53 protein-coding genes (2 of these 53 running past the window's edge) are annotated in these 56,961 nt (G+C 67.6%); 33 read left to right on the top strand and 20 right to left on the bottom strand.

The genetic code is table 11. The features are described from left to right. Nucleotides 1–892, bottom strand: partial view of an oxygenase MpaB family protein gene (locus BPODLACK_RS18045; protein WP_006436107.1) — the 5' portion only. 332 nt of this gene lie to the left of the window's left edge; 892 of the gene's 1,224 nt are visible here — the first part of the coding sequence; its start codon is at nt 890–892; the stop codon falls past the left edge of the window. 151 nt (nt 893–1,043) lie between these two features. Between BPODLACK_RS18045 and BPODLACK_RS18040 the strand changes: the two genes are divergently transcribed. Together BPODLACK_RS18040 and BPODLACK_RS18035 are read left to right on the top strand one after the other, a co-directional pair. Beyond that, a complete protein-coding gene (locus BPODLACK_RS18040; RefSeq protein WP_006436106.1) occupies nt 1,044–1,736 on the top strand; it encodes a TetR/AcrR family transcriptional regulator in 693 nt (230 codons plus the stop codon). Nucleotides 1,737–1,792: 56 nt separating this feature from the next. Next, the gene (locus BPODLACK_RS18035; protein WP_159405872.1) at nt 1,793–3,421 is read left to right on the top strand and encodes an MFS transporter; all 1,629 of its coding nucleotides are present in this window, start codon (nt 1,793–1,795) and stop codon (nt 3,419–3,421) included. Between the two features lie 6 nt (nt 3,422–3,427). Here the strand turns inward: BPODLACK_RS18035 and BPODLACK_RS18030 are convergent, their stop codons facing one another. After that, nucleotides 3,428–3,868 (bottom strand): SRPBCC family protein, encoded by a 441-nt coding sequence (locus tag BPODLACK_RS18030; protein WP_006436104.1) that lies wholly within the window; start codon nt 3,866–3,868, stop codon nt 3,428–3,430. A gap of 143 nt (nt 3,869–4,011) precedes the next feature. On the opposite strand from BPODLACK_RS18030, the gene BPODLACK_RS18025 reads away from it, so the two are divergent. The 3 genes from BPODLACK_RS18025 to BPODLACK_RS18015 all read left to right on the top strand — a co-directional run bounded on the left by BPODLACK_RS18025 (nt 4,012) and on the right by BPODLACK_RS18015 (nt 9,739). Continuing rightward, on the top strand, nt 4,012–5,385 hold the full coding sequence (locus BPODLACK_RS18025) for an MFS transporter (protein ID WP_006436103.1): 1,374 nt from the start codon (nt 4,012–4,014) through the stop codon (nt 5,383–5,385). 15 nt (nt 5,386–5,400) lie between these two features. Beyond that, on the top strand, nt 5,401–7,389 hold the full coding sequence (locus tag BPODLACK_RS18020) for a gamma-glutamyltransferase family protein (RefSeq protein ID WP_159405871.1): 1,989 nt from the start codon (nt 5,401–5,403) through the stop codon (nt 7,387–7,389). 178 nt (nt 7,390–7,567) lie between these two features. Then, nucleotides 7,568–9,739 carry a glutamine synthetase III family protein gene (locus BPODLACK_RS18015; protein ID WP_159405870.1) on the top strand — a complete coding sequence of 724 codons (2,172 nt, stop codon included), beginning with the start codon at nt 7,568–7,570 and terminating at the stop codon, nt 9,737–9,739. 140 nt (nt 9,740–9,879) lie between these two features. Here the strand turns inward: BPODLACK_RS18015 and BPODLACK_RS18010 are convergent, their stop codons facing one another. Continuing rightward, the gene (locus tag BPODLACK_RS18010) at nt 9,880–11,487 is read right to left on the bottom strand and encodes a PucR family transcriptional regulator (protein ID WP_159405869.1); all 1,608 of its coding nucleotides are present in this window, start codon (nt 11,485–11,487) and stop codon (nt 9,880–9,882) included. A gap of 75 nt (nt 11,488–11,562) precedes the next feature. On the opposite strand from BPODLACK_RS18010, the gene pruA reads away from it, so the two are divergent. From pruA to BPODLACK_RS17995, 3 genes are all read left to right on the top strand, one after another. Continuing rightward, nucleotides 11,563–13,209, top strand: coding sequence for an L-glutamate gamma-semialdehyde dehydrogenase (gene pruA, locus BPODLACK_RS18005; protein ID WP_159405868.1), 1,647 nt, complete (start codon nt 11,563–11,565; stop codon nt 13,207–13,209). A 1-nt stretch (nt 13,210) separates the two neighbouring features. Continuing rightward, nucleotides 13,211–14,161: a proline dehydrogenase family protein gene (locus tag BPODLACK_RS18000; protein WP_006436098.1), complete on the top strand. Its 951-nt coding sequence runs from the start codon at nt 13,211–13,213 to the stop codon at nt 14,159–14,161. 383 nt (nt 14,162–14,544) lie between these two features. Continuing rightward, nucleotides 14,545–15,801: an HNH endonuclease gene (locus BPODLACK_RS17995; RefSeq protein ID WP_236577713.1), complete on the top strand. Its 1,257-nt coding sequence runs from the start codon at nt 14,545–14,547 to the stop codon at nt 15,799–15,801. Nucleotides 15,802–15,946: 145 nt separating this feature from the next. Here the strand turns inward: BPODLACK_RS17995 and BPODLACK_RS17990 are convergent, their stop codons facing one another. Beyond that, nucleotides 15,947–16,495, bottom strand: coding sequence for a molybdenum cofactor biosysynthesis protein (locus BPODLACK_RS17990; protein WP_159405866.1), 549 nt, complete (start codon nt 16,493–16,495; stop codon nt 15,947–15,949). Between the two features lie 340 nt (nt 16,496–16,835). On the opposite strand from BPODLACK_RS17990, the gene BPODLACK_RS17985 reads away from it, so the two are divergent. From BPODLACK_RS17985 to BPODLACK_RS17970, 4 genes are read left to right on the top strand one after another with little or no spacing between them, the layout of a single operon-like run. Then, nucleotides 16,836–17,156 carry a DUF2249 domain-containing protein gene (locus BPODLACK_RS17985; protein WP_191834818.1) on the top strand — a complete coding sequence of 107 codons (321 nt, stop codon included), beginning with the start codon at nt 16,836–16,838 and terminating at the stop codon, nt 17,154–17,156. Between the two features lie 9 nt (nt 17,157–17,165). Beyond that, a complete protein-coding gene (gene fdxA / locus BPODLACK_RS17980) occupies nt 17,166–17,519 on the top strand; it encodes a ferredoxin (protein ID WP_024499937.1) in 354 nt (117 codons plus the stop codon). After that, nucleotides 17,516–18,136, top strand: coding sequence for a helix-turn-helix transcriptional regulator (locus BPODLACK_RS17975; protein WP_159405865.1), 621 nt, complete (start codon nt 17,516–17,518; stop codon nt 18,134–18,136). The genes fdxA and BPODLACK_RS17975 overlap by 4 nt, the downstream gene beginning before the upstream one ends. Next, on the top strand, nt 18,133–18,609 hold the full coding sequence (locus BPODLACK_RS17970) for a hypothetical protein (protein ID WP_236577712.1): 477 nt from the start codon (nt 18,133–18,135) through the stop codon (nt 18,607–18,609). The genes BPODLACK_RS17975 and BPODLACK_RS17970 overlap by 4 nt, the downstream gene beginning before the upstream one ends. A gap of 15 nt (nt 18,610–18,624) precedes the next feature. Here BPODLACK_RS17970 and BPODLACK_RS17965 read toward each other — a convergent pair whose 3' ends face one another. After that, nucleotides 18,625–20,337, bottom strand: a complete 1,713-nt coding sequence (locus tag BPODLACK_RS17965; protein ID WP_159405864.1) for a substrate-binding domain-containing protein — start codon at nt 20,335–20,337, stop codon at nt 18,625–18,627. Nucleotides 20,338–20,450: 113 nt separating this feature from the next. Then, nucleotides 20,451–20,888, bottom strand: coding sequence for a type II toxin-antitoxin system Rv0910 family toxin (locus BPODLACK_RS17960; RefSeq protein ID WP_006436091.1), 438 nt, complete (start codon nt 20,886–20,888; stop codon nt 20,451–20,453). On the opposite strand from BPODLACK_RS17960, the gene BPODLACK_RS17955 reads away from it, so the two are divergent. Continuing rightward, a complete protein-coding gene (locus BPODLACK_RS17955; protein WP_006436090.1) occupies nt 20,866–21,507 on the top strand; it encodes a DNA-3-methyladenine glycosylase in 642 nt (213 codons plus the stop codon). The genes BPODLACK_RS17960 and BPODLACK_RS17955 overlap by 23 nt on opposite strands. Nucleotides 21,508–21,515: 8 nt before the next feature. On the opposite strand, the gene BPODLACK_RS17950 is transcribed toward BPODLACK_RS17955, so the two are convergent. From BPODLACK_RS17950 to BPODLACK_RS17940, 3 genes are all read right to left on the bottom strand, one after another. Beyond that, on the bottom strand, nt 21,516–21,776 hold the full coding sequence (locus tag BPODLACK_RS17950; protein ID WP_159405863.1) for an antitoxin: 261 nt from the start codon (nt 21,774–21,776) through the stop codon (nt 21,516–21,518). 75 nt (nt 21,777–21,851) lie between these two features. Next, nucleotides 21,852–24,338, bottom strand: coding sequence for an HAD-IC family P-type ATPase (locus BPODLACK_RS17945; protein WP_159405862.1), 2,487 nt, complete (start codon nt 24,336–24,338; stop codon nt 21,852–21,854). Continuing rightward, nucleotides 24,335–25,519, bottom strand: a complete 1,185-nt coding sequence (locus BPODLACK_RS17940; RefSeq protein WP_024499929.1) for an MBL fold metallo-hydrolase — start codon at nt 25,517–25,519, stop codon at nt 24,335–24,337. Before BPODLACK_RS17940 ends, BPODLACK_RS17945 begins: the two co-directional genes overlap by 4 nt. Nucleotides 25,520–25,692: 173 nt before the next feature. On the opposite strand from BPODLACK_RS17940, the gene BPODLACK_RS17935 reads away from it, so the two are divergent. From BPODLACK_RS17935 to BPODLACK_RS17920, 4 genes are all read left to right on the top strand, one after another. Then, entirely contained in the window at nt 25,693–26,352 is a 660-nt protein-coding gene (locus BPODLACK_RS17935; protein ID WP_236577711.1) for a TetR/AcrR family transcriptional regulator, read from the top strand. Continuing rightward, nucleotides 26,336–27,625: an alanine racemase gene (locus BPODLACK_RS17930; RefSeq protein WP_024499927.1), complete on the top strand. Its 1,290-nt coding sequence runs from the start codon at nt 26,336–26,338 to the stop codon at nt 27,623–27,625. The genes BPODLACK_RS17935 and BPODLACK_RS17930 overlap by 17 nt, the downstream gene beginning before the upstream one ends. After that, complete coding sequence (locus tag BPODLACK_RS17925) at nt 27,613–28,944, top strand: D-arabinono-1,4-lactone oxidase (protein ID WP_035760863.1); 1,332 nt, start codon at nt 27,613–27,615, stop codon at nt 28,942–28,944. Before BPODLACK_RS17930 ends, BPODLACK_RS17925 begins: the two co-directional genes overlap by 13 nt. A gap of 120 nt (nt 28,945–29,064) precedes the next feature. Continuing rightward, complete coding sequence (locus BPODLACK_RS17920; RefSeq protein WP_024499925.1) at nt 29,065–30,171, top strand: XdhC family protein; 1,107 nt, start codon at nt 29,065–29,067, stop codon at nt 30,169–30,171. Nucleotides 30,172–30,319: 148 nt separating this feature from the next. Here the strand turns inward: BPODLACK_RS17920 and BPODLACK_RS17915 are convergent, their stop codons facing one another. After that, on the bottom strand, nt 30,320–31,051 hold the full coding sequence (locus BPODLACK_RS17915) for an enoyl-CoA hydratase (protein WP_006436082.1): 732 nt from the start codon (nt 31,049–31,051) through the stop codon (nt 30,320–30,322). A 102-nt stretch (nt 31,052–31,153) separates the two neighbouring features. Between BPODLACK_RS17915 and BPODLACK_RS17910 the strand changes: the two genes are divergently transcribed. From BPODLACK_RS17910 to BPODLACK_RS17890, 5 genes are all read left to right on the top strand, one after another. Further along, complete coding sequence (locus BPODLACK_RS17910; protein ID WP_024499924.1) at nt 31,154–32,296, top strand: NAD(P)-binding domain-containing protein; 1,143 nt, start codon at nt 31,154–31,156, stop codon at nt 32,294–32,296. Between the two features lie 79 nt (nt 32,297–32,375). Then, nucleotides 32,376–32,687: a helix-turn-helix transcriptional regulator gene (locus BPODLACK_RS17905; protein WP_006436080.1), complete on the top strand. Its 312-nt coding sequence runs from the start codon at nt 32,376–32,378 to the stop codon at nt 32,685–32,687. Then, nucleotides 32,687–33,310, top strand: coding sequence for a hypothetical protein (locus BPODLACK_RS17900; protein ID WP_159405874.1), 624 nt, complete (start codon nt 32,687–32,689; stop codon nt 33,308–33,310). The genes BPODLACK_RS17905 and BPODLACK_RS17900 overlap by 1 nt, the downstream gene beginning before the upstream one ends. Next, nucleotides 33,307–34,203, top strand: a complete 897-nt coding sequence (locus BPODLACK_RS17895; RefSeq protein ID WP_006436078.1) for an ABC transporter ATP-binding protein — start codon at nt 33,307–33,309, stop codon at nt 34,201–34,203. The genes BPODLACK_RS17900 and BPODLACK_RS17895 overlap by 4 nt, the downstream gene beginning before the upstream one ends. Further along, complete coding sequence (locus BPODLACK_RS17890) at nt 34,200–35,429, top strand: ABC transporter permease (RefSeq protein ID WP_024499923.1); 1,230 nt, start codon at nt 34,200–34,202, stop codon at nt 35,427–35,429. The genes BPODLACK_RS17895 and BPODLACK_RS17890 overlap by 4 nt, the downstream gene beginning before the upstream one ends. Before the next feature lie 138 nt (nt 35,430–35,567). Here the strand turns inward: BPODLACK_RS17890 and BPODLACK_RS17885 are convergent, their stop codons facing one another. The 4 genes from BPODLACK_RS17885 to BPODLACK_RS17870 all read right to left on the bottom strand — a co-directional run bounded on the left by BPODLACK_RS17885 (nt 35,568) and on the right by BPODLACK_RS17870 (nt 39,699). Beyond that, entirely contained in the window at nt 35,568–36,932 is a 1,365-nt protein-coding gene (locus BPODLACK_RS17885; RefSeq protein ID WP_024499922.1) for a cryptochrome/photolyase family protein, read from the bottom strand. Between the two features lie 14 nt (nt 36,933–36,946). Then, a complete protein-coding gene (locus tag BPODLACK_RS17880) occupies nt 36,947–37,315 on the bottom strand; it encodes an FKBP-type peptidyl-prolyl cis-trans isomerase (protein ID WP_006436075.1) in 369 nt (122 codons plus the stop codon). Between the two features lie 62 nt (nt 37,316–37,377). Beyond that, the gene (locus tag BPODLACK_RS17875; RefSeq protein ID WP_006436074.1) at nt 37,378–38,700 is read right to left on the bottom strand and encodes a citrate synthase; all 1,323 of its coding nucleotides are present in this window, start codon (nt 38,698–38,700) and stop codon (nt 37,378–37,380) included. Nucleotides 38,701–38,760: 60 nt separating this feature from the next. Then, nucleotides 38,761–39,699 carry a carbohydrate kinase family protein gene (locus tag BPODLACK_RS17870; RefSeq protein ID WP_159405861.1) on the bottom strand — a complete coding sequence of 313 codons (939 nt, stop codon included), beginning with the start codon at nt 39,697–39,699 and terminating at the stop codon, nt 38,761–38,763. A 57-nt stretch (nt 39,700–39,756) separates the two neighbouring features. On the opposite strand from BPODLACK_RS17870, the gene BPODLACK_RS17865 reads away from it, so the two are divergent. The 6 genes from BPODLACK_RS17865 (at nt 39,757) to BPODLACK_RS17840 (ending at nt 43,527) form a co-directional block, all read left to right on the top strand. Then, entirely contained in the window at nt 39,757–40,440 is a 684-nt protein-coding gene (locus BPODLACK_RS17865) for a 5-oxoprolinase subunit B family protein (protein ID WP_159405860.1), read from the top strand. A gap of 10 nt (nt 40,441–40,450) precedes the next feature. Continuing rightward, nucleotides 40,451–41,323, top strand: coding sequence for a biotin-dependent carboxyltransferase family protein (locus BPODLACK_RS17860; RefSeq protein WP_006436071.1), 873 nt, complete (start codon nt 40,451–40,453; stop codon nt 41,321–41,323). Nucleotides 41,324–41,409: 86 nt separating this feature from the next. Beyond that, nucleotides 41,410–41,805: a phage holin family protein gene (locus tag BPODLACK_RS17855; protein WP_024499921.1), complete on the top strand. Its 396-nt coding sequence runs from the start codon at nt 41,410–41,412 to the stop codon at nt 41,803–41,805. Continuing rightward, nucleotides 41,806–42,057, top strand: a complete 252-nt coding sequence (locus BPODLACK_RS17850) for a DUF3618 domain-containing protein (RefSeq protein ID WP_006436069.1) — start codon at nt 41,806–41,808, stop codon at nt 42,055–42,057. It abuts the gene before it with no gap. Nucleotides 42,058–42,082: 25 nt separating this feature from the next. Then, nucleotides 42,083–42,352, top strand: coding sequence for a DUF4235 domain-containing protein (locus BPODLACK_RS17845; RefSeq protein ID WP_006436068.1), 270 nt, complete (start codon nt 42,083–42,085; stop codon nt 42,350–42,352). Nucleotides 42,353–42,399: 47 nt separating this feature from the next. Continuing rightward, the gene (locus BPODLACK_RS17840; RefSeq protein ID WP_159405859.1) at nt 42,400–43,527 is read left to right on the top strand and encodes an oxygenase MpaB family protein; all 1,128 of its coding nucleotides are present in this window, start codon (nt 42,400–42,402) and stop codon (nt 43,525–43,527) included. 82 nt (nt 43,528–43,609) lie between these two features. Here BPODLACK_RS17840 and BPODLACK_RS17835 read toward each other — a convergent pair whose 3' ends face one another. Next, nucleotides 43,610–44,683, bottom strand: coding sequence for an isopenicillin N synthase family dioxygenase (locus BPODLACK_RS17835; RefSeq protein ID WP_159405858.1), 1,074 nt, complete (start codon nt 44,681–44,683; stop codon nt 43,610–43,612). Between the two features lie 44 nt (nt 44,684–44,727). After that, nucleotides 44,728–45,996, bottom strand: a complete 1,269-nt coding sequence (locus BPODLACK_RS17830; protein WP_159405857.1) for an MFS transporter — start codon at nt 45,994–45,996, stop codon at nt 44,728–44,730. A gap of 131 nt (nt 45,997–46,127) precedes the next feature. Between BPODLACK_RS17830 and BPODLACK_RS17825 the strand changes: the two genes are divergently transcribed. Beyond that, nucleotides 46,128–48,827, top strand: a complete 2,700-nt coding sequence (locus BPODLACK_RS17825) for a cation-translocating P-type ATPase (RefSeq protein WP_159405856.1) — start codon at nt 46,128–46,130, stop codon at nt 48,825–48,827. A gap of 93 nt (nt 48,828–48,920) precedes the next feature. Here the strand turns inward: BPODLACK_RS17825 and pdxH are convergent, their stop codons facing one another. Continuing rightward, on the bottom strand, nt 48,921–49,616 hold the full coding sequence (gene pdxH, locus BPODLACK_RS17820; RefSeq protein ID WP_394854758.1) for a pyridoxamine 5'-phosphate oxidase: 696 nt from the start codon (nt 49,614–49,616) through the stop codon (nt 48,921–48,923). Nucleotides 49,617–49,780: 164 nt separating this feature from the next. Between pdxH and BPODLACK_RS17815 the strand changes: the two genes are divergently transcribed. The 4 genes from BPODLACK_RS17815 (at nt 49,781) to BPODLACK_RS17800 (ending at nt 54,659) form a co-directional block, all read left to right on the top strand. Next, nucleotides 49,781–50,908, top strand: a complete 1,128-nt coding sequence (locus tag BPODLACK_RS17815; protein ID WP_006436061.1) for a citrate synthase 2 — start codon at nt 49,781–49,783, stop codon at nt 50,906–50,908. A gap of 507 nt (nt 50,909–51,415) precedes the next feature. Further along, nucleotides 51,416–52,561, top strand: a complete 1,146-nt coding sequence (gene serC, locus BPODLACK_RS17810; RefSeq protein WP_006436060.1) for a phosphoserine transaminase — start codon at nt 51,416–51,418, stop codon at nt 52,559–52,561. Between the two features lie 235 nt (nt 52,562–52,796). Continuing rightward, a complete protein-coding gene (sepH, locus tag BPODLACK_RS17805) occupies nt 52,797–53,882 on the top strand; it encodes a septation protein SepH (RefSeq protein ID WP_159405854.1) in 1,086 nt (361 codons plus the stop codon). A 3-nt stretch (nt 53,883–53,885) separates the two neighbouring features. Next, nucleotides 53,886–54,659 (top strand): DUF6928 family protein, encoded by a 774-nt coding sequence (locus tag BPODLACK_RS17800; protein WP_159405853.1) that lies wholly within the window; start codon nt 53,886–53,888, stop codon nt 54,657–54,659. A gap of 65 nt (nt 54,660–54,724) precedes the next feature. Here the strand turns inward: BPODLACK_RS17800 and BPODLACK_RS17795 are convergent, their stop codons facing one another. From BPODLACK_RS17795 to BPODLACK_RS17785, 3 genes are all read right to left on the bottom strand, one after another. Then, nucleotides 54,725–56,332 carry a DUF222 domain-containing protein gene (locus BPODLACK_RS17795; RefSeq protein ID WP_006436057.1) on the bottom strand — a complete coding sequence of 536 codons (1,608 nt, stop codon included), beginning with the start codon at nt 56,330–56,332 and terminating at the stop codon, nt 54,725–54,727. Between the two features lie 159 nt (nt 56,333–56,491). Continuing rightward, nucleotides 56,492–56,818, bottom strand: coding sequence for a DUF2537 domain-containing protein (locus tag BPODLACK_RS17790; protein ID WP_006436056.1), 327 nt, complete (start codon nt 56,816–56,818; stop codon nt 56,492–56,494). Next, nucleotides 56,815–56,961, bottom strand: partial view of a TrmH family RNA methyltransferase gene (locus BPODLACK_RS17785; RefSeq protein WP_159405852.1) — the final stretch only. The gene runs 708 nt beyond the window's last position; 147 of the gene's 855 nt are visible here — the last part of the coding sequence; its start codon lies off the right edge, out of view; its stop codon occupies nt 56,815–56,817. Before BPODLACK_RS17785 ends, BPODLACK_RS17790 begins: the two co-directional genes overlap by 4 nt.

Genomic DNA, 56,961 nt, shown 5'->3' with positions numbered 1-56,961 from the left:
TGCGACCCTCCGGTGTCGGCTCGATGATCGGGTCGAGCACCTGCTTCGCCTGTGATTCGGCGGCGTTCCACGACGCCGGGATGTACTCGTCCTTGACCCCCAGCACGTGGGCGGTGATCTGCCACGAATGCAGGAAGCCCGCCGATTCGTCGGCAGCGATCGGCACCTGCCACTTGCGGAAGTTGCGCATGACCGTCGTCGGCAGGCTGTGCCACGTCACCATGATGTCGGCCTGACTGATCGGCACGTTCTCCGACGCGGAGTGCACCCAGTGCGGTGACTGGGGCAGCAGGTGCCGGACACCGGCATGTGCCATGCGGGTCTTGAGACAGGTCACGATCATCTCGCCGCCGGGCTGATAGGCGTTGAGCGAGCCGATGTCGTAGCCGAGTTTGGCTGTCTTGGAGATGCGGTCCTTGAGGTCCCAACCACCCTTGGAGTAGTAGACCGCCCGCGCCTCCCGCGGGATCAGGGTGCTCATCATCCCGCTGGCGAAGCCGTAGATGATCCCGAGGTACGTAACGCGCTTCTGGTTGAACTTCACCGCCGTGGCCAGTTTGGACTGATCGGTCCAGGACGGCAGCTGTCGCGCGTGCTCCATGACGTCGCGCAGTTCCGACGGCAGCCCGGCGGGCAGCGGTTGCGAGTTCTTGTGCCAGGTACGCAACAGCTTGTTGACCTTCGGCGCCTGACCGCTGTCGATGACCTTCGCTATCACCGGGTCGGCCTCGTCGTCCCACAGCTGCCGCGGGTCGGTGCCCGCACCGCGGCCCGGTACAGAGTTCGCGGGTGACCACGTCCAGGGCGTCGCCGGGGCCACCGCGGCCACCGCACCCGCGGCGCCGACCACTCCTCCGGCCTTGAGCAGCTTCCGCCTGTTCAGATCTTCCATGACCCCGTCCCATCCGTTCCGATGTATCAATGTGACAAACTTCGTATCCTTGTATCCTCTGTACCAACGGGTGATCCAAGACACACCGAAATCCCCGGATTTGGGATCGTTGATCCGGGCGGATCGATCGCCACAGAAAGGGGAATCACCGATGCCGTCGTCCGCCGCAGACATCCCGGAACCGGGCATGATGCCGGTCGGCTCGTCGTCGAGTTCGGTGATCCACCGCGCTTTCCTCGGGTCGGTGAACCCGACGGACACCGAGTCCGATCCGACCGCCGAACGTCTCCTCGACGCCGCCTTCGACCTCTTCTGTCGCCTCGGCATCCAGCGGACCCCGATGGAGAAGGTCGCCAAGAACGCGGGCGTCACGCGAGTGACCCTCTACCGCAAGTTCGCCACCAAAGACGCCTTGGTCGACGAGGTGGTGCTGCGCGAGTTCCGGCGCTACTTCGAACAGTTCCGCGCCGACATCCCGGCCGCACAGACGGCCGCCGAGCGGGTGGTCGTCGGATTTGTCGGATCTCTGCGCGCGGTCGCCGGCAATCCCCTGATCAGCGGCATGGCCGACTCCGAGTCGAGCATGCTCATCGAATCGATGATCGGCGACGACGGCCTCCTACTGTCCGTCGTGCAGAAGTTCGTGGCCGCACAGCTACGACGAGAACAGTTGTCGGGCACCATCTCCGACGATCTCGACATCGAACTCGTGGCTGAGATGATGGTGCGCATCTCGGCGTCGTTCCTCACCGTGCCGAGTCGTGTCGTCGACATCACCGACGACGCGCAACTGGCCGACATCGCGAGACGATTCCTCGTCCCGATGCTCGATCACCCACGCTGACGGCGTCCGGCTGGGACAATCGGCGGAGATCACTTCCAGCCGAGGGGAGTTCCGCGATGCGTTCGTGGTCGGTCATCATCATCCTGGCGGTGTCGCAGTTCGTGATGGTGCTCGACAGCACCGTCATGAACGAGAGGATCTCGGTCGTGGCCGCGGATCTCGGCACGTCGATCACCGGCATGCAGGCCGCGATCACCTTCTACGCCTTGACGATGGCGGCGTTCATGTTGACCGGCGGCAAACTCGGCGACCTCATGGGCCGGGTGCGGGCCTTCAAGATCGGCGCCGTCATCTACGGGATCGGTTCGCTCACCACCGCATTGAGTCCCAACCTGGCCGTCCTGATGGTGGGCTGGTCACTGGTCGAGGGACTCGGGGCCGTGCTCGTCATCCCCGCGATCGCCTCTCTGGCCGCGATCAACTACACCGGCAAGGCCCGCGTCGCCGCCTTCTCGATCCTCGGTGCCGTGACCGGACTCGCCGCCGCCGTCGGCCCGTTGCTCGGCGGCCTGATGACCACCTACGCCTCATGGCGTTATGTCTTCGTCGCCGAAACCGTCGTCATGGTGATCGTCCTGTTCGCGGCGGGACTGATCCACGACGTCGAACGCGATCGCGACGTGCGGATCGATCCGGTGAGCGTCCTCGCGTCCGCCGGCGGCCTGTCGCTCATCGTCTACGGTGTGCTGCAGTCGAAGACGTGGGGGTGGCTGAAACCGCAGCATCCGCCGGAGATCAACGGCTCGGAGATCGCCCCGTTGGGCGTGTCCCCGGTCGCCTACCTGTTGCTGCTCGGCGTCGTCGTCCTCTGGTTGTTCGTCGATCGACAACGCGCACTTGCCAGTTCCGGCCGGCAACCACTTCTCCGCGTCGAACTGTTGCGGATACCCGCGTTGCGCAGCGGACTGGGCGGGTTCCTCGCGCAGTACTTCGCGATCGCCGCCCTCTTCTTCGTGGTGCCGGTCTATCTGCAGACGATGCTGGGTCGCGACGCCCTGCAGACCGGTGTGAAGATCCTGCCGCTGTCGGTGGGTCTCGTGCTGTTCTCGGTCCTCGGTTCGTGGCTCACCGCACGACGTTCGGCCCGGTTCATCGCCCGCGGCGGGCAGCTCACCATGGCGGTCGGCGTCCTCTTCGTGATCGCCGGGGTGGGGGTCGACCTGCGCAGCATGACCTTCGCCATCGGGATGTTCGTTGTCGGAGCGGGTTTCGGCCTCCTGGCCTCCCAACTCGGAAACGTCAACATGTCCGCGGTCGGGGAGAAGGACACCTCCGAGGTCGGCGGCCTGCAGGGCACGTTCCAGAATCTCGGCTCGTCATTCGGGACCGCGGTCGCTGGTTCGGTGTTCCTCCTCCTGTTGTCGTCGGGTTTCGTCTCCGCGGTCGACGACACCGATTCGCTCCCCGCCAGCGAGCAACAGCAGATCGTCTCGACGGTCGACGACAGCGGAGTGCCCATAATCTCGGCGGATCAGGCACGCACCATGGTGCTCGACACCGGCGGCTCGGAAGCCTCGGCGCAGGCGGTGTCCGACGCCTACGCCGACGCGCAGATCGCCGCGATCCAGCAGGCCCTGTTCATCGTGTTCGTCCTGCTCGTGCTGGCGTTGCTCTTCTCACGGCACCTGCCGAACCGAATCGTCGCGCACACCGACACCGACACCGACACCGAGGAGAAAACCTGAAAAGGGTCAGCCCCGCGCGACCACCTTCTTCGCGATCGTGGCCTCGATGTGTCTGACCGCTTGCGCCGCGAACGGGCCGATGATGCCTCCCAGCACACGGCCGGCGATCCCGCCGGGCAGCGTGTAGTTGATCTCGAGCTGGAGATCGGTGCCGTTCCCGTCGTCGGCGAAGCGCCACGTGGTGTCGGCCTCGAAACCGTCGATCGCCCGGAGCTCGATCAACTCGTTCTCGACGTACCGGGTGCACTCCACGACCGCCTTGATCTTCTTCGGCCCGAGGTCGACCCTCACGTCGAAGACCGACCCGAGTCCGCGGGTCTGATCTGTTGTCGGATCGAAGTGCGTGACACCGATCAGATACTCGGGAACGTTCTGATATCCGTCGACATAGTCGAAGACCCGCTCGCGAGGTGCATCGACGACGACCTGATGACGTACCACTCCCACGCTCTACCCCGTTCTCGCGTGTCCGGCCCGGTGTCTCCGGCGCCGCTTCCGACCGACACTATGCGGTCGCAACCACTTCCAGGTGCGGGACACGGATAACCGACTTGACCTTCCGCCGCGGGGTCGGCTATTCCTGCAGCACGATGTCGACGTCACCGGGCGGATGGTCCGAACTCCTCGCCCGTGAACACCGCGCGGCGGTGTCGGTGTTCGCCGGCGGCATCCTCGTCTTCGCGATCAACACCTTCCTGACCGCGGCGTCACTGCCCAGCACCATCGCCGACATCGGCGGCGACGAGTTCTACGCCTGGGTCGTCACGATCTTCCTGATCGCGTCCGTGGTGGCGTCGATGCTGGTGACACGCGCGCTGGCACAGTTCGGCGCGCGCGGCGCCTACCTGATCGGGTTCTCCGCCTTCGCCGCGGGTTCACTGATCTGCGCCCTCACCCCGACCATGCCGATCCTGTTGGCCGGCAGGCTGATCCAGGGGCTCGGTGGCGGCCTGCTCACCGGGTTGGCGCTGGCGGTCGTACAGATCGCGCTGCCACAGCGGATCTGGGGGCGCGCGGTGGCGCTCATCTCGGCCATGTGGGGAGTCGGGAACCTCCTCGGCCCGGCGCTCGGCGGCCTGTTCGCCGAGGTAGGGTTGTGGCGCGGCTCCTTCTGGTTCCTGACGGTGTTCACCCTGGTCATCGCTGCCATCGCCGCGCGGGTGTTGCCACGCGGTCGCGGCTCGGGCGAACGGCACCCGTTGCCGTGGGCATCGCTGGCCGCGGTGACCGCCGCCGCCGGGGCGGTCTCGGTCGCCGGCGTCGCCGGTTCGACGTCGGTGATCGTGGTACTCGGCGGAGTCGCCCTCCTCGCCCTGGTCGGGTTCGTGGTCGTGGATCGACGCGGGACCACCGGCCTGCTCCCCCGTCTCACCTATTCGGTGGGCAATCCCCTCAAGTGGATCTATCTGTCGATAGCGGTGCTGGCGATCGGGTCGACCGCCGAGGCATTCCTCCCGCTGTTCGGTCAGCAGGTCGGCGGCCTGACACCGTTGGCCGCCGGGCTCATGCCCGCGGCGCTGTCGTCGGGGTGGACCGTCGCGCAGATCGCCAGCAGCACGTGGGCGCACGGCCGGTCCGCGGCGGCCGCCCGCATCGCCGGTCCGGCCTTCCTCGCCGCAGGTATGGCCGGATACGGCCTGCTGCAGTCGTCGAGCGCGCCGATCGCGGTGGCCGGGTGGTACGCATCTCTGGTCGTCGCCGGCATGGGTATCGGCATGGCCTTCCCTCACATCGCGACCGCCGCGATGGGCATCACCACCGATCAGGCGGAGGCCGCCCGCGCCTCGGCAGGGGTCAACTCCGTGCAGATGGTCGCCAACACCATCGGCTCGGCGGCCGCGGGTCTGCTCGTCAGCATCGGGTCCGACGCGGTCGGTTCGGCACGTCTGCTCTCGTTCGGTTTCGCCTGCCTCGCCGTCATCGGTGTGGGCATCGCCGTTCGTTCCGTCCGTCCTGCGCGATGACCGTACGCTGAGTCCATGAGACGCCGTCGGGGAAGTCCTCATTCCGGGCGTCGGGTCGTCCGCTTCGCGGTGTTCGGGGTCTCCTGCATGCTGGTCCTCGCGTCGTGCGGAAACGGCTCCGACGGTCCGGCCGCCGCGCCGGTCACCTGCACGGAGATCCCGAACGGCGATCTGATCGGCGCCGAGAGTGTCTCGGCCGCCCCCACCGACATCGCGACGAAACCCGAGATCGCCTCGGGTTACCGGAGCGGGATGAAACCGGTCGTCACCGCAACGTACGCCGCGGCCACCGCCAATCCGCTCGCCACCCGCGCGGCGTGCGACGTCCTGCACGACGGCGGTACCGCAGCCGACGCGCTGGTCGCCGCACAGATGGTGCTCGGTCTCGTCGAACCCCAGTCCTCGGGGATCGGCGGCGGCGCCTTCACCGTCTACTACGACGCCGCGTCGAAGACGGTGCGCGCCTTCGACGGTCGCGAGACGGCTCCCGCAGCCGCCACTGAGACCTACCTGATCCGGATCTCCCCCACCGACCCGGCACCACCGGTGCCCAGCGCACGGGCATCGGGCCGGTCGATCGGCATTCCCGGCGTGATGCGGATGCTCGGCATGGTCCACGGCGAGTACGGCAAACATGCCTGGCGTGATCTGTTCACCCCCGCGATCTCCTTGGCGGACAGTGGTTTCGAGATCAGCCCGCGTCTGTCCGGGGCGATCGCGGCCGCGGCGGCGGACCTCGAGGCCGACGTCGACGCCCGCGACCACTTCCTGACCGGTGAGGGCGCAGCGAAACCGGCGGGCACCAACCTGGCCAACCCCGCCTACGCGAAAACCCTTGGGGTGCTGGCCACCGACGGCGCCGACGCGATGTACGACGGACCGCTCGCGCAGGCGATCGTCGCCGAGGCGGGCACCACCGCCGGCGGCATGACGCCCAGCCTGATGACCGTCGACGACCTGCGCAACTACCGGGCCATCGCGCGGGACCCCATCGTGACGGAATACCGGGGCCGCCAGATCGTGGCGATGCCGGGACCGTCGTCGGGCGGGATCGCCGTCGCCTCCGCGCTGGGCATCCTGGAGAACTTCGACCTGCCGTCGATGCCGCCCACCGAACTCGACGGTTCCACACCATCGGCCGCGGACGGCGGTCGGCCGAATCCCACTGCGGTACACCTGATCACCGAGGCCGAACGTCTCGCCTACGCCGACCGCGACAAATACGTCGCCGACCCGGATTTCGTCCCGCTGCCGGGACGCGGCGTCGACACCATCCTCGACCCGGGGTATCTGAAGACCCGGGCCGGACTGATCCGCCCCGACGCCTCGCTCGGCGAAGCCCCGGCCGGCGATCTCGGGCCGGTCCCGCTGGGTTCGCATCCCGGTACCGAGTACGGCACCAGCCATATCACCGTCGCCGACCGATACGGCAACGTCGCGTCGATGACGACGACCATCGAATCGGCCTTCGGCAGTTTCCACATGGTCGACGGCTTCCTGCTGAACAACCAGCTCACCGACTTCTCGGCCGAACCGCGCGACGACGGGGCCCTGCTCGCCAATCGGGTGTCGCCGGGGAAGCGTCCACGGTCGTCGATGGCCCCGACCCTGGTGATGCAACCGGGTACCGGGGGCGCACCCGCACAGGTGATCGCCGCGTTGGGTTCCCCGGGCGGATCGGTCATCATCCAGTTCGTCGTCAAGACCCTTGTCGGGATGCTGGACTGGGGACTCAACCCGCAGCAGGCGGTGTCGATGATCGACTTCGGCTCGGCCAACACCCCGACGTCGAACGTCGGTGGCGAACATCCACTGGTCGACACCACCGACGACGGCGCGCACGATCCGTTGGTGCGGGGCCTCCGCGAACGCGGAGAAGAGGTGTCCGTCGACGAACAGTCCAGCGGTCTCAGCGCGATCATGCGCCACGAGGCCGGATGGATCGGCGGCGCCGACCCGCGGCGTGAGGGTGCCGTGATGGGTGACGACGCCGCACTGCGGTGATCCGGGTGGTCCGAACGGACGAATCCCTGCTGTGCCATCAGTTTTCCTCAGCGTCACACGGGGGCAACGGAGCGCATACACCCAGCTCATAGCGTCAAGTCGCTCGCAAACGCGGCAACACCAGCGACGTCGTCGTGCCGACATTCGCCGAGGTCGACGAGAAACTCCAGGAGTAACCATGAGTGGCAGCATGTCCCGCCGTCAGGCCATCAAGGCCGTGACGACCTACGAGGTGTCGGCACCCGGATTCACCGAACCGTTGGCAGATACTTTCGGACGCAACGTGTTCGGCTTGTCGGTCATGAAGAAGCGCCTGCCGAAGCATGTCTTCAAGGCGGTCGCGGCGACCATCGACACCGGCTGCGCGCTCGATCCGACGCTCGCCGACTACGTCGCGGTGGCGATGAAGGACTGGGCCATCGAGAAGGGCGCCACCCACTACGCCCACGTCTTCTACCCGCTGACGGGTTTCACCGCGGAGAAGCACGACTCGTTCCTCGAACCGGATTCGAGCGGCGCGTCGCTCGCCGAGTTCGCCGGAAAGACCCTGCTGCAGGGTGAACCCGACGCGTCGAGCTTCCCCAACGGCGGCCTGCGGGGCACCTTCGAGGCCCGCGGTTACACCGGCTGGGACGTGACGAGCCCCGCGTACATCCTGGAGAACCCGAACGGCAACACGCTGTGCATCCCCACGATCTTCATCTCGTGGACCGGTGAGGCACTGGACAAGAAGACCCCGCTACTCCGCAGCCAGCAGGCGATGAGCAAGCAGGCGATGCGCCTGCTGAAGCTCTTCGGCCACGAGAACGTCGACACCGTCGTCTCCTACGCCGGCGCCGAGCAGGAGTACTTCCTGATCGACGAGCACTTCTTCTACGCGCGTCCCGACCTGATGACGTCCAACCGCACGCTGTTCGGCGCCCCACCGTCGAAGGGTCAGGAGTTCGACGACCACTACTTCGGCGCCATCCCCGAGCGGGTGCTGTCGTTCATGATCGAACTCGACCGCGAGCTGTTCAAGCAGGGCATCCCGGCCAAGACCCGCCACAACGAGGTCGCCCCCGGCCAGTTCGAGATCGCGCCGGTCTTCGAACGATCCGTGCTCGCACACGATCACCAACAGCTCATGATGACCACGATGAAGGCAGTCGCCGAGAAGTACGGGATGAAGTGCCTCCTGCACGAGAAGCCCTTCTCCGGGGTCAACGGCTCCGGCAAACACGTCAACTTCTCACTCGGCAACTCCAACCAGGGCAACCTGCTCAACCCCGGAGACACCCCGCACGAGAACATGCAGTTCCTCACCTTCTGCGGTGCCATCATCCGCGCCGTCCACACCTACGGCGGCCTGCTGCGAGCCGCGGTCGCATCGGCGTCGAACGATCACCGCCTGGGCGCGAACGAGGCTCCGCCGGCGATCATCTCGATCTTCCTCGGCGAGCAGTTGATGGACGTCTTCGAGCAGATCGCCAAGGGCGGCGCCACCGGCTCCAAGGCGGCCGGCGTCCTCGAGCTCGGCGTCGACACCCTGCCCCCGCTGAAGGCCGACCCGGGCGACCGCAACCGCACCAGCCCGTTCGCCTTCACCGGCAACCGATTCGAGTACCGCGCACCGGGTTCCAACCAGTCGATCTCCGATCCGATGGTCGCGATCAACACCATCCTGGCCGATTCCATCGACTTCATCTCCACCGAACTGGAGAGGTTGCTCGCCGACGGCGCCGAACTCAACGACGCCGTGCAGAAGGTGTTGCAGGAGATCATCAACAGCCACGGCGCGGTAATCTTCAACGGCAACGGCTACTCCGACGAATGGCAGGAGGAGGCCGCCGCCCGCGGCCTCAAGAACCTCCGAACCACCGTCGACGCCGTCACCGAGTACACCGCGCCCGAGGTCGTCGAGATCTTCGAGAAGTACGGCGTCCTGTCGGCCCGCGAACTCGAGGCCCGCGAGGACGTCATCTTCGAGTACTACGGGCTCACCATCCTCGTCGAGGCCAAGGAGACCGCGGAGATCGCCAAGACGATGATCATGCCCGCCGCGATCCGCTACCAGGGCGAACTGGCCGGCACCGCGGCGTCGTTGAAGATGGCCGGGATCGAAGCTCCCACAACACTTCTCGTGGAGATCACCGGACTGATCGGCAAACTGCAGGCCGCGGTGGTCACCCTCGACGAGGGCATCGCCGGCATGCACGGCGAGAGCACCTACGAGGAGTCGAAGTACGCACTCGAGACGCTGATCCCGGCGATGGCCGCGGTGCGCGAGGTCGCCGACACGCTCGAGAGCATCGTCGCCGACGATCTGTGGCCGCTGCCCACGTACAACGAGATGCTCACCATCCTCTGAGATCTCGCGAACGCACCACCACCGGAAAGCGCCCCCGAAGTACGCCCTCCACAGCGGATCCGACGACACTATGTCGTCGGATCCGCTGTGTGGGGTGGATTTCGGGGGCGGTTTTCAGGGCGGGATTTCTGGGGTGACCGCTACCGCACCCGCAAGGACAACGCCACGACGAGCCGCGTGGCGGGATCCTCGAGGTCCATCCCGGTCAGGGCCTCGATCCGGCGGATGCGGTAGCGCAGCGTGTTCGGGTGGACGTGGAGATCCCCGGCGGCGGAACGGACGTCGCCGAAGCGGTCCAGGTAGGCGCGCAGGGACACGGTGAACTCGCTGCCGGTGCGGTCGTCGAGGTCGGCGAGTTCGGAGACCCGCGGGTCCACCAGGTCGGGGTTCTCGGCGAGGAGCGCCACGATCTCGCCGAGCAGGACACCGGTGCGCGAACCGCCGACGGTCGTGACATCGTCGATCAGTTCACCTTCGAGGGAGGCCGCGTCGAGCACGCGGTCGATCTGGGTGCGCAGTTCCGGTACCGCGGCGAGGTTGTCCGGTCCCGCGACCACCGCCCGGATGTGGACGCCGAACTGCCGGTCCGTCGCATCGACCGACACCCGCGCCCACTCGACCGCGGCGTCACCGGTCACGCCGGGCAGCACCACGTAGGCGCGGTCGCCGATGGTCGCGGTCACCGACAACGGACTGAACGCGCTGGCGTGCAGGGTGAGCGCGGAGATGCGAGTGCCGTTCTCTGCCAATGGGACCGGAGCGTCTACGGCCGACCCAGTCGTCGCGAACCCGACGAGCACCACCGCGACGGAGGATTCGATGCCCAGTTGGGCGGCCAGGGCATCGACGTCGATGATGTCGCCACGCGCGCCGAGGAGCCGACGAACCGATTCGTCGTGTTCGGTTCCGGCCGTTCGACGCCGGGCGATCACCCGGGCGGCCACTGCGGCGGCACCGGTGAGGACTTCGTCGGTGTCGGCGGCGAAGGGCCGGGTACCGCGCTGCAGCCAGACGACCCCCAGGAACTCAGCCGTCCCGGGGGCCCGGATCGCGACCGCCCGGCGTTCTCGCAGCCCGAGGTCGGTGCGTGCGTCGACCGCCACCACCCGCGACGACCGGCGCAGCGCGTCCATCACCCCCCACTGCCGGAGCCAGGCGAGCATCTCCGGCGGACCCTCGCGTCCGAGGATCGACAACCGCCGGAGCTCATCGGCCTCGTCTCCTGCCGAGCTGTAGGCCAGCACGTGCGAGCGCTCGTCCTCGATGCTGACCAGGCCGCCGGTGCGCCGGGCGACCTCGGCCGCGATTTCGAAGAGGTCGCCGGTGGTACCCGACTCCATCGACTCGCCGTCGTCCGGCGAACGCCGCGCGGTGTCGAGGACGCGCGCCACGAGGTTGTAGATGCGCTCCCACCGAGCGTGTGGGTCGATGGCCACGACCGCGATTCCGAGCCGATCGGCGAGATCGGTGAGTGTCGCCGACGACGTCTTGCTCATGACGGCCACCGGACGGTGCATCCCGAGACCGCCCAGCAGTTCAGTGCTCACCTCGTCGGACAGGCCGACCAGCAGGAACACGTCAGCCGACCGCGCGGCCTGGCCGAGGCCGAAGTGGACGTCGTCGATGTCGATCATCGCCAGGCTTCGCACCGGCACGTCGAGTCCTTGCGGCGCGGTGATCAGCGTCGCCACCGTCCGATCGAGGGCCAGGATCAGATGCCCCAGCGCCACACCCGCCGATTTGTCCACAAGAACAAGGCTACGACCGATCAGTTTGCCGATCGGCCATATCGCGGGAACCTGCTCCCCAGGTGAACTGACGTCATGGACGCCATCACCACTCCCCCTCGACCGGCCAACGAGCCGGTCCACACCTACGCACCCGGATCGCCCGAACGCACCCGCATCATCAATGAACTCACCAGCCAGTCCATGGCGGGCCGCCGCGAGCTGCCGCACATCATCGGCGGGCACCTGCACCTCGGACACGGCGAACCGATCGACGTCGTGCAGCCGCACGCCCACCGAGAGGTGCTCGGCTTCCTCACCAACGCCACGCACGACGACGCCCGCGCCGCCGCCGACGCCGCGATGGCCGCGAAGGACGAGTGGGCCCACACCAGCTTCGACGACCGCGCCGCGGTGATCCTGCGCGCGGCCGAACTGCTGTCGGGTCCGTGGCGCGAACGGGTCGCCGCCGCGACGATGCTCGGCCAGTCGAAGTCGGTGCAGCAGGCCGAGATCGACGCTCCCTGCGAGCTCGTCGACTTCTGGCGGTTCAACGTCGCCTTCGCCCGGGAGATCCTCGCCGAGCAGCCGGTGTCGTCGCCGGGTGTCTGGAACCGACTCGACCATCGTCCGCTCGACGGATTCGTCTACGCGGTCACCCCGTTCAACTTCACCGCCATCGCCGCGAACCTGCCGACCGCACCGATGCTGATGGGCAACACCGTGGTGTGGAAGCCCTCTCCCACACAGGCGTATTCGGCCCAGTACACGATGGTACTCCTCGAGGCCGCGGGACTGCCACCCGGAGTGATCAACCTCGTCCACGGCGACGGCCGGGCCGTGTCGGATGTGGTTCTCGCGGACGAGAACCTGGCCGGCATCCACTTCACCGGCTCGACCACGACCTTCCAGCACCTGTGGCGGGAGGTCGGCGGCAACATCGGCAAGTACCGGAACTACCCGCGGCTCGTCGGCGAGACCGGCGGTAAGGACTTCGTCGTCGCGCATTCCTCCGCCGAACCGCGGGCGCTCCGGACGGCATTGATCCGCGGCGCCTTCGAGTATCAGGGCCAGAAGTGCTCGGCCGCCTCGCGTGCCTACATCGCCCGGTCGGTGTGGGACAAGATGGGCGACGACTTCCTCAGCGAGGCCGCCGAACTCGGTTTCGGCGACGTGCGCGACCTGTCGAACTTCGGTGGTGCGCTCATCGACCGTCGTGCCTTCGACAAGCAGGTCACCGCGCTGCGACGCGCCAAGTCCACACCGTCGCTCACCGTCGCGGTCGGTGGCGCCTGCGATGACACGGTCGGATACTTCGTGCGCCCGACCGTGCTGCTGTCCGACGACCCGCGGGACGAGGCGTTCTCCACCGAGTACTTCGGACCGATCCTGTCGGTGTACGTCTACGACGACGCCGACTACGAGACGATTCTCGATCTGGTCGACACGACGGCGCGGTATGCGCTCACCGGTGCGGTCATGGCGACCGACGTCTCGGCGGTCGCCCTCGCCTCGGATCGGCTCCGTAACGCCGCCGGCAACTTCTACATCAACGACAAGCCGACCGGCGCCGTCGTCGGCCAGCAGCCGTTCGGCGGCGGGCGCGCCTCGGGCACCAACGACAAGGCGGGGTCGAAGGAGAACCTGCTGCGCTGGACGTCGACCCGCACGATCAAGGAGACCTTCACACCACCGACGACTTACCGATACCCGCACATGAGCACCGACTTCACGGGGGTCTGAGGTGAGCACGCTCTTCGACAGCGTCTTGCGGCCGACGATCATCGCCGCGGCGCGCAGCGAACGGATCAAACAGGCCTCACAGCGATGGTCGACGACCGAGAAGGTCGTGCGGCGGTTCGTACCCGGCGAATCACTCGACGACGTGCTCACCGCGATCAGACGTGAACTCGACGACGGACTCGCCGTGACCATCGACTTCCTCGGCGAGGACACCGTCGACGAGTCGCATGCCGACGCCACCGTCGCCGCTTATGTGGCTCTGCTGCAGGCGATGCCGCGCCTGGCTCCGGTGCCACCCGGTTCGCTGGAGGTGTCACTGAAACTGACCGCACTCGGCCAGAGACTGCCCGAGCACGGCGCCAAGATCGCCGAAGAGAACGCACGGACGATCGCGGAGGCGGCGCGGTCCGCGGGTGCGTCGGTCACCGTCGACGCCGAGGACCACTCGACCGTCGACGAGCGATTGGCCGTGGTGCGCTCGCTGCGGCGCGACTTCCCCGACGTCGGGACCGTCCTGCAGGCATATCTCCGGCGCACCGAGGACGACTGCGCCGAGTTCGCGGAGTCGGGTGCGCGAATCCGGTTGTGCAAGGGCGCCTATGCCGAACCACCGTCGGTCGCCTACCCCGACCGTGGTCAGGTCGACGAGGCGTACCTCCGCTGCCTTCGAATCCTGATGAAGGGCAACGGCTATCCGATGGTCGCCAGCCACGATCCGACGATGATCGAGGCCGCGTCGATTCTGGCGAAGGAGTTCGATCGGGCTCCCGACACCTGGGAGCACCAGATGCTCTACGGCATCCGCAGCGACGAGCAACGTCGGCTCGCCGCCGCGGGAGCTCGAGTGCGAGTGTACATCCCGTACGGCACCGAGTGGTACGGATACTTCGTCCGTCGCCTCGCCGAGAAGCCGGCGAACCTCGGGTTCTTCCTGCGCGCGCTGGCGGGGTAGAGGCCGGGCGGACCCAGGTTCAGGACCCGGGATCGCGTTGTTGCCGTCCCAGCCGGTGACGTGCACACCGGACGGCGACCGGCTGCGCATCGCCGGCCCGGGAAAGACCCTGACCAAACCGTCGTGTTGACCGAACACCCGGATGTGGAGAAACATGGTAGTTGAACATATGTTCGAGTAAAGTGGGTCAAGCAGGGTCATGGCGGAATTGACCACGGTTCTCGACCATCTCACCGATTCGCGCGGTCGACTTGGTCGGTGTGCAGTTCTTGTCAGACCCCCGATGTAGAACTGAAGACGCACGAAGAATTCACTCCAGAGCAGCAGTCAACGACGGTCCCACTCAACCGCTTGTACACCTCAGAAGAGGGATGGCTGCCGTCATGATCGACACCGACACGACTCCACTCGACGCAATCCTCGATCAACTCGTCGAGATCACCCCACCCACCGACGACCCCACCGGCGTCCACACGTACTCACAGCTGCGCCGATGGATACTGCTGCGCAACCTCGCCGATCACCGCATCGCCTCCTTCACAGCACAACTCGATGAGCTCGGCGTCGCCGCAAAAGCCGGCTCCACCACCAAAAACCTGTTGATCGAGATCGGACTCCCACCCGCAGCAGCCACTCGTACCGCCCGCATCGCCGACCACCTCGGCACGCTGGACAAGATCGAAACCTGCGCAGCTGACGGCCGCCTCGCGGGTGAAGTCGTCGACGCCATCGTCCGCGGGATGTCCACGATCGAGAAACGCTCCCCCACATCACTTTCCGACGACGACCGAACCATCTACCAAACCGAACTCCTCACCCAGGCCCTGTCCGGCGCCACACCCACCGACATCCAGAAGCACGCCCAAATGATCGGCAACACCATCGCCGACACCACCGACGACGGCATCCCCGCCAGCGACGACCGATCCCTGGACACGCTGTCGCACAGCCTCACCGACGACAACCGCATCGACATCCGCGCCAACGTCACACAAGTCGTGGGCGAGAAACTCATCGCCATGATCGACGAACGCAGCACACCGCGCCCCGAACCCGGCGCCGACGACCGACGCTCCCCCGAACAACGACGCGCCGACGCCCTCGAGACACTGCTCGACCAAGCCGCCGTCGGAGCCGCCATCGACACCATCGGCAGCCCGCGAACCCAGACAGTGCTGACCATCCCCGCCGACAGCGGCAATCCCGCATTCCTGCCCTGGACCGGCCCGGTCACCCACGCCACCGCGAAACAACTGTCCTGCGACGGGACCCTCACCGAGATCATCATCGACGGCGAGACCGTGCCACTCGAGATGGGCCGCGAACGACGACTCTTCCCCGCCCACCTACGCAAAGCGATCATCCTGCGCGACGAGACCTGCATCAAATGCGGTGCGCCGCCATCACACACACAGATCCACCACATCCAACACTGGACCGACGACGGTGACACCGAGCTCGACAACGGCTGCCTGCTCTGCCAACGCTGCCACACACAGGTCCACCACAACGGCTGGGACATCATGATCGGCTTCGACCGCCACCCCTGGCTCATCCCACCCGCCGACATCGACCCCCAGGGCCGCGCCCTACCCGCCCACAACCGACGCACCATGCGACTCGACGACATCGCCGCCTGACACAGACTCTCGCGCAGAACCTTCCGCACCCGACACCCGCCGGGACCGCATCCGTACCTTGACAACTCCACAGTGTGAGAAGTGAGCCACCGCAGACGGTGCCTTTTCCGCTCGGCCGCGCACCCGAGCTCGAAAGCACCCATCATCACATCGGCTGGGCTCGCCTCACCTGGGCGGCGGCGCGGGCGGCGTCGAGTTCGACGTCGGTGATGATCGTCGCGGGACCGATGTGCAGGGTCCCCGACGTCAACGGCTGCGCCCGGAGTCCGCCACGCCCGATGAGCGCCTTGCGCACGCCCTCGCCGGCGACGGTGTCCATCCACGAACACGGATGTGCGGGACGCCCACCACGGAAGCGGATCGGGCCGGAACCGGTGTCGAGCTCGAACTCCCTCCCGCGCAACGGGTCCAGTTCGACACCGCGGACCACGACGTTGCGTCGGGCCGATACGGGGTCCACGTCACCGGCCGCCGCGGTCCAGGCCTCGAGGGCAAGGAAGGTCACCGCGGCTTCGGTGTGGGCCTTCACGCCGAAGAAGCGATCGCCTCGAATGCCCTTGTCGGCGACGATCTCCACCGTGTCGGGTGTGTGGGTCTCGACCTCATCGGCGGGACCGTCCTTGGGCCGTCCGAAGTACGCATGCTTCGGGGACACCACGAAGGTGACGATCTCGCAGGGGTATTCGTACCGCATCAGGTGGACCCTTCGAGGCTCATCGACTTCGAAGCGCTCCTTCGTCGCTCACTCAGCCCGGCGCACTCACGCAGCGCGTAGCAGCGGTCACGAACCTGATCAACCGGGTCGATCGGCACAACCACCACCCGTCCTCGTCGAAGGCGCGCACCTCGTCCGTCCGACAATTCTCTGGCCTTCCCGTCGGTGAGGATGCACCCCAGACGCTATCGCTCCCGGCGCGCCGCCGCGGACATCAGCCGCCGAATGGGCGTGGCTGCCAGCGGGGATGCGGCGGCCGGACGGACGTGCTTTAATTTTCACAACCTTAATTCGTGTTTAATAGGAAGGTGCTTCGGACATGGCCGATATCGAACTCGACGTCCGGGAGATCCCCAAGCCGCAACGGCATCCCAAGATCTTCGGCATCTTCGACGATCTGTCCGTCGGTGAAGCGCTGATCCTGGTCAACGACCACGACCCCATCCCGCTGCACGGTCAGTTCGAGGACGTTCGCGCCGGGGCGTACTCCTGGGAGTATCTCGTCCGTGAACCCCGCGACTACCGGATTCGTATCGGCAAGACCGCCGACGTGGAGCCCGCCTCCCCCGACGCACCGGCGGCGACCCACAACCCGGCGACAGCGCCCGAGTCGGCGCAGCAGCTGCTCGGCGACAACTGAGCTGCGATCATGACCTACGTCATCAGCCTGCCGTGTGTGGACGTGATGGATCGTGCCTGCGTCGAGGAATGTCCGGTGGACTGCATCTACGAAGGCGGTCGCAGCCTCTACATCCACCCCGATGAATGTGTGGACTGCGGCGCCTGCGAGCCGGTGTGTCCAGTCGAGGCCATCTTCTACGAGGACGACCTACCCGAGGAGTACGCCGGTTACCTGACCGACAACGCCGACTTCTTCACCGAGACGCTGCCAGGCATGGACTTGCCGCTCGGATCGCCAGGCGGAGCGGCCAAGCTCGGGGCCATCGCGGCCGACGCCCCACTCGTCGCATCCTTACCTCCGCAGGAGAACCCGTTGGAATGAGCCTGCGCACCACGTTGACAACACTGCTACGCGACGCTCCCGATGGTGCGACGCTGACCGAGCTCGCGAGCGCGGCCGATGTGCCACCGACCACCGCACGCTTCCACCTCGACGCGCTGGTGGCCGATGGCGTCGTAGAACGCGACACCGCCCCGCCTGCGGGACGGGGCCGGCCACGAGCGGTCTACCGTACGCGCCGGCGCATGGATCCGGCCGGCCCACGCAACTATCTCGCCCTGGCGAGATCGCTGATGGCCGCCCTCGGTGACGTCCCGGATGCCGCCGAGCGGGCCACCCGGGCCGGGGAAAAGTGGGGTCAGGAACTCGGCGACAGCGGGCACGACCCGGTGCCGGTACTGCTGGCTGCCTTCGCCGACGCCGGTTTCGCCCCCGAGCCGGTCCCGGCCGCCACAGACGAACACATCCGGATCGCCCTGCGCCACTGCCCATTCCTGGAGCTCGCGCAGGCCGACCCGCAGATCACCTGCGCGGTCCACCGCGGCCTGATCCGCGGCGTGCTGCGCAGCTGCGGGAAGGATCCCGACACCACTGTCCTGCTGCCCTTCGCGGGCGGCGACCACTGCGTCGCCGCTGTGACCGCTGGTGACGCCCCGTGACCGCCGGGCAATCGGACCTCACCGTCCGGGGCGGGCAGATCAGCATCGACCGCTTCACCTGCCTCGGTACAGCCTGCGTGGTGGTCGGCGGCCTGGTCGCGGCGGTGGCGCGGCCGCTGGATCTGACCAAGGGCAGCTGGCTGGCGGCCTACCTGGTGCTGGTCTGCGGGGTGGCGCTCGCGGTCATCGGCGCCGCCCAGCAACACACCCGCGAACCGGTGCCGCCGGGTGTCCAGCATCTGCAGCTGACCGGCTGGGTGGTGGCCAACGGCCTGGTGATCGGGGGATCACTCGCCGAGCTGCCCTATGTCGTCGATGCCGGGTCCCTGATCCTGTTCCCCGTTCTCGCGCTCACCGCCTGGGCAGGCCGCAGCCTTGCCAGAGACTTCCCCCTGGCCGGCGGCGCCTATCTGGCAACGATTTTCGTCCTCGCGAGCAGCATCCCCGTCGGCATCGTGCTCGCACATCGCTGAACCGGCCAGGCGCGGTCAGCGACCGGCCGCGGCGACGCGCGCCTGGATGGCGTCGACGAAGACGGTCCGGATGTCGGCGGCGTTCTCGGCGATGTAGGTGGTGCCGCCGGTGGCCTCGGCGATCTGCTTGAGCGCGTTGGAGTCCGCGTCGTCGGAGATGCCGATGGTCAGGACCAGCACGGGTCGCGCCGGATCTTCGAGTCGCTTCAGCTCGGCCAGCAGTTCGTCGAGGCCGATGCTGTTCGGATCCTCGTTCTGGCCGTCGGTCATGATGATGACGCTGTTGGAGTAGTTCGGGTCATAGGTGTCCTGCACCTTCTTGAACGCGGCGAGCGTGGTGTCGTAGAGGCCGGTGCCGCCACCCAGATCCGACAGTCCCTCCTCGACCGCCCTGCCGAGCGCATCACGGTGCGTCCCACTGCCCGACCGCGCGTCGAGTCGCCGGATGGGTGCCATCTCCACCCAGTCCTGACCTTCACCGCCCTTGTCGACACTGAACGCCCAGCCACCGATCATCGTGTTGTTGGGGAACAGCTTCAGGCCCGTCTTCGACGCATCGATCAGCAGTCCCGCGCGGGTGGTGCCGCCGGCGGGCGTCTCCATCGAACCCGAGGTGTCCTGGACGACGAGGCTGCGGATCGGTACACCGAGCACCTGCCACTGGCGCAGTGCCTTGTCGACCGCCGACGGATCGCGCAGCTGCAGTTTCTTGACCGGCTCGCCGACCCCGTTGCCGTCGGCGTCGCGGTAGCCCGCCTCGGTCAGCGCCTTGCGGCCCGCATCCGTGTTCAGTGCCGCGACGAGTGCGGTACCGGCGTCGTCGGCCACCTGCTGGCGAGCCGCGGACGCGGTGTTCACCAGGGGGTAGTCGAGCATGACGGTGCCCGAGGCGGGAATGGTGGACTTCAGCTTCGACCCCTGATGGGTGCGCATGAAGAGCTCGTACTGCTGCTCGGTCGTCACCACCGGCACACCGGAGGTGTTGGCCAGGTTGAGTCGGGTGCCCTCGTTGTCGTTGGCGAGGCGTGCGTTGTTCTGCTGGATGGCCAGGATCGTCATGGCCTCGGTGAACTTCTCCTCCGGGAGTTCGCCGGCGTCGACGGCCGCGAGCGCGCCGATGATCGGGGCGTCGCCGGTGCTGGTGTCGACCGGGCTGCCGGTCCTCAGGTCGGGCAGCTTCATGACGTCGACCCACGTCTGCAGTTCGGGGACGTTCTCACCGGCGACGACGGCCGGGGTGGAGGCGGTCGACGGCGACACCAGGTCGAGGTCGCGGCGGACCTGCGTCGTGACACGACGTGCCTGCACCTGCGAGTCGGCGACCCAGAGGTCGGGGGCGGCGGCGCCCTGTGTCAGCAGACCGGGCACGTCGGCACCGGCCGCGGTCTGGACGTCGTAGTCGTAGCAGGAATCCGCGGACGCCTGACGTGCCACCTCGCGGAGGGGTCCGGTCATCGCGGCGTCGGAGGCGACCGCCACCCGGGTCCGGTCGCCGCACCCGCCGGAGCCGGCCTGCCAGATGATCACGCCGGTGACCAGCACGACGACCGCGACGAGGGCGACGATCGCCCAGAGCCAGCCACCGCGCCGGCCGCTGCCGGCCTCCCGGTGCTCGAAGCCGAAATCGTCGTCGGACCGGCTGTTGCCGCCCGCGGCTCCCCCGCTGCTCGCAGCAGCCCTGGACCAGTCGTTTCCGCCGCGGTCGGCATCTGAGCTGTGACGCCCCATAGTTACTCTCGTTCCCCTCGTACGGCGGTGTTCTCCACCGTCTGACGCATCGCTGTCACCCGTCACCGCGTCGGCGCGGTGCCCGATGAGGCCCGCGCGACGTCACGCGCGGATCAGCCGAACACCTCTCGGAATTGCTGCAGCGACTTTCGCAGATCCCCCGATACCGCCAGGACCGCGGTCTTCCCCACGGGCCCGATGAGCGGCAACCCACCCAGATCAACAGTGAAGGTTACTTCCGATCCGCGCGAAGTGGGAATGATGCCGAGATCGAGCTTCGCCTTCACCCCGCCTTTCCCGCTTCCCTTGAGGCGTACGTGCGACACCGGGTCGAACTTCTCGATGACCCAGTCGAAGCGCACCCGCGTGCCCTTGACCCTGACGATCGAGGCGATCTCGATGCCCGTGCGCAGCTCTCCGGCGGCGGGGATCGGGCTGCGCCAGGTCTCGTGGATCAGCAGCCACTCCGAGTACCGCTCCAGGTCCGACGCGGCGGCCCAGGTATCTTCCGGAGACAGTTCAACCTCGATGGAGTCACTCGTCTTCGCCATGGTCTCAGAGCCTAGTGTCCGCGCGTCCGATCCTCCCGCACCGGTGGCCGAACAGGCCCGCGGGCTACTCGGCGTTCATCTGACCGGCCACGGCGTGACGATCCAGCTCACCGAGGTGGAGGCGTATGCGGGCCCGGACGATCCCGCATCGCATGCCTACACGCGGACCGCCCGTTCGGAGATCATGTACGGCCCGCCGGGACGGCTGTACGTCTACCGCATCCACGGCCATCACTGCGCCAACGTCGTGGTGCGCGGATCGGGCCCGGCGGCGGCGGTCCTGCTGCGGGCAGGCGAGGTGGTCGACGGGGTCGAACTGGCACGTGCCCGACGCGGCGCCGCGCGCTCGACGCCGGTACCCGACGATCGGCTCGCGAGCGGGCCGGGAAACCTCTGCCGCGCGCTCGGGATCACGATGGCCGACCTCGGCACCGATCTCACCGATCCGGCCACGCCTGTGACTCTCGACACATGTCGCCGCGGACCGCTCCCGGAGCTGCCGGTGACCGCCGGCCCGCGCGTCGGCGTACGACGCGCGGCCGACCTGTCGTGGCGGTTCTTCTTCGACGGTCACCCGACCGTGTCGGGGTATCGGCGCCACCCGCGCGCCGGCGGGTGACCTGCTACCTACTGCGGGTTCTGCGGGTTCCGGGGCTGCGGGCTCTGCTGGCCCGGCAACGGCTCCCCTGGGTTGGACGGCGGGGTCTGACGCGGGGTGCCCTGCTCCGGCGCGCCGACGGCCTTGCGGACGGCGTCCTGGGCCTTGTCGACCTGGCCGGCGTACTTGTTCTTGGTGGCCTTGTCGATGGCGTCGCCGCCCTTCTCGATCAGGTTCGGGTTCTTGCGCAGCGTGTCGCGTGCCTTGTTGACGAGTCCCTTGAGATCCATGACGTCTCCTGTGTGTCGACGAGCCGAATGTCTTCCGGCCATACGCCGCAGAGTTTAGCCGCCTGCACGGCGTGTTCACGCGGCCGCCGCGTCGACCTCCACGGAGTGTTCCGCGGGCGAACGGTGGGTCGCGATCCACCGCGGCACCACCCGCGAAACGGCCTCCACGCACACGATCCCGATCGCCGCCGAGACGAGCGCAACCGAGTTCATCGTCGCGTTGGACGAGTCGAGACGGAAGAAGTCCTGGGTGAACGGCCACGCGAAGATCAGCACGTAGGCTCCGGCCGAGACGCCGAGCAGGACGACCTTCCACCAGGTGTAGGGCCGGGCCACCACCGCGAGAACGTAGACCGCGATCGCGATGAGCGTCATGAGCGACGCGGTCGCGGCCTGCGTCTGCGCCGGCGACAGGTCGACGGCGTCACCGCCGACCTCCACCCCCGGACCGCCGGGGTTGACGATCAGATAGGTGACGAAGGTGCACAGGCCGACGATGACGCCGTTCGGGACCGCCTGCAGCAGCACACGGCGGACGAAGCCGCGTCGGGCGCGTTCGTTGTTCGGGGCCAGCGACAGCACGAACGCGGGAATGCCGATCGTGAACCACGCCGAGATCGTCACGTGGATCGGCTGGAACGGGTAGCTCAGCGGATCGGAGTCGAACAGCTTGCCCAGCACACCGCCGACGCCCACGAACAGCGCCAGGAGCACCGCGTACACCGTCTTGGTGAGGAACAGGTTGGACACGCGTTCGATGTTGCCGATGACGCGGCGGCCCTCGCCCACCACATACGGCAGGGTGGCGAACTTGTTGTCCAGCAACACGATCTGGGCCACCGATCGGGCGGCCGAGCTGCCCGACCCCATCGCGACACCGATGTCGGCGTCTTTGAGTGCGAGCACGTCGTTGACACCGTCGCCGGTCATCGCGACGGTGTTGTCCCGCGCCTGCAGCGCCTTGACCATCGCGCGCTTCTGGTCGGGGCGGACCCGGCCGAACGTGACGCCGTGCTCGACGACATCGGCCAGTTCGTCGGTGTCGTCCGGCAGCCGGCGCGCATCGACCGACGTGTCGGCGGTCCCGAGCCCCAGTGATTCGGCGACCGCGCCGACCGAGCGGGCGTTGTCGCCGGAGATCACCTTGACCGCGACGTGCTGCTGTTCGAAGTACTCGATGGTGCCGCGCGCGTCGGGCCGGACCCGCTGTTCGAGCACGACGAGCGCGACCGGGGTCACGGTGCCGGGGGCGACCGCGCCGCCGGCGGGTTCGGTGTCGACGGGGACGTCGGTGCGCGCGAGCAGCAGGACACGCAGCCCGGTGGCACCGATGTCGGAGGCGAGCTGTGCGGTCTGCCCGCTGGGATCGAGCAGCACGTCGGGTGCGCCGATCAGCCAGTTGCCCGCGTCGTCGCCGGCCGGGCCGTCGAACGACATGCCGCTCCACTTGGTGGCCGAGGTGAACGGTTTGATGGCCGACACGGTCCACGCGGGCGGCGTCGGGTATGCCTCGGCGACCGCGATCATGCTGGCGTTGGGCCGCGGGTCGTGGGCCGCCAGCGCGGCCAGCACCTCCCCGGCCCGGTTCTCCGGCACGTCACCCACGAGCCTCAGTTCGGACAACCGCATGCCGTTCTCGGTGAGGGTGCCGGTCTTGTCGGCGCACACCACGTTGACCCGGGCAAGCCCTTCGATCGCCGGGAGTTCGTTGACCAGGCACTGCCGCTGACCGAGCCGCACGACGCCCACCGCGAAGGCGATCGAGGTCATCAGCACCAGACCTTCGGGGACCATCGGCACCAGGGCGGCGACCATTCCCAGCAGCGCGTGCTTGAGACCGTTGTCGCTGATGAACAGCTGATTGACGATGGTGAGGAGGCCGGCGGGAATCAGCAGCCAGGTGATCACCCGCAGGATCTGGTCGATCCCCGACCGCAGTTCGGAGGAGACGAGGGTGAACTTCGACGCCTCGGCGGCGAGTTGCGCGGCGTAGGCGTCCGCCCCGACCTTGGTCGCGCGGTAGGCACCGCCGCCGGCGACCACGAAACTGCCGGAGAGGACCCGCGCACCCGGGTCCTTGTCGATGGGGTCGGCCTCACCGGTGAGCAGCGACTCGTCGACGTCGAGTGCGATCGCCTCGATCACCTCCCCGTCGACGACGATCTGATCGCCGGCGCCGATCTCGATGATGTCGTCGAGGACGACCTCGTCGGGCGACACCTCGGCGACCTCACCGTCGCGCCGCACCCGGGGCCGGGTCTGGCCCACGATGGCCAGCTTGTCGAGGGTGCGTTTGGCCCGCACCTCCTGGACGATGCCGATCGTCGAGTTCGCGATGATCAGCAGGCCGAACAGTCCGTTGATGAGTGATCCGGTGAACGCGACGATGGCGAAGAGGACGCCGAGTATGGCGTTGATGCGGGTGAACACGTTGGCGCGCACGATGTCCGCGACGCTGCGACCCGAACGGTCGGGCATGGAGTTGACCTTGCCGTCGGCGACCCGCTGCGCCACCTCGGCCGCGGTCAGGCCGGGCTCGATCGTCTCCGCCGTGGTGCTCACGCCGAAACCTCCCACCAACTCGAGTGCGCCACACCCGTTCCGGTGCGATGTTCGATGTCGATCGAACCACCGGGTTGCGGTACGAGCACAGTCGGGTCGCCGTGGTGTGAGGCCGCCTGCAACCGCGCGATCGGCTCGCCCCACGGATGGCGTGCGAGATTGAAGGTCCCCCAGTGGATCGGGATCATCACCGAATCGGCTCCCGCGCCGGGCGACACCATCCGGTGCACCGACAGCGCCTCCTCCGGGTCGACGTGGACGTCGGGCCACAGCACGTCGTAGGCGCCGACGGCGATCAGCGTGAGGTCGAAGGGACCGAGTCGCGCACCGACGTCCTCGAAGCGTTCGGTGTGCCCGGTGTCGCCCGAGAAGAACACCCGGTGGGTGTGCCCGGCGATCGCCCAGCTCCCCCACTGCGTCAGATTGCGGACCAGCCGCCGACCCGAGAAGTGGCGCGCCGGACCGCAGGTGAACCGCAGCTCACCGCCGCGCGTCGCGACGACCACCTCGTCCCACCAATCAGCCTGCCGGATCCGGCCCTCGGCGATACCCCAGGACATCAGGTGTGCGGCGACGCCGATGGTCGTGACGAAGACCGCGTCCGGCTGGGTGGCGGCGATGGTGGTGACGGTGTCCATGTCGAGGTGGTCGTAGTGGTCGTGGCTGATGACCACCACGTCGATCGGCGGCAACTCTCGCGCCGGAAGCGGCGCCGCGTGCATGCGCGCCGGACCGACGAGCTGACTCGGGGAACACCGGCGGCTGAGCACGGGGTCGGTGATGATGCGCGCTCCGTCGATGTCGACGATCGCCGTCGCATGTCCGAGCCAGGTGGCCGAGAGGTGCGCGGGAGCGTCGAAGGTCGGGACGGTGAGCATCACCGGCCGTCGGGGCCGTCCCGGGCGGCGTGCCATGTCGGCGAGCACCTGGAGGTCCGCGGCGACGGACGCCTCGGGCGGTTCGGGGTTGTCGAAGACCCCGTCGCGCAGGTTCGGTGACGTGCGGACATGCGGCATGATCTCCTCGCGGGTGGCGCCGAGCGCGCGTGCCGGGCCGAGACCGCCGGCGGCGAGCCGTCCGGCCACCGCGTCGGCCATCATCGCCCCCGCCGATGTCACCCGCCCGAGGACCCGCGAGGTCGCGTCGGAGCCGGTTCTTCCGGGGTTCGAGGTCACGTCCACACAGTAATCCGATCGGCGGGGGTACGACGTGAAGCGCGACGACGCCGGAACCGAACCTCACACGGCCGGATGCGGATTGTGAGCCGGGGCCGGGATCGGCACATCTTCGGCGGTGAACCGCGCAAACGCGATCAGCGGCACTGATAGGCTGCGGCGAACATTGTCCATCGCACATGCGCAGGCGCATGTGGGCCAAGGGGTTGACCGTCGTGCCACGGATGTCCGTCGAACAGCGTCGAAGCGCGCTCATCGAGTCGGCCTACCGGGCGATCGCCGATCACGGTGTCGAGGGTGCCACCACCCGCCGGATCTGCGCTCACGCCGGAATGCCTCTCGCGAGTTTCCACTACGCGTTCGAGAGCCGCACGGCGCTACTGTGCGCGGTGATGGAGCAGGCCGTCCCCGTCGACATCGAGCGGATGCTGCATTCGGTCATGCCCGCCGCCGACTTCGGACCGAACCCCGACGTCGACGCACTCAAAGCGAACATCGTTCGCCAGTTCCATGCCTTCGTCGACCTCCTCAAAGCCGATCCCGGCCGCATGCAGGCGACGATCGCGCTCGGTATCTACGCGCACAACCATGCGGAACTGCAGCAGGTCGGCAAGGTCATGTACGAGCAGCTCTACCGGGTTGCGTCGTTCGGTCTGCAGGAGACGGCCGAACTCGCCGGTCTGACGTGGACCCGGCCGACGGAGGAAATCGGCCCGTTCATCATCGCCGCGACCAACTCGATCACGCTGATCTACCTGAGCACCGGCGACGACAAGGTGGTCGACTCGATCATCACCGCCGTCGCCGACCAGCTCGTCAACTATGTCACCTTCGACTGACGGTTCGGCCGACAGATCCTCGGCGGTCGGGGTCGGCGATCTGTGGGCGCGAGATCCCGAGCAGTACTGGGCGGCGATCGATCAGGCGGTCTCCGTGGCCGGGCTCGACGCCCCGGTCCTCGCCCTCGACCGGGCAGCTCTCGAGCACAATGCCGCCGACCTGCTGCGACGCTCGGCCGGTGTCCCCATCCGGATCGCCAGCAAGTCCCTCCGCGTGCGTTCGGTGATCTCCGACCTCGCCACCCGCACCGGTTTCCACGGTGTGCTCGCCTACGACCTCGCCGAGGCGCACTGGCTGGCGACGTCGACGGCGATCGAGGACATCCTGCTCGGTTATCCGAGCGTCCGCCGGGAAGCGTTGGCCGCCTTCGTGACCGACGAGGTGGCGACGAGCCGGGTGAGTCTGCTCGTCGACTCGGTCGATCAGCTGGACATCATCGATGCGGTCGCGCCACCCGCATCGCGCCGGCCGATCCGGGTGGCCATCGACCTCGACGCGTCGTACCGGCTCCTCGGTGGTCGCGTGCACATCGGGGTTCGGCGTTCACCGGTGCATACCCGTCGCGATGCCGTCGAGCTCGCCCGGATCATCGAGTCGCGGAACGGTTTCCACCTGGTCGGCGTGATGTCGTACGAGGCGCAGGTGGCCGGGGTCGCCGATGCGGTTCCGGGGAAGGCCGTCGTCAACCGGGTGGTCGGCGCGATGCAGCGCCGGTCGATGGCCGAACTGCGCCGCCGGCGCGGGAAGATCATCGGCGAGCTGCGGCAGATCGCCGAACTGGAATTCGTCAACGGCGGCGGCACCGGATCCCTGGAGGCGACCGCCGGCGATCGATCGGTCACCGACATCGCGGCGGGCAGTGGCCTTTTCGGTGGCCATCTCTTCGACGGTTACGCCCGGTTCCGACCCGCACCCGCACTGTCCTTCGGACTCGACGTCGTCCGACGCCCCGCCCGCGACATCGTCACCTGCGCCGGTGGCGGCTGGATCGCCTCGGGACCGCCCGCACCCGATCGTCTCCCGAAACCGGTGTGGCCCAGTGGACTCGAGTTCGTCGGCACCGAGGCTGCCGGCGAGGTGCAGACCCCGCTCCGCGGTGAGGCCGCCGCCACGATGGCGATCGGCGACCGGGTATGGTTCCGGCACACCAAGTCCGGCGAGGTCTGCGAGCGTGCCCGGCACGTCGCGATCATCGATCGGGACGACGCGGGTCATGCGGTGGTGGGTGAGGTCGTGCCGACCTACCGAGGCGAAGGGAAATGCTTTCTGTGAGCGGGACACCGACTGCCACCGGACACAACTGGCAGAACTGGGGTGGCACCGCGTCGTGCTCACCGAGCCGGGTGGTGCGTCCGACGAGCGTGGCCGCGATCGCCGACATCGTCCGGGAGACCGCCGGGCGGGGCGGCACGGTCAAGACCGTCGGCGCCGGACACAGCTTCTCCACCATCGCCGTGGCCGACGACGTCCAACTCGAGCTCTCCGGTCTGCGGGGCCTGGCCGGCGCCGACGGGCGCCGGGTGACGCTACATGCGGGCACACACCTGCACGAGATCCCCGCATTGCTGGCGCCTCGGGGCCTGGCGATGGCCAACCTCGGCGACGTCGACCGGCAGACCATCGCGGGCGCGATCTCCACCGGCACACACGGCACCGGGCTGGGGTTCGGCGGCATCAGCACACAGATCGCCGGCGTCAAACTCGTGAACGGCAGAGGCGAGATCGTCACCGTCGGCCCCGATGACCCGGAATTACCCGCCGTCGCACTGGGTCTCGGCGCACTCGGGGTACTCGTCGAGATCACGCTCGACTGCGTCGACAACTTCCGGCTGCACGCCGTCGAGGGACCTGCTTCCACCGACGATGCGATCGCCGGCTTCCTCGACCGCGTCGCCGAGTCCGACCACCACGAGTTCTACATGTTCCCGCACACCAATTGTGCGCTCATGAAGACGAATACGCGACTGGGCACCGATGCACCGATCACCGGGCCGCCGCGGTTCCGCCGCTATGTCGACGACGAGTTGTTGAGCAACAAGGTCTTCCGGCTGCTGTGCGAGGTCGGCGTCCGCGCACCCCGTCTGGTCCCCGCCATCAACGCGGTGGCCGGCCGCAGTCTGTCGTCGCGCGAGCTCACCGACACGTCGACCAGGATCTTCGTCTCCGACCGGGATGTGCGCTTCCGCGAGATGGAGTACGCCATCCCGCTCGAGAACGTCCCCGAGGCACTACGGGAGATCCGGGCGCTGCTCGACCGCCGCGAGTACCGCGTGAGCTTCCCCATCGAGGTCCGTGCCGCGGCGGCCGACGACCTGATGCTCTCCACCGCCACCGGACGCCGCAGCGGGTACATCGCCGTGCACCGCTACCACCGCGACGACCCGGCCGACGCCGCCGCCTACTTCGCCGACGTCGAGTCGATCCTCACCGGCTTCGACGGACGACCCCACTGGGGCAAGATGCACACTCGCGACGCCGAGTACCTGCGCTCCGTCTACCCGCGGTTCGACGAATTCCGTGCGGTGCGCGACAAATTCGATCCGTCACGTGTGTTCGCCAACGACTACCTGCGACGGGTGCTGGGCGACTAGCAGTCGGCCTCTACGTCGATGTCGCGGATCGTGTCGACCACCGCCACGATCCGCGACATCTGTTCCGTCGTCATCAGGCACCGGTGGCCCGGGCGACGGTGATCTGGTCAACTGGAACACATGCGCGACATCCTGCCCGACCTGCTCGGCGTCCTCGGCGGCGCAGACGCACGTCCGGTGGCGCTGTGCCGGGTGGTCGCGACCGCCGGCTCCGCTCCGCGTGAGGTCGGTGCGGCGATGGTCGTGACAGCCGAGAGCGAAGTCTTCGGCTCGGTGTCCGGCGGCTGCGTCGAAGGCGCCCTGGTCCACACCGCGCAGCAGGTCCTGTCCGACGGGATCGCGGTCGTCGAACAGTTCGGCATCGAGGACCCGCGCGATCCAGCACCCGGCCTGACCTGTGGCGGTCAGATCGACGTCGTCGTCGAACGGATCGAGCCGACGCCGGAACGGCTCGGTCAGCTCCGACGCCTCGCCGACGCGCTGGCCGCCGATGAACCGATCGCCGTCGCCACCACCCTCACCGCCGACCCGGAGTGGTACCTCGCGACCGAGACCTCCCAACCGCCGTGGCGACGCCTCGACCGCGACGTCGCCGACATGCTCGCCACCGGACGCTCCGGCGTGATCGGCGTCGACGACTGCGAGGTCACCGATCCGGCCGCCCCGACCGACCGGCCGCGCACCTTCGTCCAGACCTTCGCCCCGGCGGCGCGTCTCATCCTCGTGGGCGCCAACGACTTCGTGCGCGCGCTGAGCGCACTGGGCTCGACGCTCGGGATGCGGGTCACCGTCGTCGACGCCCGTCCGGTGTTCGCCACCCCGGAGCGGTTTCCCGACGCCGACGAGGTGATCGTCGGCTGGCCCGATCGCTATCTCGCCGAACAGATCCGGGATCGGCAGATCGGCTCGACCACCGCACTGTGCGTGATGACCCACGACACCAAGTTCGACGTGCCGACGCTCCGCACCGCACTCCGCTCACCGACCTTCGGCTTCATCGGTGCGCTCGGCTCCCGCCGCACAGCCGCCGACCGCAACCGCCGCCTTCGCGAAGAGGGTGTCGAAGAGGAACAACTCGCGCGACTGCGGTCGCCGCTCGGATTGGACCTCGGCGGGCACACTCCCGCCGAGGTCGCGGTCGCCGTGGCCGCCCAACTCATCGCCGAACGGCATGGCGCGCCGGCCGCACCCCTCTTCGAGGGCGCCGGGCCCATTCACCGGAACTGAGAGACGGACCGGGGCGGATCGCGCGCCGCTCCCGAAAACCGCCCCCGAAAAGCACCCCGTGGGGTGTCACCGAAGACGATATGTCGTCCGTGGGCTCAGGCGGGGTCGATTTCGGGGGCGCTTTTCGACCGCCTGAACCCGACGACCCTCAGTGCCCGACGAACCGCGGAGGGCGCTTCTCGGTTCGCGCGGCGCGACCCTCGGCCATGTCGTCGCTCTGCCAGGCGCGCATCATCGCGGCAACCCGATCCTCGGGTGCGGTGTCGCGGGCGCCGTCACCGTTGAGGACCAGCTTGTAGTGCTGCAGGGTGAGCGGCGCGAGGTCGGCGATGGTGGCCGCCCAGTGTTGCGCATCGGCGAGATCGCCGATGCGATTGGCGAATCCGAGGGTGTGCGCTCGGTCGGCGTTGAGCGGGTCGCAGCCGATGAGCATTCCTCGCGCCTGCCCGGCACCGACCAGCGACACCAGTCGGCGGATGGTCCACTCGTCCACGGCGACACCGAGTTTGGCCGCCGGAATGGCAGCAATCGCGTCCGGGGCCATCACCCGGAGATCAGCGGCCATCGCCAGCTGGAGTCCACCACCGATCGCAGAACCGTTGAGCGCGGCGATGACCGGTACCGGCGTCTGCTCGATCTTGTGCAGCGTCGACACCAGCTTGTCGAGGAAACCGGAGTCGTAGACCGGCCCGGACAGGTCGGCTCCCGCGCTGAACACCGAGCCGCGTCCGGTCACCACGATGGCCCGCGCACCGGCGTCGACCGCGGCGCCGAAGGCGTCGGCGAGCCCGCTGAGCATCTTCTCGTTCAGCGCATTGCGCTTGTCGACACGGTCCAGCTCGATGGTGACAACGGCGCCCTCGGTGGTGGAGTGAATCATGGGCGCCAAGCCTACCGATCGCACCGTCGAGCCGAGCCGTGACAGGGTGGTCAGGTGCAGAACACCACGCCGAGCAGCACGACGCAGAGCAGCACATCTCAGATGGACACGTCCGTCTCGGACCCCGTCGACGTCGAGGAGCACTCGGATGTCGTGGTCATCGGCGGCGGCCAGGCGGCGCTGTCGGCGGCCTACTTCCTGCACCGCTTCGGCCTCGGCGATCGGTACCAGGTGCTCGACCACGCGCCGGGACCCGGCGGGGCCTGGCAGTTCCGGTGGCCGACGCTGACCCTGGCCACCGCCAACCGGGTCCACGACCTGCCCGGCTGGGGCATCGTCGAGGCGCTCGGCCTCGATTGCGATCAGCTGCCCGCAGCCACCGCGGTCCCCGACTACTTCGGCCGCTACGAGGAGAAGTTCGGCCTCCACGTCCGTCGGCCGGTGCATGTGCGTTCGGTTCGACGCGGTGACACGAATCTTCGGGGCGAGGGCTTCCACGTCGAGCTGGCCGACGGACGCACCGTGACCGCGAATGTCATCATCAACGCCACCGGGACGTGGGACCGCCCGTTCATCCCGCACATCCCCGGCGCGCCTGATTTCCGGGGCCGCCAGCTCCACACCCACGACTACCGGTCGCCGCAGGAATTCGCCGGCCAACGGGTCCTCGTCGTGGGTGCGGGGATCTCGGCGATCCAGCTGTTGATCGAGATCGCCCGGCAGGCACCGGACGTCGAGACGTTCTGGTGCTCGCGGCGCGAACCCGTCTTCAACTCCCAACCGTTCACTCCCGAGCAGGGCCGCGAGGCCGTGGCCCGCGTCGAGCGTCGTGTCCGCGCCGGACTCCCCCCGACGTCGGTTGTCTCAGTGACCGGGCTGGCACGCACCCCGGCGATCGCCGCCGCACAGCGCGACGGAATCCTGAAGTGGCGCCCCATGTTCACGCGCATCACCGAGACCGGCGTCTGCTGGGACTGCGGTCCGCAGGGCGGCGAACACCTCGATCTCGACGTGATCTTCTGGAACACCGGGTTCCGCAGTTCGCTGGATCATCTCGCGCCGTTGAGGCTGCGCGCGCCGGGTGGCGGGATCACGATGACCGGCCGTCTCGCGACGGTCGTCGAGGCGGACCCGCGGATTCAGCTGATCGGTTACGGGCCGTCGGCGTCGACGATCGGCGCCAACCGGGCCGGCCGGGAAGCCGCGCGCGTGGCCGCTGACCTGCTCGGAGTCGTCTCCCGCTGACCTCACCACCATCCGGCGACAAACCCGTCGTCGTCCGAAGACGTTGACAAATTGTTGCGTTTTCCCAACACTTGGTGAGGTGAGCCCAATACGCCGTGGGGAAAAGCTCCCCATCTACAACCGCATCGGCGTCTTGCGTGCGGAACGACAGATGTCGCGAGCCGAGCTGGCGAACCTCGTCGGCATCAACGTGCAATCGGTCGGCGCGCTCGAGCGGGGCGACAACTACCCGAGCCTCGACCTCGCGTTCCGCATCTGCGATGTCTTCGACCTGCCCGTCGAAGCCGTGTTCAGCCGTACGCCGTTCGGCGCCATGTCAGCCGAGCTCTACCGGCGCGATACGCGACCGGCATCGAACGGCTCGCCCACCAACGACACCGGAGGTGAATGATGAACGACCCGAACTCGGCGTTCCCAGAGGAGGTCAAACCCGAGCTCTGGCGCCGTTATGAGGACTGGCGGGGACGCCGTCACGAGGAGTTCAATGCCAAGCACGCACATCGCCTGCCGTCGTGGCGCAATCAGCGCGCGTACCGACGACTGGTTGTCGCACTGATCGTCGCGCTCGTTGTCATCATCGGCAGTTCGTCTCTCGCGTTCCTGTCCTCGGGTTGGTTCCTACTCCCGTTCGGCATCGGACTCGTCTCGGTCATCTCGATCCTGACGGCACTGCGCATCGTGACCGGGTCCGTCGCCGACGCGCCCGTCTCCACGCTCGACGAAATACAGCTCGCACAATGCAACTCGGCACGTTCGTTCGGATTCTTCGTGCTCTATGCGGTGATGTTCATCCCCTACTTCGTCCTCATCGCGATCAGCATGCGCGACGAGGTCCCGGGCCAGTGGGTCTACGGCAGCGCCATCCTGCTCATCTCGCTCGTCCTCTCCTCGATCTGCGTGCCCACCATGCTCATCGCCTGGTGGATGGGCGACCCCGACCCGGAAGATCTCATCGACGGACCGCGGATACCCACAGACAAGACCACCACCGGCAGGAAGGAACGCGAAGCATGAACGCACCTCTCATCGTCGACGGTCTCCACAAGCGCTACGGGGACCTGGTCGCCCTGCGCGACATGACTTTCCACGTCGAACCCGGCGAGATCTTCGGTTTCGTCGGCAGCAACGGCGCGGGCAAGTCGACCACGATGCGCATCATTCTCGGGGTGTTGTCCGCCGACGCCGGCGAGGTCCGGCTCGGCGATCGCCCCATCGATCTCGATCTGCGCCGGCGGATCGGCTACATGCCCGAAGAACGCGGCCTGTACCCGAAGATGAAGGTCGGCGAACAACTCACCTTCCTCGCGAGGCTCCACGGCATGAACACCGCGGACGCCGAGGAATCGGTGCGGCGCTGGACCGATCGGCTCGGCGTCGGCGCCCGGTACGACGACAACGTCGCCGACCTCAGCCTCGGCAACCAGCAGCGCGTCCAACTCGCCGCCGCGTTGGTCCACGATCCCGAGGTGCTGGTGCTCGACGAGCCGTTCTCCGGGCTCGACCCGGTTGCCGTCGACGTCATGAGTGATGTGCTCAAAGAGAAGGCGGCCGAGGGCATCCCGGTGATTTTCTCCTCCCACCAGCTCGATCTCGTCCAGCGCCTCTGCGATCGCGTCGGCATCGTCGCGCGCGGCGAGATGCGGGCGCTGGGCACCGTCGACGCGCTGCGTTCCCGCGACGGCATCACCCTCGAGGTCACCGGCCCCCGATCCGATGTCGCGTGGGCCGACGCGCTCCCCGGCGTCCGCGGTGTCGACTACGGCGAGACGACCCGCCTCCTCGTCGACCCGGACGTCGCCGACGACCAGCAGATCCTGTCCGCCGCACTCGACCACGGCCCGGTTCACCGCTTCACGACGTCCACCCCCTCCCTCACCGACTTGTTCCGAGAGGTGGTTTCGACATGACCGCACTGCACCACGCCCCCGACACGACAACCCGCCCCTCCCCCAAGGCATCGGCCGCCCAGGCGATTCGACTCGTCGCCGAGCGTGAGATCACCACTCGCGCCAAGACCAGGTCCTTCGTCGTCAGCACGGTGCTGCTGATGGTCGTCATCATCGCCGGCGCCATCGTCATCAACCTGCTCGCCGGCGGGGAGGACGTCGAGAAGGTCGCCGTCGTCGGACAACCGGCGGCGGTCACCGAATCGATTGTCGCGATCGGTGATTCGGCCGGCACCACCATCGCCACCGAGCCGGTGGACACCGTCGAACAGGCACGGTCCCGGGTCGCCGACGGTGACGTGGCGGCGGCACTCGTACCAGGAGAGACCCCGGGCTCCTACGTGATCCTGAGCAAGGACGGCGCCGACCCGGCCGTCGAAGGCCCCATCCGGACAGCGGTGTCGCAGGCAGGCCTCGCCGACGCACTGACGGCCCGCGGCGTCGACGCGGCCTCGCTTCCCGCCGTGGACATCTCGGTGACACAACTCGAGCCGACTCACCCGGACGAGGGCGAGCGCCTCGTCATCGCCCTCGTGGGTGTGGTGCTGCTGATCACCGCGATCATGATGGGCGGCACGATGGTCGCGGTCGGCGTCGTGGAGGAGAAGACGTCTCGTGTCGTCGAACTGCTCCTGGCGACGATCAAGCCACTGCATCTGTTGTGGGGCAAGATCATCGGCATCGGAACGGTCGCTCTGGCACAGGTCGTGCTGCTCGGTGCGACGGCGCTGATCGCCGGGACCGCCACCGGCATTCTGACGCTTCCCGGCGCGGCGGTCGGGATGTTCGCGGCCGTCATCGCCTGGTTCGTGCTCGGCTTCCTGTTCTTCGCGTCCCTCTACGCCGCGACCGGCGCCATCGTGTCACGCCAGGAAGAGCTCAGCTCGGCGTCTTTTCCCCTGACGGTTCTCGCCATGGCGGTGATGTACGCCGGGATCTTCGGTGTGCAGGCGCTGGATTCGACCCTGATCAAGGTGCTCAGCTGGATTCCGCCGTTCAGCGCGGCGCTCATGCCGATGCGGATCGCGAGCGGCGACACCGACACCCTGCAGATCGTGCTCACGTTACTGATCATGGCCGTCGTCTGCGCGCTCGCCACCTGGGTCGCGGCACGGATCTACCAGCGGTCGATCCTGCGCACGGGGTCGCGCCTCGGATGGGGCGAGGTGCTGAAGCTGGCGCGGTAGGGGTTTCGACACGCTCAACCGGCAGACCCCCCGCCGGTTGAGCCGGTCCCGAGCGAAGCGAGGCACCGCGTCGAAATCCCCGCCGGTTGAGCCGGCCCCGAGCGAAGCGAGGCACCGCGTCGAAACCACAGGCTCCGTTCAGATCTGGCCGAACCTGCGCAGGGCTTCTTCCCGCTCGGCCTTGTGGTCGACGATCGGGTCGGGATAGTCGTCGGCGTCGGTGTCCCCGACCCAGCGCCGGATGTACTCACCCTCAGGGTCGAACTTCTTGGCCTGCGCCTCGGGATTGAACACCCGAAAGTACGGGGCCGCATCGGTTCCCGTACCCGCAGCCCATTGCCAGCCGTGATTGTTCGACGCCATGTCGCCGTCGACGAGCTGCTCGAGGAACCACTTCGCACCCCACCACCACGGCAGGTGGAGATCCTTCACGAGGAACGACGCGGTGACCATCCGGACCCGGTTGTGCATCCAGCCGATCTCGGCCAACTGTCGCATCCCGGCGTCTACGAGCGGGAAACCGGTGCGTCCGGCCTTCCACGCCTCGAAGCGCTCGTAAGCCTTCTCGTCGGTGTCCAGAGCGATGCCGTCGAACTGGCGATTCCAGTTGTGCCACAAGCTGTGTGGCCAGTGATAGAGGACGTCGGCGTAGAAGTCGCGGAAGGCGAGCTCGCGGAGGTAGGCCTGCGCGCCCCTCGAGGCTCCGTCGCTACGCTCCTTCGCACCTCGGGGAGCAGAACCGGCGTCGTCGCTGCGCTCCTTCGCACCTCGGGGAGCAGGACGCGTCAGATCGGCGGCCAGGGTGCGCGGGTGGATGTTGCCGTACTTCAGGTACGCCGACATCCGGCTGGTCACGTCGGCGGCGGGGTCGTTGCGTCCGGTGTCGTAGTCGGCGAGATCGTCCTCGACGAACTCGGCCCACCGGGCGAGCGCGGCATCCTCTCCGGCCGGAAACGACAGCCTCGTCGGCGCCTTCGGGATTCTGATCCGGCCCGACTTCGTCACGTCCGACGGGTCGAGAACCGCTGAATCCGGGACCGACGAATCGGCCGGCTTTCGCCAGCCGTGATCGCGCCACCGGCGAAAGTACGGGGTGAAGACCTTGTACGGCTCGCCGTCGTCCTTGGTGACCCGGCCGGGCGAGACGAGGTACGGCGAACCCGTGGCCTCGAGCGGGGTGTCGCCCAGCGCCTCGTCGACCGCCTCGTCACGGCGTCGACCGAACGGCGAGAAGTCCCCGGAGATGTGTACGGACCCGGCGCCGACGGCCCGGGCCAGCCGCGGGATCTCCTCCTCCGGCCGACCGCGGACGACGAGGAGTCTGCCGTCGAGCTTGGCGTCGACCTCGCGGAGCGAATCGAAGAGGAACGCGAGGCGTCGCTCCCCCGACGACTTCTCCAGCCGGGGATCCACCACAAAGCACAGAAGGACCGACGAATCGGTCCCTCTGGCTGCAGCTAGCGCTGGTAGGTCACTCAGGCGCAGATCGCGCCTGAGCCACACCAGGTTGGTGGACGTCAGCCCACTCCGAGCAGGTCGATGACGAACACGAGGGTCCGTCCCGAGAGGCGGTGCCCCGCCCCGGCCGGTCCGTAGGCCAGCTCGGGCGGAACCGTCAGCTGACGGCGGCCGCCGACCTTCATGCCGGGGATGCCTTCCTGCCAGCCCGGGATCAGCCGGTCCAGCGGGAAGTTGGCCGACTGGCCGCGATCCCACGAGGAGTCGAACTCTTCGCCGGTCTCGTAGTCGACACCCACGTAGTGGACGTCGACGACACCCCCGCGGACGGCCTCGGCACCGTCACCGACGATGAGGTCGGCGATGGAGAGGTCGGCCGGCGGAGGACCCGCCTGGAACTCGACTTCGGGCTTCTCAGTGCTGGTCACAGGACTCTCCTTTGAGTCGGGCGGTCAGTCGTTGTTCCGGGTGGTCGGCGCCGAAGCGTCGCTCAGCGATCGCCCATCTGCACGTAGTCGCGCTCGGTGTAGCCGGTGTAGAGCTGACGCGGACGGCCGATCTTGGTGGTCGGGTCCTCGTGCATCTCACGCCAGTGCGCGATCCAGCCCGGCAGGCGGCCCAACGCGAACAGCACGGTGAACATCCGCGTCGGGAAGCCCATCGCACGGTAGATGACGCCGGTGTAGAAATCCACGTTCGGGTACAGCTTGCGCTCGATGAAGTAGTCGTCGGACAGAGCGACCTCTTCGAGACCCTTCGCGATGTCGAGCAGGTCGTCCTGCACGCCGAGGGTTTCCAGGATCGAGTCGGCGGTCTTCTTCACGATCGCGGCGCGCGGATCGTAGTTCTTGTAGACGCGGTGACCGAAGCCCATCAGCTTGACGCCGGCTTCCTTGTTCTTCACCCGCTTCATGAAGTCCTTGGTGTCGCCACCCTCGGCGCGGATGGCGTCGAGCATCTCGAGCACCGCCTGATTGGCGCCACCGTGCAGCGGACCCCAGAGGGCGTTGATGCCGCCGGAGATCGAGGTGAAGAGGTTGGCCTGAGACGAGCCGACGAGGCGCACCGTCGAGGTCGAGCAGTTCTGCTCGTGATCGGCATGCAGGATGAACAGCATGTCGAGTGCCTTGGCGACGTCCGGGTTGACCTCGTAGGGCTCGGCCGGGAAGCCGAAGGTCATGCGCAGGAAGTTCTCGACGAGGCTCAGCGAGTTGTCCGGGTACAGGAACGGCTGGCCGGCCGACTTCTTGTAGGCGTAGGCGGCGATGGTCGGCAGCTTCGCCAGGAGGCGGATCGTCGACAGCTCGACCTGCTCGTCGTCCTTGGGATCGAGAGAGTCCTGGTAGTACGCCGACAGCGCGTTGACCGCACTCGACAGCACCGGCATCGGATGCGCGTTGCGGGGGAAGCCGTCGAAGAAGCGCTTGAGATCCTCGTGCAGCAGGGTGTGCCGCTGGATCTTGGTGGTGAAGTCCTCGAGCTGCGACGGGGTCGGGAGCTCTCCGTAGATGAGGAGGTAGCTCACCTCGATGAAGGTCGACTTCTCCGCGAGCTGCTCGATCGGGATGCCGCGGTACCGCAGGATGCCGGCGTCGCCGTCGATGTAGGTGATCGCCGACTTGGTCGACGCCGTGTTCACGAAACCACCGTCGAAAGTGGTCAGGTTTGTCTCGGCAAGGAACTTGCCGAGCGCAACCGAGTCAGTGCCCTCGGTGGCCTTCAGGATCGGGAGCTCCAGCTGTCCACCGGGGTAGGTGAAGGTCGCTGAGGCCGTGTCGGACGCCTGGTCGGCTGGGACTGTTTCAGCAGACACACGAACCCCTTATTCAGATCAGAGTTTTGACAGTGTCCGGGTAGGACACACAGGTACAAACTAGTCTCTTCTCAGCTCGCCTGCCCACGGAGGGTCGGCGCCACGCCTCGAGACGGTGACGGCAGCCACGTGAGCTGCGAATTCGGCGACCTCACGCCACTGATCGGCGGTCAGTGAGCGAACCGAATCCGGCGACAGCGCACCCAGTCGGTCGAGCTGGTGGACGAGGCCTCCCAGGACGCTGTCGCCGGCGCCGATCGTGTCGACGACGTCGACGTTCCGGGCGGGCACGGTGACCTCGTCTTCGGTCGTGGTCACGGTGATTCCGGACGCGCCCGCGGTGGTGATCACCGCTGCGACACCGTCGGCGAGCCAGTCCTTCACAGCGCTCCCGGCCGCCCCTTCACCGAGCCATGCCGCATCCTCGTCGGACAGTTTCACCACGTCGACGGACGGCATCCAACTGCGGAAACGCCGCCGGTAGGCGTCTGCGTCGGGGATGAGGACCGAGCGAATGTTCGGGTCCAGCACGACGAGTCGGCGTTCGGCGTGGCAGCGCCGCATCAGGTTCTCGTAGACCGTGGCGCCGGGTTCGAGCACCAGCGAGAGCGTCCCGAAGGTCGCCGCGGCGACGGTCGGTGCGAGTGAACCCGGGTCGGCGACAGTGCGATCCGCGGTGCCTTCCACATAGAACGAGTACTGCGCGGAACCGTTGTCCGCGATGGTGGCCAGCGCGAGCGACGTCGGTTCCCGTCGGCGCTGCAGCATCGCGGTGCCGACCCCGGCGCCCTGCAGCGAGCCGACGATGGCCTCGCCGTAGTTGTCGGTGGACACCGCCGACAGCAATGAGACTGCACTCCCCAAGCGTCCCAATGTGATCGCGACATTGAACGGTCCCCCGCCGAGCGCCGGCTGCAGTGGCGCCAGCGTCGCGCCGGGTGCCTGTTCCTGCTGCACCACGTCGACGAGCGCTTCCCCGCAGACAACGATCTCTCTCATGGGTCCCTTTCGTCTGTGTGGCCCAGTCTGCCACCCTCTCGGCGGTAGATTCGGTGCATGCACGAGTTGCCGGCGGGTCCCGATGCGGTGGTGCTCGACTTCTCGGCCTACGAGTCCCCGTCGGCCGCAGTGCTCGACGCAACGATCGCCCTGCGTGATGCCGTGGACCGCGGAGAGCTGCCCGGGGTCATCGATCTGGTACCGAGCGCCCACACGCTGCTGGTGCAGGCCCGACCGGGCCGCGGCGTCGACGAACTGGGTGTGCGGCGCGCGTTGCGTCGTCGACGTGCCGGTGTCCACCAGGGCGTCGGACGGGCTGACGAGATCCTCGTCCCGGTGCACTACGACGGCGACGATCTCGCGGATGTTGCTGACGCCCTGGGCATCTCGGCCGACGAGGTGATCAGCCTGCACTGCAGTACCCGCTGGCGTGTGCAGTTCATGGGGTTCGCACCCGGGTTCGGCTACCTGGTCGCCGACGAGCCGACACCGCATCCGTTCGACGCCGTGGGCCGGCGCGCCGAGGCGCGCACCCGTGTCCCCGAAGGTGCCGTCGCGATCGCCGCCGGGTACAGCGCCGTCTACCCGAAGGAGAGTCCGGGCGGCTGGCAGCTGTTGGGCCGCACCGATGTTCGACTGTGGGACGAGAAGGTCGACCCGCCCGCACTGTTCGCGACCGGACACCTGGTGCGGTTCGTCGACGTCAGGACAAGCGGGGGGGAATGGGCAGGGACGACATGAGCACAACCGGATGACCGCCGTCACCGTGCTCGCGACCGGCCCGCTCGCGACCTTTCAGGACCTCGGCCGCCACGGATACGCGCATCTCGGCGTACCCGCTTCCGGTGGTGCGGATCGCGGCTCGCTGACCTTGGCCAATCGCCTTGTCGGCAACGACGAATCGGCCGCCACGATCGAGACGACCCTGGGCGGCTTGCGTATCCGTGTCGAAGGCGACGTACTGGCGGTGGTGACGGGTGCCGACACCTCGGTGCGCCACAACGGGGTTCCGGTCGGTCTCGCCGCGACCGTCGTCCTGCGCGAGGGTGACGAACTGGCCGTCGACCCACCGGTGTGGGGTCTGCGCAACTACCTAGCGGTGCGCGGCGGGTTCGACGTCGAGCCGGTCCTGGGGTCGCGGTCGACCGACACGTTGTCGGGGTTGGGGCCGCCGGTTCTCACCGCGAATGTGCGGGTGCGGGTGGGCCGGGCCGCCGGCGAGTGGCCGTCCGTCCAGTCGGCGCCGGCGAACACCGAGCATCCGCGCGTCGTGGTTCTCGAGGTGGACGAAGGTCCGCGTGCCGATCTGCTGCACGCGGCTGCCGACCTGAGATCGGGGACCTGGGTGGTCGGCGCCGACAGCAATCGCGTCGGTGTCCGCATCGACCGCGCCGCGGGTTCGTCGTATCCGCTGCTGACGCATCGGGAGAACGCGGGCGAGTTGCGTTCGGAGGGAGTCGCTCACGGATCGGTACAGGTGCCACCGAGCGGTCGCCCGGTGCTGTTCCTCCCCGACCATCCGGTCACCGGCGGTTATCCCGTGGTGGCCGTGCTGACCGACACGTCGGCCGATCTCGCCGCACAGCTCGTGCCCGGATCGGAGATCCGTTTCAGACGGCGCTGATCGGAGATCCGATTCAGACGGCGCCGACGTTTGGGACCGGTGCCGGTCGGGAACGCGTAGGACGTCCCCGATGTGGAGGTACCACCGTGAGCGATCCGTCTGTGAACGATCTGTCGACCGTGCAGCTCGTCGAACGGCTCCAGAGTCAGACGACGACCCTGGTCAAGACCGAGCTGCAGAATGCAGTGGCCGAGATGAAGGGGAAGGGGACCCGGATCGGTGTCGGCGCGGGGATTTCCGGCGCGGGCACCCTGCTGGTGCTGTTCGGCCTCGGAACGCTGGTCGCCGCTGCGGTCCTGGGACTGGCGAATGTCGTGCCGGCGTGGCTGGCCGCGGTGATCGTCGGAGTCGTGCTCCTGGCGATCGGCGGCGCAGCGGCGGCGTTCGGTGCGCAGCGTGCGAAGTCGGCCGTCCCGCCCGCCCCCGAGCACACCGTCGAGAGCGTCCAGCGCGACGTCGCAACCGTGAAGGAGCACCTGTAGATGAGTGACACGCAGCCCGATCGGAACCCGACCGACCCGCCGCCGGTGGAGCAGCAGCGCGAGGAACTCGCCGAGACCGTCGATGCGCTGGCGGCGAAGCTCGATGTCCCGGCACGAATGAACGCCGCCGCGGCGGAAACGGCGTACACCGCGAAGGTGAAGGCCGAGGAGAACCGCACCGCATTGATCGGTGTCGCGGTGGCCGTGCTGGTCGCCATCGGGACCGTCGTCGTCATCAAGCGTCGCCGCTGAACACCCGACCCAGGAGGAATTCGACATGACTGCCGTGTCCAAGGCGTTCTACAAACCACTGTCACTGGCGACGAGCGTGCTCGGCGGCATCGCCGCGGGAGCCGTGTTCGGCCAGATCTGGAAACGGATCTCCGACGACGCCGAAGCGCCCGATCCGAAGGATCTGGAGCGCAGCAATGTCGAGGTGCTCACTGCCGCGGCGCTTCAGGGACTGGTCTTCGGACTGGTCCGTGCGGCCGTCGACCGTGCCGGTGCACGCGGCTACCAGGCGGTGACTCACGAGAACCCCGACTAAGACGTGACGGTTGACACACCACTGAGACGAACCTAGGGTTCTGTCTCATGACTGAGGTACTGAACGACGAACAGACCACCTGTCCCGTTCACGCCACCGACGACGCGTCGGCCGAGCAGAGCTGCCCGGCCGACGCCGGGCGTTCTCCCGGCAGCCAGTTCTCCGAGGACGGCTACGAGACCGATGCCGAGGGAGTCAAACCCGCCCACGAGTACGAGCCCCTCGGTCCGGACTCGCTGACCTGGCAGATCTGGGGTACCTGGACCGGCATGTTCCAGAGCCTGTGGGCCGGTTCGATCCAGAACATGCACCCCAAGCTCGGCGCCGCCGTCTGGGACCACTCCGACTTCTTCGGAGAACGCTGGCAGCGCCTGATGCGGTCGCTCTACCCGATCAGCGGCGTCGTCTTCGACTCCGTGATCCCCGGCACGAAGACCGGCCTCGAGGTCCGGGACTATCACCGCACCGTCAAGGGGACGATGGAGGACGGGTCGCGCTATCACGCGCTCGACCCCGACGTCTTCTACTGGGCGCACGCGACGTTCTGGTACGGCAACGTCCGCCTGTGCGAGCGGTTCGGCCCGTTCCTCACCGAGGACCAGAAGCGCCAGCTGTTCGAGGAGTCCAAGGCCTGGTACGCCCAGTACGGCGTCTCGATGCGCCCCGTCCCGGAGACCTACGAGGACTTTCTCGAGTACTGGGACTACATGTGCCGCAACGTCCTACGCGACCACGTGTCGGTACGCACGGTCCTCGACATCACCCAGCTGCCGCCGCCCCCGTTCCTGAGCTTCATCCCCAAGTCGGTCTGGGACCGCTACCTCGTCCCGCAGAACCAGAAGATGTTCATGTGGCTGACGACCGGCTTCTACGACGAGCCGATCCGCGAGATCCTCGGCCTCGAGTGGACCGACGACGACGAGCGTCGATTCCGCCTCCTGGGCAAGGGAATCAACCTCGTCATGCACAGGCTGCTGCCGAAACGCTTTCTGCGCCACCCGCGTCCGCGCGACGCGTGGGACCGCGTGAACGGCAGGGTCGCGAAGGACGCGCCGATCGCGCACACACCCAGGCGCAACCTGCCACCGCTGGACCAGCGCGACAACCCGATGCACTACTGCCCCGTCACCGCCGCTCGGCGCGCGACGTATCCGACAGTGCTGACCTCGGACTGAGACTTCACGACGACGTCGGGGGCGGTTCCCGCTCACCTGTCCGGGTGAGCGGGAACCGTCGTCTGGTCTCTGCCCGGCCCGACTACTGCCGTCCCTGTCCCCGTCGCATCGCATGACGCACCCGCTCCGCCTCCCGCTGGGCATACGGGTTCGGCCGGCCGGCGCGTGATCCGGCGAGTTTGGCGCCGATGTGCTCCCCGACGGTGATCGGCGAGTATCGGCTTCCCGCCCCGACGCACGACGGCAGGGTCGCGATCATCGCGTCGATGTTGCCGTCGTGGAAGTACGCGGCGGAGCGTCGACGCTCGATCGCGCCGTCGACGATCGGCGCCTTGACCCGGTGTAGCGTCGACATCCAACGTTCGTTGGTCCAGCGGGCCATGAGGTCGCCGATGTTGACCAGCAGTGCACCGTCGACGGGACTCACGTCGTGCCATCGGCCGTGGTGGTCGAGGACCTGCAGGCCCTTCACCTGGTCCGCCCACAGGACGGTGACGATGCCGTAGTCGGTGTGCTCCCCCATCCCGGTCAGTTCTCCCTCGAGTTCGATCTCTCCGGGCGGGAGCGCGTAGTTGTTCATCCGCAGGACGTCGAGCGAGTGATCGGTGAATCCTTCGAAGAAGTCGGCGGGAAGGTCGAGGGCATCGGCGAAGATGCGGGTCAGGGTGTGTGCGACCCGTCGTGCCTCGACGAAAAAGGTCGAGACGGCCGCCTCGAAGTGGTCGACGGCCGGCCACGTGTTGTCGGCGTAGTGGTCGCCGGGAAGAGCGAGTTCGGGGTACTCGCGTGCTTCGACCCCGACGTTGAACGCCTCGAAGAAGTCGTTCATGCGGTCCGCGGACTCGACGCCCAGCGACAGGGACAACGACTCCGACTTCGGTGGCGCGTAGCCGCGATTGATCTCCGGCGGCGTTCGGTACGCCTTCTTCTCCTCGAGCGGAAGGGCGAAGAAGTCGTCCATGACCGCGGTGAACTCGTCGATGACCGCCGGCGGGATCCCATGCCCGACGATCTGCATGAACCCGACCGAACCGGCGGCGTCGTCGACCTTCGCCGCGACCACGGCCCGATCGGCGGCATCACCGTTGCGGATGTAGGGCGAGATGTCGATGATCGGCACCTGGAAGCCGGTGGAGGCGGCGGTCATGGCGTCCATGGTGACACCGAATCACCGTAACCGCTGGCCAGGCGTCGAACGGCTCAGGTCCGCTGACCGGCCCGGTACTGCACGAAAGCCGGGATCAAGAGGGCCGCAATGATTGTCGCGATCACCACGGCGACACCGCCGAAGGCCGTGGCAGCCGCGACCCCGATCGATGCGGCCGCGGTGCCGTGCGCCACGTCGCCGATCCGGGGGCCACCCGCGACCACCACGATGAACACGCCCTGCAGGCGCCCGCGGACCTCGTCGTTGGCCGCCGCCAGCAGGATCGTCTGACGGAAGGCGGCCGACGCCATGTCGGCGGCACCGCCGATCATCAGCAGCACCACCGCGACGACGAGCATCGGCATCGCCGTGCCGTCGGCGAAGGACACCGCGATGCCGGTTCCGGTGATCGCCAGACCCCAGATGATGATGCAGACGATCACGGCCAGGCCCTGCCGTTCGACGCGCGCGACCCAGCCCGAGAAGATACCGCCGACCACTGCCCCCGCGGAGATCGCCGTGAACAACAGGGCGAACGCCATGCCGCCGCCCTCCGGTCCGCCGAAGTTCTCGTGTGCCATCTGCGGGAACAGCGCCCTGGGCATGCCGAAGATCATGGCGATGAGGTCGACGAGAAACGACGCCATCAGGATCTTGTGGCCGGTCAGGTACCGGAGCCCTTCGATCACCGAGCGCAGCCCGGCGACCTTGGGCGCCGCGTCGCTCTCCGGACGCAGCGACGGCAACATGACGACCGCGATCAGCGTCGGCAACAGGAACAGGGTGTCGACGAAGTAGAGCCACGAGTAGCCCAGGATCGGGATCAGCGCTCCACCGACGAGCGGGCCGGCGATGGCACCCGCCTGCATGACCGTCATGTTCAGCGACAACGCCGCCGGGAGATCCTTGGCGTCGAGCAGTCGTGGCAGCACCGCCGTCCGCGTCGGCTGGTTGACCGCGAGGAACGCCTGTTGAACGGCGAACAGCACCAACAGGATCCACACGTTGCCGCCGCCGGCTGCAGCCTGCACCCAGAACAGCGCACTGCACACGATGAGACCGACGGTGGTGGTGATCAGCAGTGTTCGACGGTCGACGACGTCGGCGAGTGCACCGCCCCACAGCCCGAACACCACCAGCGGGACCAATCCGAACACGCCGGTCAGGCCGACGTAGGCGGAGCTGCCGGTGACCTCGTAGATCTGTGCGGGCACCGCGACGATCGTGAGCTGGGCTCCGACGACGGTGACGATGTTCGCGAGCCACAGGCGCCGGAAAGCGAGAGTGCGCAGCGGCGTCGTATCGGCGAGGTGGCGGCGCATTCTCGCCATCCTAGGACCGCCCGCACACGAGTAGACCGACGCCGGCCCGGACGCCCATTACTGTCGAGGTGTCAGCACCTGTCCATGACCGCGCCCCCGCTCACGGGGCCGAGTGACCCGGGAAAGTCCGCATGACGACGACCACCGAACACCCCCACACGTGGACGGCGGAGGCTCTCGCCGACGGATTGGCAACCGACATCACGGTCGGGCTCACCGACGCCGAGGTCGCCGAACGTCGCTCCGAATACGGCGAGAACCGCTTGCGCAAGGAAGCCCGCGAACCGGCCTGGCGCAAGGTGCTGCGTCTGCTCGCGGACAAGATGACGTTGGTGCTCGTGGCGGCGGCAGCCGTCAGCGCCGGGGTGTCGCGCGAGTGGGAGACGCCGGTGGTGATCCTCGCGGTGATCACGTTCAACACCGTGATCAATTACGTTCAGGAGTCGCGAGCCGAAGAGAGTCTGCGCGCGCTGCGGAGCATGTCGGTGGACTCGTCACGGGTTCGACGAGACGGTCAGGAGCGGTACGTCGAACGCACCGAGCTCGTGCCCGGCGACATCGTCCTGCTCGAGGCCGGCGACGCCGTCCCGGCCGATGGCCGGATCGTGCAGGCGGCCCGGCTGCAGATCGCGGAGTCGGCTCTGACCGGGGAATCGCAGCCGGTCACCAAGACCGCCGATCCCCTCGCCGATCCGAACCTTCCGATCGGCGACCGAACCAACATGGCATTCATGAACACCGAGGTCACCCGCGGCCGGGCGACGATGGTGGTGACCGGAACCGGCATGTCGACCGAGATCGGCACCATTGCTTCGCTTCTGGGCACGGCCGGCGTCGACAAGACTCCCTTGCAGCGACGAATCGACCAGCTTGCGACGCTGCTGACCGTCATCGCGATCGTCGTGGTGAGCATTGTCTTCCTCCTCGGTCTGCTTCGCGGGGAGTCGTGGTCGGACCTGCTGTTGACCGCCGTATCGCTGGCGGTGGCGACCATCCCGGAGGGATTGACCGCAGTCGTCGCATTCACGCTCGCCCTCGGCGCGTCGCGGCTGGCCAAGCGCGGAGCGATCATCAAACAACTGGCGGCCGTCGAGACCCTGGGCAGTACAACCCATATCGCAACCGACAAGACAGGAACGCTGACCCTCAACGAGATGACCGTCCGAAAGCTGGTCGTGGCCGGTCACATCTACCGGGTGACCGGCGGCGGCTACTCGCCCGACGGCAAGATCCTCTCCGACAGCGAGGATGCACTTCCCGATTTCCGCCGGGCCCTCCTGGCGATGTCGCTGTGCAACGATGCGTCGGTCGACGACGGTGTGCTGGTGGGTGACCCGACCGAGGGTGCGCTGGTCGTGCTCGCCGAGAAGGGCGGCATAGATGTGGTCGGCGCCCGGGCGAATCATCCGCGTCTCGCCGAGGTGCCGTTCGACTCCGACTACAAGTTCATGGCGACCTACCACGAGAGCAGCCTGCCGGGCACCGGCCCGTACCGGTGCTATGCCAAGGGCGCCTCGGGTGTGTTGATGAGTCGGGCGACGATGGTGCGTACCTCCGAGGGCGACCGCGCGATCACCGACGAAGATCGCGACCTGATCGCGACGGCTGTCGACGAGCTCGCCCACGAAGGGCTGCGCACCCTCATGATCGCCGGGACCACGTTGGCCGAACTACCCGACGAGTCCTCGCTTTTCGACGCCGTCGACAACCTCGCGATATACGCGGTGGTCGGCATCCTCGACCCTCCTCGACCGGAAGCACGCGAAGCCATCGCGACCGCCCACGAGGCCGGGATCGGCGTTCACATGATCACCGGCGATCACCTCACCACCGCGTCGGCGATCGCCACCGACCTCGGCATCGAGGGCGAACCGCTCTCCGGCGGCACCATCGACGACATCAGCGACGACGAGTTGCGAGCACGCGCAGCCCATTTCGGGGTTCTCGCCCGGGTGGCACCGGAACACAAGATCCGTTATGTCGAGGCTTTGCAGGCGAATGGCGAGGTGGTCGCGATGACCGGCGACGGCGTCAACGACGCACCCGCCCTCAAGCAGGCCGACATCGGCATCGCCATGGGTATCACCGGCACCGACGTCTCCAAGGGTGCAGCGAAGATGATCCTCACCGACGACAACTTCGCGACCATCGTCTCCGCGGTGCGCGACGGTCGCGGAATCTACGCCAACATCGTCAAGTTCGTGAAGTTCCAGCTCACCACGGCGTGGGGCTTCGTCCTCATCTTCCTCACCGCGGGTATCACGGGAATCGCCGGGGGCGCACCGTTCACCGCGCTGCAGATCCTGTGGGTCAACATCATCATGGACGGCCCTCCGGCGCTCGCACTCGGTGTCGACGCCACCGAGCCCGGCACGATGAAGCAGAAGCCGAGATCGCCCGGCGAACGACTGCTCAGCCGTAATCGCGTGCTCCGCATCCTCACACTCGCCATCGTCATGACCGTCGGCACCATCCTGACCCTGGTGTTCGCCGACGACATCTTCCCCGGCAGCGCCCGCGACCCGCTCTTCGCGGGCACGCTGGGTTTCACGACCTTCGTCTTCTACCAGGTGTTCAACCTGCTCAACGTGCGTTCGGATCGTGGGTCGGTGTTCTCCCTGCAGACCCTGACCAATCAAGCGATCTGGATCTCCCTGGTGGCGGTGATCGTGCTGCACGTGGCGGTCGTCAACGTGGGCTTCCTCCAGGACCTGTTCGACACCACCTCCCTCACCGCCACCGAGTGGCTCTACGCCGTTGTCGTCGCGTCGTCGGTTCTGGTGGTCGAGGAGATCCGCAAGGCAGTGGTCCGCGCAGTGTGGCGCTTCTGATACGGACCGCCGAGACACCGGACGCCCTGCGGTGGACGCACGATCGGGAGGTTGCGCCGGTGTCGGACCCGGCGGATCCGCCGGGTCGCAGGTTCAGGGCTGCAGCCGCTCGACGCGCCATTCGTGGTCGACGTGGGTGAGGCGCACCCGGTTGTGCAGGCGGTTCGCCCGCCCCTGCCAGAACTCGACCTCCACCGGAACGATGCGGTAGCCGCCCCAGTTCGACGGGACGGGGATCTCGTCGCCGGCGTCGAACCCGCCGTACTGCTCGGCCAACTCGGCGGCCTTCTGCTCGAGTTCGAGGCGGCTGCCGATCGGCCGGGACTGTTCCGACGCGGCGGCCGACAACTGTGATCCCCGCGGTCGGATCTCCCAATAGGCCTGCGTCTCTTCGGTACTGAGGTGTTCGACCGGCCCGCGGAAATGGACCTGGCGCTCCAGGGCGATCCACGGGAAGGTCACCGATGCATGGGGATTCGCGGCCATGTGCTGGCCCTTGTCCGACTCGTAGCCGGAGAAGAACACTACGCCGTTGGCGTCGACGCCCTTGCACAGCACGGTCCGGGTCGACGGCCGGCCGTCGGCGTCGACGGTGCCGAGGACCATCGCATTCGGTTCCGCGATCCGGGCGTCGAGCGCTTCTTTCAGCCAGACACTGAACAGGTCGAGCCACGGCGGGTCGCCGCGGAGCCAGCTCGGGTCGAGGTTCTCACGGATGCCGTCGGCGCCGGCCGCACGATCGCCCTCGCCGATGTTGGGCGGAATACCCCCGCCGTAGCCGACGCGCATGTTCGGCAGATCGATCGATTCGAGCGGTTTCTCCAACACTCGGCTGAATTTACTCCGACAACTCAGTTACTCCCTGGTACACGCGGAGGGTGGTGCTGATCTACAGTTCGATCTGATCGACGCATGCGATTTCAGGACACAGTTGTCTCAGTGAGGTGGTTGTCATGGCCAACGCGGTTCCCGACGATTTCGTTCCAGGTCTCGAAGGCGTGGTGGCGTTCACCACCGATATCGCGGAGCCCGACAAGAACGGCGGCAACCTGCGCTATCGCGGCGTCGACATCGAGGATCTCGTCGAGAACAAGGTGACCTTCGCCGACGTCTGGGCCCTTCTCGTCGACGGAAAGTTCGGCGACGGACTGCCGCCGGCCGAGCCGTTTCCGCTACCCATCCACACCGGCGACGTGCGCGTCGACGTCCAGGCGGCGCTCGCCATGCTGGCCCCGATCTGGGGTTACGAACCGCTCCTCGACATCGACGACGCCACCGCGCGGGAAAATCTCGCACGCGCCTCGGTGATGGCGTTGTCGTATGTCGCGCAGTCGGCCCGCGGCATCCATCAGCCCGCCGTCCCGCAGCACGTCATCGACGAATGCTCGACCGTGACCGAACGGTTCATGACCCGTTGGAAGGGCGATCCCGACCCCAAGCACGTGGCCGCCATCGACGCCTACTGGGTGAGCGCGGCCGAGCACGGCATGAATGCGTCGACGTTCACCGCACGCGTGATCGCCTCCACCGGCGCCGACGTCGCGGCGTCGCTGTCGGGTGCCATCGGTGCCATGTCCGGACCCCTGCACGGCGGCGCGCCGGCCCGCGTGCTGCCGATGATCGAAGAGGTCGAGAAGACCGGTGACGCACGAGGATTGGTGAAGGGCATCCTCGACCGCAAGGAGAAGCTGATGGGCTTCGGGCACCGCGTGTACCGCGCCGAGGATCCGCGCGCCCGCGTGCTCCGACGCACCGCCCAAGAACTCGGGGTCCCGCGTTTCGAGGTCGCCGCCGCGCTCGAGCAGGCTGCTCTCACCGAGCTTCGCGAACGACGCCCCGACCGGGCGATCGAGACGAATGTCGAGTTCTGGGCCGCGGTCATCCTCGACTTCGCCGAGGTTCCGACGCACATGATGCCCGCGATGTTCACCTGCGGCCGCACCGCCGGCTGGTGCGCCCACATCCTGGAGCAGAAGCGTCTGGGCAAGCTGGTCCGTCCCGCCGCCATCTACACCGGTCCCGCCCCGCGACGCCCCGAAGACGTCGAGGGGTGGGGCGACGTGGTCAAGCCCGGGCTGTAGACCACACCACCGCGAGATCTTCACCTGGCCGCAGAATCGCCGGCCACAGAGAGTTCAGTTTCACTGCAACGCTGCCCGACGGGTCAATCGGATCGCAACCCTGACACCGAAGCTGTTCGGCGAGCAGGGATTTCCAAGCCTTCCTCAGACCTCGCCAGAGCCGACGACTCTGGCCAGAGGTGGGATTATGCGGAAAGCTCAGACGGTCAGCGCGGGCCCCACGGCAGACGCCAGGTCGATGGCTGGTGACCGGCGACCGGCTGACTCGATTCGAGCGCCCGCTCGACCTCGCGCGCATTCGCATCCGTCTCGGCACCAGGCGTACCAGTTGTGTCCGCCGTTGCGGTACTTGAACGTGACCGGCACCCCGAGCTGGCGACGGTCCACGGTCGACTCGAGCGTGTGCATAGCGCTTCTGCCCGAAAATGGCGATTCTGCGCGCGGTCGGAACGGAAAAAGCCGAGGCGCCAAGAAGGTGGTGTCCGCCACAACCCTAGAATCGAGCCCATGAGCGATACCGCAACCGCACCCATCACCCTGCCCGCCGACCTGCTGCCGTCGGACGGCCGCTTCGGTTGCGGACCGTCGAAGGTACGCCCCGAGCAGTTGCAGTCCCTCGTCGACACCGGCGCTTCGGTGTTCGGCACCAGTCACCGCCAGGCACCGGTCAAGAACGTGGTCGGCTCGATCCGTGAGGGTCTGGCCGATCTGTTCTCGCTGCCGGAGGGCTACGAGGTCGTCATCTCCAACGGTGGCACCACCGCCTTCTGGGACGCCGCCGCCTTCGGTCTGATCAAGCAGCGCTCGCTGCATCTCACCTACGGCGAATTCTCGTCGAAGTTCGCGACCGTCGCCAAGAAGGCGCCGTTCCTGGACTCGCCCGCGGTCATCTCCACCGACCCCGGCACCGCCCCCGACCCGGCCGCACTGACCGCCGACGACTTCGGCGGCGTCGACCTCATCGGCTGGGCCCACAACGAGACCTCGACCGGTGTCGCCGTGCCGGTCCTGCGACCTGCAGAGTCCGACGACGCGCTCATCGCCATCGACGCCACCTCCGGCGCCGGCGGTCTCCCCGTGAACATCGCCGACGCGGACGTCTACTACTTCGCACCGCAGAAGTGCTTCGCCTCCGACGGCGGCCTGTGGGTGGCACTGATGAGCCCGCGTGCACTCGCCCGCATCGCGAAGATCGCCGAGACCGATCGCTGGTGCCCGGAGTTCCTGTCGCTGCCGACCGCCGTCGACAACAGCAGCAAGAATCAGACCTACAACACCCCGGCCGTCGGCTCGCTGCTCCTGTTCGCCAACCAGATCGAGTGGATGAACAACAACGGCGGCCTCGACTGGTGTGTCTCGCGCACCGCCGACTCCAGCTCGCGTCTCTACCAGTGGGCCGAGGCCAGTGAGTTCGCGACGCCGTTCGTCGCCGAGCCCGCCAACCGCAGCCAGGTCGTCGGCACCATCGACTTCAACGATGACGTCGACGCCGCCGCGATCGCCAAGACCCTGCGCGCCAACGGTGTCGTCGACACCGAGCCCTACCGCAAGCTGGGACGCAACCAGCTGCGTATCGGTATGTTCCCGGCCATCGAGCCCGAGGACGTCACCAAGCTCACCAAGTGCATCGATTACATCGTCGAGCGTCTCTGAGCACGGCGAAGACCTACACCGTCACCGGCGCGTCCGTACCTTCGGGTCGACGCGCCGGTGGCGTTCAGGCCAGCGGGTAGCCTGGACAACACAGACCACATACGACGCACCCATCGCTGGTGTCGCACGGACCCCACGCGTTCTGAACTGCGGTTTTACCGCGTGTCCCACAGTGAATCGGCAGATCGGTGAGTTAATGTGGCCCCAATGCGTGAACCCACCGGAGGAGGAGCAGATGCGTGAGCTCCGCGTCGTCGGAGTGGAAACCGACGGTTCCCACGTCATCTGCCAAGACCCTCAATCGGGTGAGAAATTCCGGATCGCCTCCGATGAACGCCTTCGCGCCGCGGCCCGCGGCGACATCACCAGGCTGGGACAGATCGAGATCGAGATGGAAAGTGCATTGAGGCCACGAGAGATCCAGGCACGAATCCGCGCGGGTGCGTCCGTCGCCGAGGTCGCCGCCGCGGCGGGGGTGGGTGTCGACAAGATCGAACGTTTCGCCCACCCGGTATTGCTCGAACGCTCCCGCGCCACCGAGCTGGCCGGAGCAGCTCACCCGATCCGGCACGACGGGCCGGCGGTTGCGACCCTTGCCGAATCCGTGGCGGAGGGGCTCGTCGCATACGGCCACAACCCGGCCGACGCCGACTGGGACGCCTGGAAGGACGACAGCGGCTACTGGGTCGTGCAGGTCGCGTGGAGCGTCGGACGCACCGACAACCTCGCGCACTGGCGTTATCAGCCCGGCACGCACGGCGGCACCGTCGATCCGCTCGACGATCTCGCCGACGAGCTGACACACCCCGAGACCATCGCACCGCGGCGTCGACTCATGCCGGTCGCCACTCCGGAGATCGCCGTCGAGACCACATCGGACGGGCGTGAAGAAGTCACGCTCGACGCCAACTCGCTGATCGGTGCCCAGCGCGCGCGCCAGGAACGTCGTGCGGTGCGGGAGGACAACGGCACCGTTCCTCTCGATTTCGGGTTCGACGAGGAGACCACCGCCCACGCGCCCCCGGCACCGGTCACCCCGATCGCCGCCCCCGTTGCGCAGGCGCCTGTCAAGACCACAACCATGGAACCGGACGCCGCTTCGGCGTCATCCCCGGCGGACACACCCGGGCGCGACAGCACCGATGCCGAAGCGGACACCGCGTCGGCGACCGACCACGACACCGACTCGCCGGAGGGCCCTGCGACACGCGAGCCCGGACCCGCTCACGCCGAACGTCCGCGCAAGAAGAAGCCACGCAAGCCCGCCGTGCCCGCGTGGGAGGACGTCCTGCTCGGCGTACGCAGCAACGGGAACAGCTGACATATGTCGGCACGCGCGGCCACCGTCTGGTTCATCGACTCTTCCGACCCGGCCGACGACCTACGCAGCGTCGTGCGCGCACCGCGGCACGATCATCAGCACGCCCAGCAACTCGCGTCGAAGATCTACGGCGACAGCGTTCTCGTCCCGCTCGTCGACACCGACCTGGCGACCGCAGCCGCCGCGAAGGATCACCACGTCTACGCGGGGTTCTACGGTTCGCTCGCGGTCATCTCATGCTCGCTGTTCGAGACGGCCGTCCCCTCGACGCTGACCCGGACGCTGGCCGCGATCCGCCCGAGCGCGGTGACGACGCTGCTCTACACCGAACCCGACACGTCGTTCGGGGCGTTCGCGCGCTGGGAATCGGGGTCACTCCGACGCTCGTTCTCCGCCGACCCGGTGACGATCCATGAGGACCACGGACTCCCGTTCACCTTCGAGAAGCCGTTCTGGGGAGGCGAATACCCGCTCTCCTACGCCGAAGGTGTCCCCAACCAGGGGATGGCGCTGCCATTCCATCCGGCCCAGCTCGCCGAGGAGGCCAACCGGTCCTGGCTCGGATTCCGCTACACCCATCCGCTCGCCCCGACCGACCTCGACCCGGCCGACATCACCGTCACCGGCTTCGCGCTCCACCCGGCGGAGTACGAGCCGACCGCCGCCGATTTCGAGAACTATCGCCGAGCCACCGCCGCCCACGCCGGGGAACGCGTCGCACCGCCAGAGGGCCGTCCGCGCAAGCGCGGAAGCATCCGGGAGTATTTCGGCTTCTGACCGCTCCTCGTGCCCGAGCCCGTGGATGACTTCGAGTGTCTCGACTTCGGGGATCTGGGCTCAGGTCAGAGGCGGCTGAGTAGTTCGGCGAGGTGTGTTTCGATGAGCGACCGGGGATCCGCGCGCAGTTCGCGGCTCGGCGGGACGACCCGTGGCCGGTGGTCGATGACTCTGCGCACCACAAGGCGTGCTTCATCGCCGGACGCCGTTGCGGGTCCGTGGATCTCGTTACGTACCTGTTGGAGGTGTTCGATGAACCGGCGGGGTATGTCGGGTCGCCGGTTGATGCGTTCGGGGTTGGGTGGTGCCCCGGGCTCGGCGTTGAGCCGCCAGACGCAGCGGCCTTCATCGGATCCTTCACGGACCATCCGGGTGGTGTACTGGCCGGGTTGCTCTCCGACCATGCGGTTGTGTTTCGGACATGCGGGTGCGAGGTCGGTGATGTCGGTGAGTCCGCCGAGGCCCCAATCGAGTTGGGCGTGATGCATTTCCACGTGTGCGGCGGAGAGGTCGCAGTCGGGTGTGGAGCAGTTTTCGCCGTCGGGGCGGGCGAAGGACACCAGGCGCTGTTCGCGGGTGGCCAGGCGCTTGCCGCGTCCGAAGTAGAGCGGGACGGCGGTGGCGTCCTTGAACACCGCCAGCCATGGTTGGGCGTCGGCGGCCAGGTTGACGAGATCTTTGATCGGGATCAGGGTGCCGGTCGCGGTGGTGGCGAAGCCGGCTTCACGGATCAGATCGTTCAGATCGGCCTTGAAGATCATCTGCACGGGTAGTCCGCGGTGGCTCTTACCCAGTAGACCGTCCTCGAACACAGCTTTCAGCAGTGCGTTGAAGGCGTCGTGGTTGAGCTGGGCCGGGGTGCGGTCATCCCGCTCGGCGGCTGCGGCGACCACGTCGGGGTCGGCGTCGTCGATCGAGCCATGGGGTGATTCAGGGTCGTCGGGGTTGTTCATGCCGGGTTTGGCCCAGACGGCGAGCAGCATGGTGACCCGGGCAAGCAGTTCGGGTGTCAGGGTGCCGGTGAGTTTGGCCGTGCCGTCGGCACGCTGCCGGTCGACCCACAGATTCCGGCGGCGCTGGCGATCCGAATCGTCGGTGAGGGTGCCGTCGGGGTCGAGGTGGGCCAGCAGTCGGGATCCCAGGGCGGTGATGTCGGCCGGCGTGTGGTCGACGGCGATCTCGGTCATCTGAACTTCGGCGGCGATCTTCACGTCGTGGTCGACGGCGTGCGGAATCTGGTCGAGGACATCGATGACCGCACGAACATGGGCGGGGCCGACATGCCCGTCGGCAAAGGCCTCGGCCAGGGTGGGGTGCTGGGGTGGGAGCGGTTCACCGGTCGGGCTGGAAAAGGTTGCGGTGGCCGACATCTGGTCGCGGCGACGCATGGGTTCGGCGATCCGGAGGCGATGGGTCATGAACTGGATGACACTGCGATGACCGGTCTTACGCGGTAGGTCACGTTCGGTGGCTTCGACGACCTGACGGTCCCCGGCAAAACTCAGTCGCGCCATGGCCCTTTCGGTCTCGGCGGCGAGATCGACGAGTTCGGCATCCGAACACTGCGTCAGGTTCACCGTCTGCAACTGGTCGATGAGCGAATGGATTTGATCGACGAGCGCGGCAGCTCCGGAAGGCGGGACCGCGGCGGCGGGCCGTGCGCTGTCTGCCAAGACGGTCACCCCCGGAGAACACTGATCGAATACATGTTCGACTGTACACGGGAATGCGCTGGTCCGCACCGAATCTTGACGTCCACTCATCGGCTCGGCCCTGTCGGTGGTGTCTGGTAGGTGAGGCTTGGGCCAGATGTTGTCCGCGCGGTGGCAGAGCTAACGACCCATGATCAGCAACGCGATCGACGACGTCACCCCGGCCAGGAAGCCGATGAGCAGGCCCCAGACGATCCAGCGCCATACGAGGCGGTAGCGGAACTCCCAGAGGGTCCAGCCGAGGCCACCGGCGACGACGAGCACCGCGGCGATGCCGAGGAACTTCAGGATGCCGCCGATCAGTTCGTAGATCCCGACGAGCACGAACGCCCCGAAGAGTGCGCAGACGGCGGATACGCCGATGCCGAGCGCCCAGGGCGTGGGCTCGGTGTGCCCCACCCACGGAGTGGGCTCGCCATTCCGATCGAACGGTTCGGGAGTGTTCACTCCCCCATCGTGCCCGACCGGACACGCTCGTAGAACGCGACGGCCGCGGCTGTCGCAACGTTGAGCGAGTCGGTTCCGCGACTCATCGGGATGCGGGCCTTCACATCCGTCGACGCCATCGCCGACGCGGTGAGGCCGGGCCC

It is taken from the genome of Gordonia sp. YY1 (assembly GCF_009872315.1).
Lineage (GTDB): Bacteria > Actinomycetota > Actinomycetes > Mycobacteriales > Mycobacteriaceae > Gordonia > Gordonia amicalis.
This window is presented reverse-complemented; position numbering and strand designations above follow the sequence as displayed.

Coding starts and splice junctions, on each gene's coding strand:
- BPODLACK_RS18040 (WP_006436106.1), top strand. CDS start 1,044: ATGCCGTCGTCCGCCGCAGACATCCCGGAACCGGGCATGATGCCGGTC.
- BPODLACK_RS18035 (WP_159405872.1), top strand. CDS start 1,793: ATGCGTTCGTGGTCGGTCATCATCATCCTGGCGGTGTCGCAGTTCGTG.
- BPODLACK_RS18025 (WP_006436103.1), top strand. CDS start 4,012: ATGTCGACGTCACCGGGCGGATGGTCCGAACTCCTCGCCCGTGAACAC.
- BPODLACK_RS18020 (WP_159405871.1), top strand. CDS start 5,401: ATGAGACGCCGTCGGGGAAGTCCTCATTCCGGGCGTCGGGTCGTCCGC.
- BPODLACK_RS18015 (WP_159405870.1), top strand. CDS start 7,568: ATGAGTGGCAGCATGTCCCGCCGTCAGGCCATCAAGGCCGTGACGACC.
- pruA (WP_159405868.1), top strand. CDS start 11,563: ATGGACGCCATCACCACTCCCCCTCGACCGGCCAACGAGCCGGTCCAC.
- BPODLACK_RS17995 (WP_236577713.1), top strand. CDS start 14,545: ATGATCGACACCGACACGACTCCACTCGACGCAATCCTCGATCAACTC.
- BPODLACK_RS17990 (WP_159405866.1), bottom strand. CDS start 16,495: ATGCGGTACGAATACCCCTGCGAGATCGTCACCTTCGTGGTGTCCCCG.
- BPODLACK_RS17985 (WP_191834818.1), top strand. CDS start 16,836: ATGGCCGATATCGAACTCGACGTCCGGGAGATCCCCAAGCCGCAACGG.
- fdxA (WP_024499937.1), top strand. CDS start 17,166: ATGACCTACGTCATCAGCCTGCCGTGTGTGGACGTGATGGATCGTGCC.
- BPODLACK_RS17975 (WP_159405865.1), top strand. CDS start 17,516: ATGAGCCTGCGCACCACGTTGACAACACTGCTACGCGACGCTCCCGAT.
- BPODLACK_RS17965 (WP_159405864.1), bottom strand. CDS start 20,337: ATGGGGCGTCACAGCTCAGATGCCGACCGCGGCGGAAACGACTGGTCC.
- BPODLACK_RS17955 (WP_006436090.1), top strand. CDS start 20,866: ATGGAGTCACTCGTCTTCGCCATGGTCTCAGAGCCTAGTGTCCGCGCG.
- BPODLACK_RS17960 (WP_006436091.1), bottom strand. CDS start 20,888: ATGGCGAAGACGAGTGACTCCATCGAGGTTGAACTGTCTCCGGAAGAT.
- BPODLACK_RS17950 (WP_159405863.1), bottom strand. CDS start 21,776: ATGGATCTCAAGGGACTCGTCAACAAGGCACGCGACACGCTGCGCAAG.
- BPODLACK_RS17935 (WP_236577711.1), top strand. CDS start 25,693: ATGCGCAGGCGCATGTGGGCCAAGGGGTTGACCGTCGTGCCACGGATG.
- BPODLACK_RS17930 (WP_024499927.1), top strand. CDS start 26,336: ATGTCACCTTCGACTGACGGTTCGGCCGACAGATCCTCGGCGGTCGGG.
- BPODLACK_RS17925 (WP_035760863.1), top strand. CDS start 27,613: ATGCTTTCTGTGAGCGGGACACCGACTGCCACCGGACACAACTGGCAG.
- BPODLACK_RS17920 (WP_024499925.1), top strand. CDS start 29,065: ATGCGCGACATCCTGCCCGACCTGCTCGGCGTCCTCGGCGGCGCAGAC.
- BPODLACK_RS17915 (WP_006436082.1), bottom strand. CDS start 31,051: ATGATTCACTCCACCACCGAGGGCGCCGTTGTCACCATCGAGCTGGAC.
- BPODLACK_RS17910 (WP_024499924.1), top strand. CDS start 31,154: ATGGACACGTCCGTCTCGGACCCCGTCGACGTCGAGGAGCACTCGGAT.
- BPODLACK_RS17900 (WP_159405874.1), top strand. CDS start 32,687: ATGAACGACCCGAACTCGGCGTTCCCAGAGGAGGTCAAACCCGAGCTC.
- BPODLACK_RS17895 (WP_006436078.1), top strand. CDS start 33,307: ATGAACGCACCTCTCATCGTCGACGGTCTCCACAAGCGCTACGGGGAC.
- BPODLACK_RS17890 (WP_024499923.1), top strand. CDS start 34,200: ATGACCGCACTGCACCACGCCCCCGACACGACAACCCGCCCCTCCCCC.
- BPODLACK_RS17870 (WP_159405861.1), bottom strand. CDS start 39,699: ATGAGAGAGATCGTTGTCTGCGGGGAAGCGCTCGTCGACGTGGTGCAG.
- BPODLACK_RS17865 (WP_159405860.1), top strand. CDS start 39,757: ATGCACGAGTTGCCGGCGGGTCCCGATGCGGTGGTGCTCGACTTCTCG.
- BPODLACK_RS17860 (WP_006436071.1), top strand. CDS start 40,451: ATGACCGCCGTCACCGTGCTCGCGACCGGCCCGCTCGCGACCTTTCAG.
- BPODLACK_RS17850 (WP_006436069.1), top strand. CDS start 41,806: ATGAGTGACACGCAGCCCGATCGGAACCCGACCGACCCGCCGCCGGTG.
- BPODLACK_RS17845 (WP_006436068.1), top strand. CDS start 42,083: ATGACTGCCGTGTCCAAGGCGTTCTACAAACCACTGTCACTGGCGACG.
- BPODLACK_RS17840 (WP_159405859.1), top strand. CDS start 42,400: ATGACTGAGGTACTGAACGACGAACAGACCACCTGTCCCGTTCACGCC.
- BPODLACK_RS17835 (WP_159405858.1), bottom strand. CDS start 44,683: ATGGACGCCATGACCGCCGCCTCCACCGGCTTCCAGGTGCCGATCATC.
- BPODLACK_RS17830 (WP_159405857.1), bottom strand. CDS start 45,996: ATGCGCCGCCACCTCGCCGATACGACGCCGCTGCGCACTCTCGCTTTC.
- BPODLACK_RS17825 (WP_159405856.1), top strand. CDS start 46,128: ATGACGACGACCACCGAACACCCCCACACGTGGACGGCGGAGGCTCTC.
- pdxH (WP_394854758.1), bottom strand. CDS start 49,616: ATGCGCGTCGGCTACGGCGGGGGTATTCCGCCCAACATCGGCGAGGGC.
- BPODLACK_RS17815 (WP_006436061.1), top strand. CDS start 49,781: ATGGCCAACGCGGTTCCCGACGATTTCGTTCCAGGTCTCGAAGGCGTG.
- serC (WP_006436060.1), top strand. CDS start 51,416: ATGAGCGATACCGCAACCGCACCCATCACCCTGCCCGCCGACCTGCTG.
- sepH (WP_159405854.1), top strand. CDS start 52,797: ATGCGTGAGCTCCGCGTCGTCGGAGTGGAAACCGACGGTTCCCACGTC.
- BPODLACK_RS17800 (WP_159405853.1), top strand. CDS start 53,886: ATGTCGGCACGCGCGGCCACCGTCTGGTTCATCGACTCTTCCGACCCG.